The sequence below is a fragment of the Burkholderia glumae LMG 2196 = ATCC 33617 genome, from assembly GCF_000960995.1.
Lineage (GTDB): Bacteria > Pseudomonadota > Gammaproteobacteria > Burkholderiales > Burkholderiaceae > Burkholderia > Burkholderia glumae.
In genome coordinates, this window is record NZ_CP009433.1 from 57,672 (window position 1) to 113,482 (window position 55,811).

The window sequence follows — 55,811 nt, forward strand, 5'->3', positions numbered from 1 at the left end:
AGAGTGAGATGTTCGGCCACGCACGTGGCAGCTTTACCGGCGCCGATCGCGAACATCGTGGCTTCTTCGAACGCGCGCACGGCGGAACGTTGTTCCTCGACGAGATAACCGAGATGCCGATCGATCTGCAGGTGCGGCTGCTGCGCGTACTGGAGACACGCCGCGTGCTGCGACTTGGTGGTTCGAGCGAGATCGACGTGGACGTGCGGATCGTGGCCGCGACCAACCGCGATCCGCTCGGCGCAATTGACGACGGCGAGCTGCGTCACGACCTGTATCACCGCATCAACGTCTTTCCGATTCCGCTGCCACCGCTGCGCGAGCGCGGCCGCGACGTAGTGCTGCTGGCTGAGGCTTTCCTTGCTCGATTCAACGAAGCAATGAGCCGCGCGCTGCGGTTTTCGGAAGACGCGAAGGAGGCGCTAACGAGGCACCACTGGCCAGGCAACGTACGAGAACTGCGCAATCTCGTGCAGAGGGCCGTGATCTTCGCCGAGGGAGAGAGCATCGACACGCTTCCGGTGCCGATTCTTGAAGCGGCGTGGGACACAACGTACACGGCGGGCGAAACCGTGTCGGTGGAATTTGGCATGCCTCTGGAAGAGCTCGACCGCCGCCTGATAGCCGCGACCCTCGCGCGCTGTGGGGGCGTGAAGGCGCATGCCGCGAAAATGCTCGAGGTCAGCCTGAAGACCGTCTACAACCGCTTGGGTGAAGTACCGGAAAAAGGCATCTAGGGAGGGTCGGTACAAGGCGGCGCTCGCGCCAAATCCTGGTCCGCCTGCATGAATGAAAAACCGATGCAGCGCGGCGCGAGCTTCGGGTCAACGGTGACGGGAATAGGGTTGGTCGAATCCTCTCTCGGTCGGTGGTCATCGCTAAGAGATGGTTTCAAAAAGAGTCCAAGGGCTGTTAGCTTTTTCAGCATTCTGTAATGGGATGGTCACCCCCACCTCTCAGCGAGTAGGCTGCTGAGAACTTTCCTCGGGAGGTCATTGCCATGGACAGCGTCACGATGATTGGAATTGATTTGGGCAAGCATTCTTTCCGGCGCTGTCACGTTAGCGGAGTATGTTCACACCGGGCGCAAGCTTGACCCGCACGTTTCATGCGGCAGACGGATTCTGGGTGACCTCGGTCAATTCACGCCACGTCGAGAAGCGTACGGCAAGGTGTTTGCGATAAAGCGAGGCACGCAGCAGATGCCGCTTCAGGGCGAAGTGCTGGCGGATCGGCCCGAAGCTCGCGAGGAACGCCTGAGTGCGTGTCGGGTCGCGAAACCCCCGCATGCGTCGCTCGCGTTCGCGGGTCGGCTGATGGCTGTTCTCGGCGCGGTTGTTTAAACGGGCTGCGGCCTTCACGAACACGTGCTTGACGTTGGCGAGCTCCGGGATGTCAGCCTTGGCAGCCGGGTAGCTACGTAGCTGGTCTGTGACGATCTTGCGCGGCGCCGGAAAGGAACGCAGCACACGCTGGAAAAAGCGCTTCGCTGCGGTCTTGTCACGCTGCTTCTGTAGAAGAATATCCAGCTCGGCACCGTGTTCGTCAACCGCCCGCCACAGCAGCCAGGGCTCGCCACGCAGATTCATGAACATCTCGTCCAGATGCCAGGTACGGCCCGGCTTTCGTCGCGCTGCCTTGGCCTGCCGGGCGAAGGTAGCGCCGAATTTGTCGCACCACCGGCGAATCGTCTCGTAGCTGACGATCACGCTGCGCTCGAATAGCAGTTCCTCAATGTCACGTAGGCTCAACTGGAAGCGGAAATACCAGCGCACCGCCTGGCTGATGATCGCTGCGGGAAATCGATGGCCGTGGTAGAGCGATTTTGGTTTCATTGGCTCATCTTACGCGACCATACCCGCCAACGTGACAGCGCCGGATTAATCGTCTGGATTGATGCGACCTAAATCCCGAATCGGGTCATAAAAATAAGAGGACATGCTTGCATAACGATGCGGCTTGGGAGGAAGCGACACGCTTATGTCAATCCTTTCGATGCCGCGTTTTATGGTGTAGGAAACGGATCGGGTGCAAATGAAGAGATAATTTCCTTGCGGGCACGGATATCGTTTTTCACCGGCCGGCAGCCATGCCTCGCGCAGCCTTATTTCGGTCAATTCATTGTCCGCGGAGTAATGCGCCAGCGTCGTCACCCTGAGCGTATCCTCGGAATTGACCATCATCATGATCGAGCGCGAGGCCGCGGCAAAGCTGATGGCGATGATGGCGAGTGCGATCAGCGTCTCGATGAGGGTGAATCCGGGTTCCGAAGATTTGCCGAGGCAAGATCCCCCCCTGGTGCTGGTTGGCTTGACAGGTCGAGTCGTCATAGTCGGCCGATGAAAAAATAACGCCCGGCGATGCATCGCCACCGGACGTGCGGGAAAGCCTGCCGGCGGCACCCCCTCGGCCGAGGAGTTGAACTGGCTCGGCCAGGCCGGGCGCAGTCAACTCCTCGGGCGCTATCCGATCAGGTCAACACCTCACGTAGACCGGCTTGATGTCGCCGTCCGCCATCCCGTTGGGCAGCGTGCGCGGCGTCAGCACCGTGACGTTGCTTGCACCTTGGTACGGGTAGTACCAGAAGAAATGGCCATACATTCTGCTGCCATAATGAACCTCGAGCCAGCCATGCGAGCGGCGGTACTTCGGAACAAAGGTCAGCCACGCCTTCTGCCCCGGCGGAACATTCAGCGTATAGGTTTGCATTGCCGTGCTTGTCGTGCCAGTGGTGTACGTGGTCGAGCTACCGCTCTGACCGTCGAGACCTAAAGTCGCGGCGACACCGTCCGAGAAGCCCCCGCTCAACGACCAGCCGCTGCTGGAGTTGGTTTCGCGCGCCACGCTTGCCGAGGTCGAGTAAGACCAGCTTGCGCTTTCGGAGTTGGTCGTCGTCCCGTGACAGTTGTAGTATTCAGTGCTGACCTGACTGGCACGGCCTTCGCTGAAATCATGACTCACTTCGTGCCAGATGCATTTGTCCGGTTTCGTTCCACCATTTCCTCCCAGACAGTCGCCCTGGGCATCCGGACTGGTATTGTTGTCTGGCCAAAGAGGGGAGCGCCAGATTCCGTTGTAGGAAGCATAGGCGGCTCCGCCAATCGAGACGTTGAGAATGGTAAGCAACAAGATTGCCAATGATTTATGTTTCATGCTTTCCCCCGGCATAAATTTCTATGTTAAAAAGACAAGTAATATTCGATATATTTGATTTTTATTGCACCTCCTTTGCTAATTGATTGCTGAGCTAGACTTGCTGAATCAACCAACCATTCGGGTTATGTCATATTTGTGACGTTGATTTTGTGTTGTCGAACGACCTCTCGGCATGCGTGGAATTTATCAAATTCAACAAAACAGGTTAATTTTATTTGACTATTGAAATTAAGCCTCAATAGTTCTTGCTTTTATTAAGTTATGTTTAATGCTAACCAAATAAAAAAGTAATTTGTAATTTTTAGCTAATGTTTTTTAACATTCTCACAAGTACCGGTGTTTACGGCAGGGCGCAGCTATCGTTCCGGGCGGAGTTAAGAGTCGCTAACACAAGTCATCCACGAATCTGGAGCAGATGACGGCGGCAGCCAGGACAAGCAGAGCGGTATGAATATCGAGGCGTCGTTCGAAGCGAATTCGGAGCTTGCCGAATCCGGCGAACCAGGCATGCGTACGCTCGACGACCCAACGATGCCTGCCCAGCCGTTCGCTGCTTTCGATACCGCGGCGTGCGATACGAGCCTTGATGCCGCGCTGTCTCAGATAACGTCGGCAACGCCCGAAGTCATACCCTTTGTCAGCGTGCAGTTTGCTCGGGCGCTTGCGTGGCGGACCGTTCAGCCCGGGTACCGCAGGAATGGCATCGAGCGTGGACTCGAATGCCATCGAATCGTGGCGGTTGGCTCCCGTGATCGTGACGGCCAGAGGAATGCCGCGTGCATCTACGACGATGTGTCGCTTCGATCCGAGCTTGCCGCGGTCGGTCGGGTTGGGGCCGGTTTCCTGGCCCCCCGGGGGCTGGAGACGCTGGCTCCATCGAGGCTGGCGCGTTCCCAATCGATCTGGTCGTGCTCACGCAGCCGACGCAGCATCGCCAGATGCAGCCGGCGCCATACACCGGCCGCTTGTCAGTCTCGCAGACGTCGCCAACACGTCATGCCACTGCCGAAGCCCAGTTCTTGCGGGAGGTCTTCCCACGGGGTACCGGTTTGCAGCACATACAGGATGCCGTTGAGCGCAGCTCGGTCATCGACCGTGCGCCGCCGTCCGCCCTTGGGCGATGGGGTGAATTCCGGAATCAGCGGTTTCAGCTCCACCCACAACTCGTTGCTGATTTTGCGTCTTGCCATATCGCAGACGATACGATTTCTGCTACGTCATGTCTAGGTTATGTTAGCGGCTCTTAACGGCAGAAAACGAGGAATGACCCTGCCCGCTTTCTTCGAACCGTTTCAATCTTGGAAAACGGCCGCAGCAGACAGACTGGTAACGTACCTACGGGTCCCCGATGAGCGAGTTCGGTCGCCTCGTCACGCTTGATCAGGAATCGCTGATCGTCCGGCCTGCGCGACTTGTTTCGCGCGCTCCTGCGCATCCAGATATCGATGGCTCGGAACACCGAGCAGTTGTTGGTCGTGCAGCGCCAGGATCTGCTCGATCGCCTTACGCGCGATCGTCTCCAGCGTGAGGCCTCCCTCGCCCAGTTGCCCGAAGCAGGCTTCCAACGCCGCTTCGGCCAGACGAAACCGCGCGGTCGACACCGCTTCCCGCTCCTCGGGTAACGCCAACAAATAGGTGACCTCCACCACGTTGAGAAGAATCGCAAGCTGAGCCGGTTCGGCACGCTGGTCGAGCAACAGGGACCACGCCACGTGATGCCGCAGTTGTTGCTGCCGTACCAACGCAGACGGTAACGGCAACAGGTGCGTCTTGGTCAAGGGGCGGCGTCGTCTCATCGGGTTCGGATAACGATGTCAAGATATTGCTGGGGGCGCCGGGGCCGTCGAGTTTTTGTCCAGACCAGCGCGCCGGCCGCTCGCTTAGAGGCCAGTTCAAAAACTCCCGAGAGGGGCTGTTTACTTCCTCGGCAAGCTGTTAACCTTGGGCATCAGAACAACGGAAGTCCAAGGATGGAAGCGCCAATCATTGACGACGAACTGTGGATACTGATCGAACCATTGCTGCCACCTGCGAAGCTTCGAGCGAAGAGCGATCCTGGTCGCCCGCGCGTGTCCGACCGTGCGGCTCTCAACGGCATCCTGTTCGTGTTCAAAACGGGAATTCGTTGGAACCACTTGCCGACTCGTCTGGGCTTTGGCTCGGGCGCCACATGCTGGCGGCGATTGAGCGACTGGCAAAAGGCTGGTGTATGGGACCAACTGCACGAGTTGCTACTCGACAAGTTGCGTGCGGCCGGCCAAATCGATCTGTCATACGCTGCGGTCGATTCGTCGTCCGTGCGCGCCGTTGGGGCGGGCGAAAAACTGGCCCGAACCCCACTGATCGCGCGCGACCCGGTTCCAAGCACCACGTCCTCGTAGACGCCAACGGCGTTCCTCTCGTTGCGATCCTGACTGGCGCGAACACCAACGACGTCACGCAGTTGCTGCCGCTCGTTGATGCGATTCCACCCATTCGCGGCGTTCGTGGCCGACCGCTTCAGAAGCCCGGCGTCGTCTACGCCGATCGTGGCTACGATTCCACCCGACATCGTCGCGCGTTGCGCGAACGCGGTATCAAGCCCGTGATCGCCAAGCGCCGGACCGAGCATGGCAGTGGTCTGGGCAAGTATCGTTGGGTAGTCGAACGTACGCATTCCTGGCTCCACAATTTCCGGCGCCTACGCACTCGCTTCGAGCGAAGTGCCTACATTCACGAAGCATTCCTCAAACTTGGCTGCTCGCTCATCTGTTGGAACATCTTCAGACGAGCTGTGCAGGGTTTTTGAACTGGCCTCTTACTTGGCTCGGCGGGCAGCCAAGCGCGCATGATACTTCGCGCTTTCCTGGCGCATGCGCTGCTGCTCGGCGTTGACATAGATCGTGGTGGTTTGCAGCGAGCCATGGCCCAGTACCTGCTGCAGCACCTCGATCGCCATGCCGGCCGCAGCCGACTGCGTGCCGAACGTGTGCCGGAACGCGTGGGGCGAGGTCGCGGCCAGCTGCCGACGGGCCGACTCCTCCCAATCCGGCAGTTGCTCGAGTAGGCGCCTGAGGGCCCGTGTCACGACCCGCCGTGCGGCGCGCGGGGTATAGCCGGCCACGCGCGTCACCTCCCCCGTCTCGGTCACGCCGAACTTTTCCCGACTGGCCGGCGTGGGCGGCACCACCGTCGGCGCCACCAGCGGCACGCCGTCGGCCGCGGCGCCGGGCGCGTCCAGATCCAGGCCGCGGTCCTGCCAGTGCTCGCGCAGTGCCTGCACGGTGTCCTCGGTCAGCGGCACGATGCGCTCCTTGCTACCCTTGCCGATCAAGCGCAGCATCCAGGTCGCGGGCGTGTCGTCCTCGGCAGGCCACCACTGCAGCCCGCCCCGCTCCACCGTCACGGCCTCCTCGATTCTCAGGCCCGCGTCGCCCATCAGCAGCACCAACGCACGCGCCACGCGCCAGTCCGGGCCCTGTGGCCCCAGGCCTTCGGCGCGCTCGGCGAGTTCCGCGCGCACCCGGCTCCACACGTCGATCGGTAGCGCCCGCTGGACCTGCAGCTTGGTCGCCCGCTTGACGGGCTTTGGGTCGGTTACGGCCACCCACGGGTTGCCAGCCAGGTAGCGCACCTTCACCAGCCAGTCGAACGCCGCGCGCAGCGTGCGCACGGCATAGCGCTGGCTGTCGAGCGACAGCGGCGTCAGGGCGAACGGGCGCCAGCGGCCCGAGGCACGGGAGGCCGGCGGCCCACGGAACGTGTCCGAGGGGTTGGCCAGAAACGCCTTGTAGGCTTCGCAGTCGTCGACCAGGATCGAGGACATCGGGCGGCCGCGCTCGAGCACGCACCACAGCACGAAGCGCTCGAGTTCGCGCCAGTACGCGCGCTGGGTGGCCGCCTGACCGTCGTAACGATGCAGGTACGCGAACACCGCGTCCAGGTCGTGGGCGGCCGAGATGTAGGGAAACGCCGGTGCGCGGTTGGCGCCCCGGGCGCCGGCGAGCTCGTGCGGCACCACCAGGCGGTGGATCGGCACCAGCTGGCCCCGACGCAGCGCGACGCGCGTCTCGGGCGCGGCCAGCAACGGATCGACCCCATCGACATCGGCGTCCACTGTCTGGCCGATCGTCTCGGCGTGCCGGCGCAACCAGGCCACTAGCGCCCGCGCCCGACCGACGCCGATGCGCGGTACCGAGCGCCACCAGGCGCCGCCTCGGCGGTTGCAGTACGCGACGAGCTCGCCCACCGTGGCCACGTCGACCTCGGCCAGGCGCTGTGCGACCAGCGGCCGGAACCAGCGCGCGACGGCGTGATTCGCCGCCGGCGCGGCCTTGGCCCAACTGCCGGCCGCCAGCTCGATCATCTGCAGCGACACGGGAGTCAGGCGCGGCTCGCCGTACTTGCGGATCGACGCCTGCAGGTGCTCAACCAGGACGGACGAGCCCTCGCGCAGCGCGATCGACACCAGGTCGTCGCGCATGGTGCGCAGCAGACGCTCGACGTCCAGCACCTCGTGTTCTTCCGGGTCGAAGTACAGCCGAGCAATGGTCGCGATCGGCAGCCCTTTTACGCGCGCGCGCAGCGCCGTGAATTCGGTGCGCGAATAGGTTCGGGGCGGCGGCAGCTCGAGCTGCTGGGGGCGATTGGCCATCGTCAGGCCCGGGCCGTCTTGCGACGGGCAGGCGCGGCGAACTGCTTGCACCAGTCGGCCTCCGCCACGGCGTCGAGAGCCAGGATCGCGGCCTCGCGTGCCTGGTCGATGGTGGCCGCCGCCACCTGCGGAATGCTGCGGCCTGTCTCGACGTCCGACACCGAGTATTCAACGCTCGTGATCGAACGCGAGCGACTGGATCGGTGGACGGCGAACGTGCGATCGCGGTACGTGAACGGCACGCCGATCACCTCGACTCGCAGACCGATGGCCAGCGCGATCTCGAACACGATGCCGTCGACGCGGCGGGCCGAGGTGCTGGAGGTGATGGTAGGACGATTCATAGGTCGTTGTCTGTGGGGTCTCGCGGGACTAGCGGAAATCCCGCGCGAGACGAGGATCACGTCAGGTAGTCGGATACCGATTGGACCGGGCCGGCGGCTGCCCGCCGCGCCGCGTCACGCGCGATGCGCTCGGGCGACTCATCGGCCAAGGGCGCCGGCCTTGCCGACGCCGTACAACCGCTCACGAGCAGCAACAGCAGCACCACGAGTTGCCGCTTGAAGCGGCGCTGAATCGCCACGACGGCACGCAGTCCGAAACGGGATCGGCGGTCACGAGCGTGCCCGGAAGGCACGGCGCTCATCGCGGCAACGCCAGCATATGGCGCAGCCGCGCTTCGTCGTACCGATAGTTCGAGGCGGCTGGATCCTTCGCGGCGAGCAGTACCTGAACGAGCGAACACCAAAGGTCGAACGCGCCCCGCGCACGACCCTCGGCGACTTGAGCGCCACCGATGCCGCCTTGCTCAGCATCGACAAGATGCCGAAGCACTTCATTGAGTGTGTGCGTGGTGAGCTGGGGGTATGTCAGGCCTGAGTTCACGATCACTCCTTGGTTAATTCCCTGACGGGGCCGCCTCACGCGGCGGAGGCGCGTCGCCGATCAAGGCGTTCAGACGCGCCTGGTCGGCTTCGAACTCCGCGGTCGCCAACGGATCGGCTGGATCCGCCAGGTCCTGCATCAGGCGATTCCAGAGCACGAACGCCCCGTTGGCGAAGTCTTGATACATCTGCTTGCGGTTCGGGTGGGAACTGCGTTCGGCGTCGGCCAGGCATTCACGGATACACGATTCGGTGCGATCCGTCAGGTGGCGCGCCGTCATCATCTGGCGGTGCGGCATCACGAACCTCGAGCAAGGACAAAACACAAGATACGACACGGGTTGGCGTCCCAAGATCCCATCGGTGGCGGGCTCGGCGCCGAGCGCCTTACCAGCCGGCGCCGTTGAACGCAGCCCACTCACCCATCACGCGTCGCGTTTGTGGGACGGTGAGGGGGAAGGGTTTGACGACGAGGCCGAATGCTCAGCCGCAGCGGCCCGCCCTCCTCTGCCGGTCTCAGCGGCAGCCAACCCCGCCCGTCAAAGCAAGGGTTTACCCTATATTCAATGAGACATAATTCGATCCTAGGTGATTTTACGACATTAATTTCAAGTCTGCTAATGGTGCTTAGCGGACTTGACGACGCCCCCAAAAAACCCGGCCGAGGCCGGGTAATCATTCCCAATCCAGCGTCCCGCGACGGCCCTACCTCACCGTTGCCAGCGGCAAAAACAACGCCAGCGGATCAGACGTGAGCGCCTGGAACCCAAAGTGGCCATAGAACGCCGCTGCGCCCTCGTCCTTCGCGTCGACCGTCAGCGCGACGGCTGGAATCTCCGAACGAGCAGCCCGGCGCAAGGCATTGACCAGCAATGCTGCCCCCAGTCCCCGTCCCCGATACCGCGCGTCGACGGCCAGGCGACCCATGCGAATCGCCGGGACGGCGGGATAGCGCGGCAGCTTCCGAATCATCTCCTGGGGCAGTTCCGCCAGCGCAATGCTGGCCGCCGATAACGTGTAGTAGCCCACCACAACATGGCCATCGAGCATCACAAAGCACGCGGCCACGCGGCGCCGAACATCCTGCGTCACGGTTTCACGCAGGTAGCGATCGAGCGCCGGCGTGCCGCATTCAAAACCCGTTCGATCGTGGGCCGCGTCGAGCGCAGCCACCGTGAGCTGCGGACCGGTCATTCGTTACGCAGCAGCTGGTTATGACGATCGAGTGCCCGCTGCAAGGCTTCCGTGGGCTTGGCAGGCGACAGAATCGCCGCGGCGAAGCGTTCTGAATCCGCAACCGACAGCCGGATCACTTCGGCCTCGGAAATGGCGCGCTGCGCGGCTTCGCGCGCGGCGGAAACGACGAAATCGGACATTGTGCGCCCTTGGATCTCGGCGGCTCGACGAATCACCGAGAGCACGTCGGCTTCGACGCGCGCTTCAAAACGAGTGGTAGCCATGGCTTGTTACCTCCTCCAGCCACTGTACGTAAATTTGCCGGGCCGGTCAATCTGTACGTAAATTTGCCGGACACACTTGCGTGGATGGAACCAGCGACCGCCGGGAAGCGCGCCCAAGGCAGCGTCCTCTGATAAGAGTAGTTATCACCTGTGCGATTTCGCTCCCGCCCAACCGCGGCGCCCGCCGCGCCCCCTCCCCTGCCCGCCTAGCCGCCCGCCAGCGCGAGGGCCGACCGCCCCAGCTCGAGCGCGGCGAGCAGCACGGCCAGGCCCACCCCGCCGCAGCCGAGCCGGGCCAGCTGGGCCACACGGCGCGCGCCGGCCGGGTGAGGATCGGCCGTCACGATCAGGCGATCGACGGCGGTGAGCAGACGGAGAAGACATTCGAGCATGGGGTCGGGACCGAGCGCCGACGGGCCGGCAATGAGGCCAGTGTGCCGGCGCCGGCGCCGCGGGTCCGCTTGTGGGTTCTTCGCGGCAGCTGCGGACCGTCGCTCGGGCCGGCGGCTGAGACCCCGGCGCCGGATCGACCGCGCGCAGCGGCTCGGCCGCGCTTCCGCCTGCTACGGTTCCGTCACGGTGGTGACAGTCCCATCACGGCTCGGGACGCCGTCTCGTTACGATGGCGTCAACGGGGGACCGCTTGGAGCCTCGTGTCTTCCACCCTATGGTGCTCGCCGATGAATTCGCCTTGTCGATTCATCTGCGCGCTTTTAGAGAATGTAGGCGCTGCAGCGGATGACAGGAGCCGCTGCAGCGGCTGCCTCAGGATTATGCTGGCCGTCAACGAAAGCCCAGCAGTAATCTGATGTGCAGAAGAGCGCTCGGCCTCCTTACCTCGGGGCCTGGATAGGCAAATGCCGATTCCAGCGCCCGATGACCATCAAGACCCACCCGAGAGAATCGACCACTATGCCCAACCAGCAGCCTTCCGCGGGCTCGCTCGCCGAAATTCGACGTACCCTCATTCCCTTCTATCAACAAGCGCTTTACGCGGGTCTTCGAGCATTAGAGCTTGATCAAAAATTCGATGTTCTCGAGCGGATAGACATTCGGGTCGAAGGTATCGCCGAGCCAGTTCATTCGACTATCATGGGCGCCTTCACTCAAAGTACGTCATCTATCGCGGCCGTCTACTCACGCCTGTTACTCGAATTTTTGGGCTTGAAAACCGGAGGTAGTTCGTCCGCACTGGTTTCAACCGGGAAACGCCGCCCAGGAGACATTGGTGTCGAGATGTTCTGTGATCGACACGGCGTGGCGGTGCCGAAAATTGATCCGTCTATTGTCGCGATCTTCGCAAATTCAAACAACGTGGCGAAAGCGTGGATCGCAACGTGCGATTTCGCGGGGCAACGACTGGCTCACATCACGACCGATTGGAGGTTGAATGGTGCCGACGTGAGGCCGATGCTTGCGTTGACATTCGAAACACTCCCCATCGTTCTGCAAAAGTATTTTTTCGACTTGCTTCCGTGACCGGCCGGGCGGCCCCTCCCCTTTCGTCGCGACCATAGATCGTCTGTACGCGCCGGGCGTTAAGCCGGCCGACTCGCCACAGGTCGTCCCTGACGACGAATTTAGAAATGTCAGGCCATGTTATTAGGTGCGGGGCGAAGTCGTTAGCTGCCGGAACTCTGCCACCTAGCTTCTGCCCGCTCGCTCTGCGTCTCAGCACAGCATCAGGAGAGCGCCGAAGTCCAACACCGGGACGCCACGAGCCCGCCTGGCAAGGCCAAATTCACCAATGCGCCAGCCGCCCGCGGTGCTCCGGCCGGCGATTATGGCCAGTCGGGCGCGAGGAAGCACCCGAGACAGTGCCACCGGAGGGAAGGCGGCTCATAGACGTGCCCAATCGCGATTGAAACCTTGTTCCTCCACCGTGTAGAACCCAGCCCGCGACCCGGATGTTTCAACGTTGAAACGTCGCTTGCGGAGGAGCCCACCCACGCCCATGGCGGCCCTCATGTGGTCTCAGCCCTGTCGATTTGCGTTGTCAAAAAAATATTTTTAATAAATCTTGCGAAAAACAAACTCATTCTTTAGAGTAGAGGCTTCGAAGTTTCAACGTTGAAACTTCGCCCACCACCCTGGCTCGGACGCAAGTAGAGCACAGCAACAAGTTTCAACGTTGAAACTTCGACAAGGGGAGCGCTCATGGCTGCGAGAATCATCGTTGTTTACAACCAAAAAGGCGGTTCTGGAAAGACCACGACAAGCACCAATCTCGCGGGGGGACTAGGTCTCCGCGGAAGGAAAACGCTGCTGGTCGACTACGATGAACAGGGCACGGCTTCGATCATGGTAGCGAACGCACCGGACGATTCGCCATTCCCTGCATCCGTCGTTAATCTTTCCCGCAACCCCAAAGAGCTCAAGCGGTTTCGCGACGACTACGAATTCATCGTCGTTGATTGCCCGCCAGCGATCAAATCAGATGCCCCCTCGATAGCCTTGCTGGTTGCCGACCTCGGCATCATTCCGGTGCAACCATCCGGCGGAAATTTGTGGGCCGTGGCGGAAGCGAAAAAACTCGGTGTGAAGGCTCAGGACTACAACCCGGACCTGAAGCTGAGGACACTTGCAAACTCGAACCGTAACACCTCCGTTGCCAAACAAATCTTTGCGGCTCTTGCCGAGGATGAGGAGGTCCCAATGTTGCGCACGGCGATCGGCCAGCGAACCGCGTACGCCGAAGCCGAATTGATGGGCACAACGGTACTCCAGATTAAAGAAGCAAAGGAAGCGCAGGCGGAGTTCAATGCCTTGGTCGACGAAATCCTTGAACTCGTGGATGACTGAAAATGGCTACTAAAAAGAGTTTTACCGACCACATCAAAAAAGGACAACTTCTGGATGAAGCATTACGTTCATCCGGCCCGAAAGAGGGGATCGATCGATTCGAGATCATGGAGCAGGCGCTCGCGGGACGCGGAAGTCTCTTACATGCCCCAAAAGAGACAGATGTATCGTCGCGAGCAGACGTGTTGGTACGAGAGGGGAAGGCGAGTGTGCTCGTGACAACATGGCCAATCGACAAGATCGACGACAACCCGCTGAACAGCCGCCATATCTACGACGAAGCGAAGGTACAGGCGCGGGCAAGTTCGATCGCTAAGGATGGCCAGTTCCAGCCCGCGCTTGTCGCACGGCACCCGACCAATCCAGAACGCGTCATCCTCATCGATGGTCAATATCGCAAACGGGCAAGCCGGATTCTCGGAAAAAAAGAAATGGAGGTGAAGATCCTCGATGGCTTGACGCCGATCGATTTCTGGCGCCTGGCTCGATCATCGAACGCGGAGCGAGAACAAGAATCTGCGCTCGACGTCGCGATGTCGTTTCGAGCGCTGCTGGATCAAGGTCACGCAAGGACAGCAGAAGAAATTGCCGGAATGATCGGTGAGAGTAAAGGGGTCGTGAGCAAGTACTTGGCGATGCTATCGTTGCCGGAGCAGACGCGTGACATCATCGCTGCACATCCCGCCATTTTCAGCGTCAACATCTCTTACGAATTAGCTCTCTACCGCAAGGTCACCGACGATTCCCGAACTGACGCGTTAGCCCAGCGCATACTCGATGACGGACTCAGCATTCGAAAGATAGAGGCGATCCGGAAAGCAGCCGAGGTAGGTAAAGAGCGCCGCCGAAATCCTACTTCACTACAGTTTAAATTCCGAGGCGCCGATGGCACCGAAATCGGCACGATCAAGGAGTGGGCTGACGGTCGCATCCAGGTTGACCTGCAGCTCGGGAATGACGTTGTCCGCTTCCGAGAAGCCCTCACGACTATGTTGGCGGAGGGGGGCGCGCAGTCTATCGGAGAAAAGAGTAACGAGTAGGGAGACACGGCAACGTTGCGAGACCGTCATGCTGGCTAGGGGGCTCAACATTCTTAGATCCTCCTAGCCAGCGCCGCTACTGGCTTAACGCGTCGCCTGGACCTGACGAGAAATGACAAAATTCAGAAGATCCCTATCCGTTGGTTCTCCCCATACATCGACGCTGAGCCACTGAAAAAACGCGGATTCCGCCGCCTTCTTGGGCTTACGGTTCGCCACGAGCTTTAGCGGCGTTGCCGGCTGCTGTTCGTTGTAGCGAGCCATGCATTCGCTCTGCTCAGCGGCTTCAAGTTCGTCGAAATACCGCCGAGCCTCGTTCGCTCGCTCTGCCGCCAGTTGAGCCAGCAGGACGTCCTCGGTGTTTGCTGATGCTGGCTCAAGACCATTCACTTGCTTCAACGGCTTGCTCCGGTCCGGCTCGGCTTGGTAGCCGCCGGCCAGCGACTTCCGGAAATAAGCTCCGACGTTTTCAATTGGTTGCGCATTCTTCTTTTTCAGGCGCGCATCCGTATAACCGACGGCCTGGCGAATGGCCTCGGGACCATACTGGGCCAACAACTTGCGAGCCTCCGTGAGCGGTACGGAGAATCGAGTAACTGCCGTGAGCAGATTAAGGTCATCTTCGGAAGCAACCTCTTGCTTTCGCTTTGGCTCGATGACGAACTGAACCTCAGTGATGGTGCGACCACTCTTGAATTCATGCATCGCAATTTGGTGGTCAGCTATGCGATTAATCTCCTCGAGCGCCGGAAGCAAGATCCTACTCTTGAAGATCTTGTACTGTGCATAGGAACCTTGAGGCCAATCGACACCGAGCAGTAAATCTCGAATCGTTTCCACTGAGAGGCGAGGGGTCCGGCCGACGCCCTCATACCGCACGACGTTCTCCCACAGTGTTAGTGCGTGTCCCCGCTTAAATTCTCGGGCGATACGCATGTCGATGCTCGCGTATATCCGCGGGTTCATGAGCAGTTCTCGGATGTTGTCGGAGAACTGGTAGCGAAGGATGCCGGCCGACAACTTCGCACCGGCAATCAAGCTACTGGCATTCCATTCCGGCTTACCACTGAGGTAGTCCCAGTTCACTACGAAGCCCAGCAGCGAGTTGATCGTGGCCTTCACGTAGTCCCGATTCTTGGAATTGAGGCCGACATCGGCGATCAGATCCCCGATCGGATACTCGAACCATACCCGTTCACCATCCTTGTCTTGGCCGATCGCATTTTTGATCAGCGCATTCCACATCTTCGCCTGTTGCAGCGAGATGGGGCCCGACTTGGGAGCGATATGTACCGCCGGGACGGCCTTCCTAAATGGTTCGGGGAGATCGTTCAGCTGGAAGAGGGCGATTTGCGTGGGTTCCAGCCCCACCTCTTTTTTACTGGCCACGAGGCTTCTGTCGGTTGATCAGCGATGGGTAACGATACACTGTACTTTGTTCACCTTCAACAATGGTAGTCTCACTAGCCCTGGATGAACCATAGACGTTCACCTATTCAGTGGTCAGGGAGAGATGCGGGTCACGAACGAGAAAATTCTCGTGTTTTCAGTGGATTGCGTCACAAGCTCCTTGGGCCTCGACTGGAATTTCGAACCATAGGCATGCACCTCAAGACCCATAGACATTCACCGGACGGGCAATTCGCGCCGACTTAGTGCCACGCTTGGATAGGCGTCTGCCCCATAACCTTTCACCTTTGCATCTGCTCCCGCTCGCGAGACAAGATCTCCCTTATCCCCACCACGCGGACAGGGTCGGCGCTGACCTGCGCTCTCGAAAAGTGTCGCCAGCTGCACGCCTAGGAACCATAGACATTCACCTTTAACCAACACCATAGAGGTTCACCTTTCGCGGATTGGGGCGGCCCCATAGACATGAACCTTGCCCCCATATGCATTGACCCACTGAACCATAGGCATGCCCCTTCTGACCCATGTGCGTTATCCTGACGAACCATTGGTATGCACCGGTCGCCCCATAGACGTTCACCTTATCGTCTCGAAAGCCTTGTCAGAAGGTGCTTTGGGAGTCCGTAAACGTACTTAAATGGGTTAAAGCGTCTACTAAACGCTTAAACTACCGCGCGTGACTACTTCAGATAACCATTCCGTCCTCGATCTAGCCACGTTCCGCGCTGATCCCAAGTCTCACAACCCCTTAAAGAACCATAGACGTTCACCTTCGTCAGTTCGGCCACGTGGACTGCGGTCCGCTTCCGAAATCCGCTCTCGCATAGAGCCTTCCGCGGTTGCCTCCCCGCAAGCGCGCAAGATCCTCAATATACCGCCCAAATCCCTCTGTAATTGCCGGTGCGTCGCCACTCGGATAAGGGGGTAGGGGCTCCGCTGTTCTGGTAGCTATGGGGCGCCTACAGGGACGGGGCGTTTATCGGAGTGTTGTCTTGTAAAGACCGTTAGTTGCGTAATTTGCCCCCTTCCTGCAAAGCCGAGCTGCATTGGTCGTGCGGAATCTTGTCCGGGCGGATAGCGCGCACACGCGCGCGCTGATCGGTGGGCGCAGCTTGCTGCGGCCGCCGATCTTTTGTCGCGCACTTAGCGGTGCGGCGGGCTTGCCCGCCGTGGCGCTTAGTGCCCGCCGGAGGAAGGCCGTTCTGCCGCGGCGCCTTTTCGTTCGCGGGCTTGCCCGCCCCTCTGAGGCGTAGCCTCAGCTCGATCTAGGGTAGATAGAGATAGGTTCTGACTAAGCTCCGACACTTAACTGTTCCCGACCCCGACACTTAACCGCATTTATCCACAGCGACGCCCGGGCCGCGCCGGCCTCCAGCGCGAAATTGCGTCTCCGGCGCCCGTTCTACGGCCGCTCACGGCGCCGACAAGACTGTTCAGCCAGCAACTGGATGTGCGCCGGCCTCGCGGTGGCGATCGGGTGGGGTTACTTGACGTCAGGGACGGGGATTTAGCCTGGCGGAGAGAGCTGGCTGCGCGCGACGCGGAAACACTGGTCGCGGTCCCAATCGGGGTGCGTTTCTTTCAGCTGGCCGGCTCGAATCATCACCGCGCGCTCGAATTCGGCGCGGCGGTCGACACCGCCGTGATCGTCGCGCGTTTTGGCGCGTGCTTGCGCGGCCGCGAGCTTGGTCGTGAGCTGCTCGAGCAGCTGGCCAGCGCCGGCGGCAGCACCATGCTTGCGCTCGCGCTTACGAGCGGCGTCGCGCCGGCGCTGTGCCCGCAGGTGCGCGCGCGTGCGCTCGTGCCGCAGCCACTTGCCCAGGCCGAATTGCTCGAAGAGCGCCGGGGAGAGGTAGCGGATCGCGGCGAGGCCACGGTAGCGCGGCCCTTGCTCGTCGACCTGCAATTCGCACTGCGGCCGGCTCTTGACCAGGCGCGCCCTAACCAGATCCCGCAACGCGCGCTCGGCGCGCCGCACGGGCAGGCCGGCCTGTTCGGCGAGGTAGGGAAGGGTGAAATCGATCCAGGCGCCCTTGGACGGCACCGCGACACGGAGCGTGGAGAGGTCGCAGAATTTGATCAGCGCACGCACGAGCTGGACGCAGGCGACGCGGCGCTCGCTACGCTGCTGCCGCCGGCTGCCGTTCGCCGCATTGAGGGCTGGCAGCCAGGCCTGGGGCGTGTCGAGATAGCGGCCGAGCCGCAGCTTCAGTTCGCGCAGCAGCCGCGGCGAGTTCGCCGGCGCCGGGCAGGGGATGTCCGCCGGCCACACGCGCTCGGAAAGCGCGGCCGCACGGCTCCGCGCGTGCGCGATCGCCGCCGGCGGCACATCGCCACCGTCGTCTGTCGCGGAACATGGCAAGGCGGCCGGGTTTGCCGGCTGCAGGCCAAAGGGGGAACGAGTCACGTAGCGTCCTAGCGCGCGACGTTGCCCCTTGGCGCATGGCGCCTCTCATGCGCGGCAGCTACCGGCTGCCAGTCGCGTATCCTCGGTGCGGCGACGGCCTCTCGCTGGTCGCCGTTCCTCTCAGGGGCGATCACACCCGCGTTGCTCTCGTATGTCATCTCGTGTGTTTTTGTCAGTCAAATTTGGTCACACAGATGTCGCTTGACAGGGCAATTTGCCGCTCTAAAATCCGAACGCGGTCTGTGATGTGGCGGCCTCGATAGCCCCGTCGCTTACATCTGTTCACGCCCCGTCAACGCGTCGGGGCGTTTTTTTTTCGTCACGTTCTCTCTCACCTCCTGTTGGTGCGACGGCCAACAACATCCTTTGACGTTGCTCGACAGTCCAGCGAAACATTCCAGTTCCAGGCCGTTGGCTTCACAACCAATTTCCGGGCGAGTCCGCATCGTCGAAGTCCGGACCGGCTGGCGCGTCTCGAGGCGGACCGGGTTGCCGATCAGGCGGCGGTAGGGTCTGCGGGGCACGGTTTCGGCGAGCGGCCGCCGCCGCCCGTTCCTCGTAGGCGGTTCGCGGCAGCGCCGGCATCGGCCCGGCACTCAGGCGCCAGATCCAGGTGTCGACGTCGCTCTCCTTGATGAGGGCGTCTAGGCGGCTCTCGAACGACGTCGACGCGTCGGCCGGCACCACGAAGAGGGCTGTCTCCTTCTCGGCGTCGGTCAGCAGCACGTTGGCGATCGGTGTGGTGGCCGCCTGGTTGTAGCGCAGGCACTTCAGGAACCGGCGCTTCGCAAGGCTCTTCAGGAGCGTGTGCTCGGTGAGGTTCTCGAACGGAATCCAGTTCTCGGTCGTCAGCATCATCGAGACTTCATGAACCGTCGCGGTGCCGCTTGCAGAGACGCTCGCCGTGGCGATCACGATCAGATGCGTGCCTTCGGTGCTGGCCGACATTTCGAGCTCGGCCTTGAAGACCTTCTCGATTCGCTTTTTGGTGGCTTCGTCGAGCATGAGGCCGAAGCGGGGCAGGTGTTTGATCACCAGCTTGAAGCCGAAGCGCGCGGTGGCGATCTCCTTGAGTTCGCCAATCACGAGGATGTAGTGGGGCTTACCGCCCTCGGACTGGCTGATGCGCGCGAGATGCGCCGCGCGGCGCTGCTCGATCTGGTCCTCTTGGTCGAGTACGAACGTCTCGGGAATGTAAAGCAGGTCGGTCAGGTCGAACTTCTTGGACTGCTTGCCGGCCGCCGCCTTCAACAGTTCGCGCCGCACGAGGCCCCAACCGCGCTTGCCTGCCATCGCCGGCGTCCAGCGATTGAGGCAGGCTTGCTCCCACAGGTAATGAAGCAGGCCGCGCAGCGTGAGCTTCTTGCCATCGGCCTTCACGCTTTCCGGTTCCGCGCCGGACGGTTCGGGCATCTGGCGCGAAGGGCCCTTGGCCAGCGGGAAGCCGAATTTCAGCGTCACCAGGCCGCTGTCCGGGTCCTCGACGATGGCGCTGCCGTCGACGTCGCCGTAGCCGCTCAGGCCCGCCGGCGCCTCGTAGGAATCGCACATCGGGTCCATCGAGTGCTGCCGGGCGGTGCCAGGCATACGCTTGACGATGAAACGATCTTCGAAGCGGGCGATGTACATCGGAATGCCCGGGCTCTGACAGAGGCAGAGCGGGCGTTTCTTCTCGTCGTGCGCGGCCGGCAGCCGCGCCAGAAAGCTGTTGCTCGCGCCGTCGAATTCCTCGCCATCCAGTTCGTATCGTTGCATGGGGTTCTCCTGGTTCAGCGTGCGGTGCGTGGCGTGGGGCTGCCACGCGTGGTCATGGCGAGCGCGCGGTGCGTATCGAGGCCGCGCATGTAGCCGGTCAGGTTGCTCGATAAGTCCGGCCGAACGCGCGTATCGACGTGAGCGTCGGGCGCACGGCGGGTGCCGGCGAGCGAGTACGCCCGTCCCGTCGGCCCGGAGTGCAGATCGAAGCGGGCGAGGGCGACGTCGCAAGACAGCAGATGGCGCATCGCTGAGACGGGCACGCCGAGCTTCCCGGCGAGGCGGCTGGTCGTATAGGTGACGCCTGGCCTCATCGTCGCGGCCACCTCGGCGACCGTGAGGTTTGCCCGAGGGGATTTCGTCGCGCGGCGCATCGAGGCCGGTCCGGAGTTGCGTGGATCGTGTTGGTTGCGTGTCATGGCGTCGAACCTCATTCCGAGTCCGGGGGAACTGCGCCGTAGGTCGTACCGCGCGCCAGCCCGCGGAGCAGCCGGCTGGCTTGCTGGGTGGTTGGGATGTCAGGACCAACATAGGCATCGACGCCATACGGGTTCGTGGCCCAAAGCCCTTCGTCGTGGACGAAATCGAATGTGTGGCCGCAGGCCTCGACCGATTCGCCGGCGGCCAGCGCACGCACAAATGCCTCGGGCGTAGGGAGGTGGAGCGCGGTCCAATCGCCGGCCGCGATCGCGGCCTCGATGGTCGCGCGGCGCTCAGCCTCCGCCTTCTCGGCGTCCATCTCGGCCTGCACGCTGGCGAGTTCCTCGTCGAGTTCAGCCCGTTCGAGCTGCGCCCAGTTGAGAGAGGCCTCGAACGCCCCGCGCAAAGTTGGTACGTCGGCGAACAGGTGCGGGCAGGACAGGTCGCTGTCATCGATCATCACCAGGTCCCAGGCAAGGTCGGCAGCCTCCTCGCGCGCCCGTTTGAGCAGGGCTTGGCGCGCGACGCCCTCGTCGGTCGCGAACATCGCCGTCGCGTAATCGACACGGGCCTGCAGGGCACGCGCAAATGCGATCGGCACGCCATTACGAGGGGGGGCCGCGGTAACACCACCGGCGGACAGGCTGAATCGGGTGAGGTGCATGTGTGTTCTCCTTCCGTTACCAGGTGTAGCCGGCGCCGAAGCCGGCCGCGACGGTGCCGCGCGAGTTCGTCGAGCCGCTTGCCTTGAGGACCCACCGGCCCGCGTAGGTCGAGACGCCCACGGCCATGGCCGACTGGCCGGCATAGGTGCCGCCGCCGATCGCGACCATGGTCTTGCCCGGGGCGGGCGCTTGCGGGAGGCTCGCCATCGCCACGGCCGCCGCGATGCCGCCGTTGGCGTCGCGCCGGTCGTGCTCGATCTGGTTGGCCAGGCCCGTCACCGAGTCGTTGAGCTGCTGAACGTTGACGGCATCGGTGGGCGCGACGCCCGGCGAGACGTTGCTGAGGATGCGGGTCATGCCGGTCGCGGCGTTGCCGATCGACACCGCGTTGTCCTGGTCCGCGACGGACCCGGCGCCGAGCGCCACGGAGTTCGCGCCCTTGGCGCTCGCGCTGTCGCCCAGGGCGACCGATCCGGTGCCCGCGCTCGCGGCGCCCGCGCCGAGAGAAACGGCTCGCTCGCCGGAAGCGACCGCGGTGGCACCGATCGCCACGGCATCCGTGCCGGTTGCGACGGCGCCCGCGCCAGCGCTGTTGAAGGCGGCGTACTTGAGGCTGGCGGGAGCCGCGATCGCGTTGGTCTGGCTGAAGCTGGACGGCAGGATGGCGCCGAGCTGGGACGAAAGCGAGGTGATGGCCGCGGTGTTGGCCGCGAGGATCTGGTTGGTGGCGAACAGCTGGCCTCCGTTGACCGCATCGAGGCTGCCGGCCGACAGCGCGCCAGCGGCCAGGTTGTGGATGGTCACGGCGGTGCCGGCGCCGAGGCCGCCAAGCGTCACGCTGAGCTTGGTCGGGCCGTCGTAGGCCAACGCGCCCGAGGCGAGGGTGCCGACCGCGCCGGCGAGCTGCTGCAGCTGACCGACATTGGCCGCGTCGGTAACGTCGACGCCGGCGGCCACCCCTGTGATTCGCCTCGGACCGGCCGTGCCGGCCACGTCGATGCTCGAGCCGGCGGTGCCGGCGCCGATAGCGAGGGCGGCCGTGGTGCCGCCGACCTGTTGCACGAGGCCGACCGTGCCGGCCGCAAGCTGGCCGGCCAGCGCCGAGACGCTCTGGTTGGTCGCGAAGAGCTGGCGGCCGGTGACGGCGTCGGTGCTGGCGGGGGAGAGCGCGGCGTCGGCGATGTTGGTGAGCGAGACCGGCGTGCCGGCGCCGCCGAAGGTCACGCGCGTGCGCGATGCGTCGTCGTAGCCGATGGAGCCGGCGCCGGCCGGACCGCCCGCGCTGAGGGCGTCGTCAAGCTGCTGGAGGTTGACGGCGTCGGTGGCGCCAGTGCCGGCGGCTACGCCCTTCAGTTGCCGCGCGCCGGCGGTGCCCGCGACATTGATGGCGGGGCCGCCGGTGCCGGCGCCAATCGCGATCGTTCCGGTGGCAAGGCCGCTCGCTTGCCGAACGAGACCGACGGTGCCTGCGGCCAGCCCGGCCTGCAACGCGGAGAGCGTGGTCTGGTTGCTCGAGACGTCGGTGCTCAGGGAATTGAGAGACTGGGCAGTCGAGTTCGTGAGCGACGACAGCGTCGCGGCAGTGGCGGTCGAAAGATTGCCAATCGCGGTGGCATTCGCCGCGATCGCCTGATTGGCGGCATACAGCTGGCGTCCGGAGACGGCGTCGGTACTGCCGGACGACAACGCGCCATCCGCGACGTTGGTCACGGTGACAGGTGTGCCTACCGCACCGAGCACGACGCGGGAATGCGATGCGTCGACATAGCCCACCGCGCCGGCGGCCGAGCCCATCGCGCTGGTCATGCTCTGCACCTGCTGCAGGTTGACCGCATCGGTGGCGCTGGTGCCGGCGGCCACGCCCTTGATCTGCCGGGCGCCGGCCAGGCCGGTGACGTCGACCGCGGTGCCGCCCGTGCCTGCGCCGACCGTGATCGTGCTGGTGCTGGCGCCACCGGCTTGCTGCACGACGCCGATCGTCCCGGTCGACAGGCCTGTCTGGAGCGCGCTGACGTTCGAATTGGTCGACGCCAGACCGGTGGTGAGCGCGGAGACCGATTGGCTGGTGCCGGTGCTCAGGCTGGCGATTGCCGACGTGTTCGTCGTCAATCCCGTCGACAGCGTGCTGATGCTGGTCTGCGTCGAGGTGGAGAGCGCCCCGATCGCATTGGTGTTCGCGCTGATGTCTTGCTTTGCGGCGTTGAGCTGACGGCCGTTGACCGCATCGGTGCTGCTTGTGCTCAGCGCACCATCGGCGAGGTTGGTCAGCGTGGCCGGCGTTCCGGCCGTGCCCAGCGTCACGTGGGTGTGCGAGGCGTCGTCGTAGGCCACCGTGCTCGCGCCAACGGCCGTCGTCTGAGCTTCCGCGCCCTGAAGCTGCTGCAGGTTGACCGCATCGGTGGCGCTGGTGCCGGCGGCCACGCCCTGGATCTGGCGGGCGCCCGCCGTACCGGTGACGTTGACCGCGGTGCCGCCCGTGCCCGCGCCGACCGTGATCGTGCCGGTGCTGGCGCCACCAGCTTGCTGCACCACGCCGATCGTCCCGGTCGACAGGCCTGTCTGGAGCGCGCTGACGTTCGAATTGGTCGACGCCAGGCCACTCGTGAGTGTGCTGACCGATTGGCCTGTGCTGGTGCTCAGGCTGGCGATCGCCGACGTGTTCGTCGTCAATCCCGTCGACAGCGTGCTGATGCTGGTCTGCGTCGAGGTGGAGAGCGCCCCGATCGCATTGGTGTTCGCGCTGATGTCCTGCTTTGCGGCATTGAGCTGACGGCCGTTGACCGCATCGGTGCTGCTCGCGCTCAGCGCGCCATCGGCGAGGTTGGTCAGCGTGGCCGGCGTTCCGGCCGTGCCCAGCGTCACGTGGGTGTGCGAGGCGTCGTCGTAGGCCACCGTGCTCGCGCCAACGGCCGTCGTCTGAGCTTCCGCGCCCTGAAGCTGCTGCAGGTTGACCGCATCGGTGGCGCTGGTGCCGGCGGCCACGCCCCGGATCTGGCGGGCGCCCGCCGTACCGGTGACGTTGACCGCGGTGCCGCCCGTGCCCGCGCCGACCGTGATCGTGCCGGTGCTGGCGCCACCAGCTTGCTGCACCACGCCGATCGTCCCGGTCGACAGGCCTGTCTGGAGCGCGCTGACGTTCGAATTGGTCGACGCCAGGCCACTCGTGAGTGTGCTGACCGATTGGCCTGTGCTGGTGCTCAGGCTGGCGATCGCCGACGTGTTCGTCGTCAATCCCGTCGACAGCGTGCTGATGCTGGTCTGCGTCGAGGTGGAGAGCGCCCCGATCGCATTGGTGTTCGCGCTGATGTCTTGCTTTGCGGCGTTGAGCTGACGGCCGTTGACCGCATCGGTGCTGCTCGCGCTCAGCGCGCCATCGGCGAGGTTGGTCAGCGTGGCTGGCGTTCCGGCCGTGCCCAGCGTCACATGGGTGTGCGAGGCGTCGTCGTAGGCCACCGTGCTCGCGCCAACGGCCGCCGTCTGAGCTTCCGCGCCCTGCAGCTGCTGCAGGTTGACCGCATCGGTGGCGCTGGTGCCAGCGGCCACACCCTGGATCTGTCGGGCGCCCGCCGTACCGGTGACGTCGACCGCGGTGCCGCCCGTGCCCGCGCCGACCGTGATCGTGCCGGTGCTGGCGCCACCGGCTTGCTGCACGACGCCGATCGTCCCGGTCGCCAGGCCCGTCTGGAGCGCGCTGACGTTCGAATTGGTCGATGTCTGGCCCGTAGACACCGAAGTGGAGAGGCTCGAGATATCCGCCGCGTTGGTGGCCACACCGGTCGAAAGCGACGTGACGGCCTGCGCCGTCGATGTCGACAACGTACCGATCGCCTGCGTGGCCTGGTATAGCTCCGAGCCATTCACCGCATCTAAACTTGTCGCGGAAACCGCGCCGGCGGCCACGTTCTGAAGCTGCCGCGGATAGCGCGTACTCCCGATACTGAAAGCCGCGACAGGCTTTGAGCCGGCAACCGGGTACGATTGCCCCGCGATATTGATCGAACTGGTGGGCGTCGTGGTAGTGGTGGCCGCACCGCTGCCAACCGAGACATCGGCTGAATTGGTCGCCACCGCGGAATTGCCGATCGCCACGCCGTTGGCGGCCGTGGCGTGCGCGTTGAGACCCATGGCGATCGCGTTGTTTTCCGACGCTGCCGAGTTGGTTCCGATGGCGACGGCGTTCGTGCTCGAGGCCGCAGCGCCGGAGCCGAGGGCGAGCGAGTTAGCGGCGGAAGCGGACGCTTGACGTCCCATGGCCACGGCACCGCCTGCAGACGACCCAAGGGCCACGGCCGACGCGCCGTTGCCGATCGCGATATCGCTCACGCTGCCGCCATTGTTGGGATCGACGCTGGCTTGAGCCGCGTTACCGATCGCTACCGAGTTCGTTGCCGCAGCCGTGGCCGTGGGACCGACGGCCACGGCGTTCGACGCCGCATTCGACGTGTTGCCGATCGCCACGGCGTTGAGCTGAGAACTCGCCGATGTACCCAGCGCGATCGAGTCATCGCCTGTCGCCGTCGCACCGTCGCCCAATGCGGCAGCGCGTGCCCCGATCGAGTCCGCGTTGGTACCGACGGCGATCGAGTTATCGCCCGGCGCGGTGGCACCCGTTCCGTTCGCGATCGCATCCTTACCCGTTGCCTGCGCATAGCACTGGCCGGCGTACGCCGTGATCGCCACGGCGATCGCGATCGACACCCCGGCTTTTTCGGGTCGCTTCATCCTTTTCATTACAATCTCCTGCCTGACATCGAGATCCCGGTTCACGGGGCATTTACGTCTGCGCTCGCGCGCAGGGCCTGGCACCCCCTGCTCCTGTCCTCCGCCAAGATTCCGGGAGCAGGGGGTGGTCTTTTCAGTTCTTGCCGGCCGGCGTCCGAACGCCGGCACCAGGCGGCGAGACGCTCGCGTCGGCCTGCAGGCTCTGGCCGCGGTCGATGAGCAGCAGCAGCGCGGCCTCGTTACCGGCGGCTGCGGCGCGCCGCACAAAATCCCACCCGATGGTTTCCCTCTGCCCGCGCGTCATGCCCACCGAACGCGGGTAGGCGCGCGACGCAGTCGGGTCTCGCATCAAGGCCCGGCCGACCAGGTACATGGCGGTCGCCTCGCCGGCGTCGGCTTGTGACGCGAGCAGACCCGGGTAGTCCTTTTCGAAGCGCGCGCCGAGCCAGGTCGCCGCGCCGGCATTGCCTGCCCGCATGGCCGCCTCCATGCTTGGACGCGCCGCGTGGTCGTCGAGATAGCGCGGCAAGGGCGAGTTGGAAATCGCCTGCACCAGCACAATGCCCACGACGATCACGAGAATCACGACAGCCGCGCGATCGCGAACCGAGGGGTCCGGATTCACGAGAAAAACCGTCTTGTCGGGCCACCGGATCGACGCAGCGGCTTCGCGCCGGGCCAAGGCGAGTGCGCGTGTGGCGTCTCGTCCATGTGCGGCGCGCCAGGCGAAGATGAGGCGATTAAGGGCTGATTTCATCGAGATGACTCCAAGGCGTGAGGGGTGGGGTCGTTCGCCGCAGCGGGTGCTACGTCGGGACAGGGTTGGCGAACGCCGGCTACCGCCTGGTCAAAGGCAGTTCGCAGCATCGGCACGTCGCTGAGCAGCGGGGGGCATTCGCAGAGGTCAGCCGGATCGAGCGCACGCATGCGGCCGAGCGCCATGGCGTGCTCGCGCGCGGTGATCAGGTAGGTGTGCCATGCCGCCGAGCCGCGATCTGTCGTGCAGGTCGCGTAGGCGTAGTTCACGCGCGCCTCGAGCGCACGGGCGAAGTGAGAGAGGGGGCGATTCATCGGGGTGCTCCGGACGTGTCAGTGGCACCACCGAACAGCGCCGCGGCGATCACCGGAAACGTCCGATGCATCGGCGGGTAACAAATCTGGCCGGCAGCGCACCCTTGGTACGTGACGGTCAGTTCAAACATCTCGCTGGCATTCACGGGCACACGCAGCGTCACGGCGTACTCGAAGACCTCGACAGGGTGGCCCGCGATCGCGTCCGGCACCATGGGGCCGGGTCCGCGCTGGATCGCGCCGAGCCGGGCCAGTGGGTCGTCGCTCGTGACCTGGAATCGATCCCCGTAGAGGCGGTAGCCGTCGGCGATCGCGAAATGGAGAATGACCGCGCCAGGCACCTCGGTCATGCGCACACGAAACGCCTGGTCGGGGGGCAGAAATCCGGGCGCGTCGGCAAGGGCCGAGCCGGCAAAGACGAGCGCGGTCGCGACGATCATGTGGGGGAGCCGGTGGGCGAGGCGAACGAGCCGCGAGATCATCGCGAACCCCGCCGGCGGCACATGGCATCGAGCCACGACACGCCGCGCACGAGCGGCAGCACGAACGAGGCCCAGAGATAGATGAGGTTCGCATGCAGCAGGGCTTGTCCGCAGACTTCAAGCCCTGTCTGTGGGCCAGTGATCGGCAGCGAGGCAAAGCGCGTCAAGTACCAGGCCAGCCCGACCAGGGCGACGCCGTAGACGCACACGCCGAAATTCTTCATCGATCGGCGAGCGCCGAACAGCAACTCCCAATCAGCATCCTGACCATCGAGCGCACGCACGGCTGGTTTCCAGAACGTGAAGGCGATCGCAACCGTGGCGCCGATCGGCTCGATTTCGTCCGAGAACCAGTCGCCATCCGCGCTCGCGATCGGCAAGAGCAGCATGCCGGTGGCGATGACAAGTAGCGCGAACGCAATGAGCACGTGCGAGGGCTCGACAGGCCTCGGGACGGGTCGTGATCGCATACGGGGCACTCCTTCGATGGTGCAGTCGTGATTCAGGAAAAAGGCCAACCGGCACCGCCGGTTGGCTCGAAAGAAACGCGGGGTAGGTGAACCGCGTCTCTGGGGGAAGCTGGTTTATTGGCCGATGCCTCCCTTGGCCACGTCGGTGGTCTCGGCGAACGTGTATTTCTTGACCGTGCCGTTGTCGTCGAAGAGCACCGTGAGGGTCTTCTTGCGCACGTCCGCGCCATGCGCGAAGGCGCCCACGATCGGCACGAAGTTGATGGCGTGCGGCGTCGCGTGTGCCAGCTCGTAGGTCCAGATCTCAAGCCCCGAATCCGTGAAAGTGGTCTTGTTCGGCGAGCCGAACGCGTCCTGCACCTCCTGTTTCGTGGTCTTGCCCTGCTGGATCTGCGCCTGCACGCTCGCCTGCGAGGCGGCTTCGAGCCGCTCGTTTCCGGTGGTGGCACAGCCGGCGAGCAGCACGGCAGCACTGATGGTCGTGATCAGAAGGGTTTGCTTGGCGAATGTCATGGTCTGCTCTTAGCGTTATCAACGGTGGAAAGGTCGTTTGCTGCTTAACCAAAGTGGCCCGCGCGCAGCTGCGCCTCACGGAACCGGTACTGCCATTCGTTCATGTGGCGGGCCACCTGCATTTCGATGTAGCTGACATACGGCTGCACGCGGCTCCAGAGGGCGGTCACGGCGATACCGGTCAGCACGTACATCCCAATCCAGTCGCCGGGAACAAACGTGATCGCCTTGCCGAGATCCAGGTGGTTGGCGAGCAACTGCGCCCACATGAAGAGTGCGGGCGCCCACCCGAGCCAACAGAGCACGATCAGCCGCACCACGTAGCGCAACGCCCAATCGAACTCGATGCGAAGCAACTGCCGGCTCGTCCACATTTGCCAGCGCGCGCGCCGCAGCTCAGCGCGGTAGAACGGCGCCGGGTAGGGCAGAGGACGAACGCGCGATCGGCGCTGGAACGGATTCAAAGGTGGCCTCCTATCGCTCGATCGAGTGTTGCTGTTCGTGGGCATGCCCGACGTGCTCGACGTGCTGGTCGGGCGCCTTGACCTGGTGCAGCGCACTGTCGGCCGAATACTGGATCGCCACGCGCTCGCCTACCTCGAGGTCGCGCGAGAGGCGCTCGCGCGGGTACACCACGCCGATCGTCTGGCCGATCTTGAGCAGCGCGTGGTTGGACGACTGCGCGATCACCTCGCCCCGATACGGGCGCTCCAGTTCGCCGGCCTCGCGCAAAATCAGGTTCTCACGCGCGCCGGCGAGCCCGATGGCATGTCGCGAGAGTTCGTCCGGTACCACGTCGCGCGGCAGGTCGCCGCGGCGGATCTGCGCAGACAGATCCGCCCGCGCCAGCTCGGCGCTGGGCTCGGTCGAGAGGGCGGTGCGCTCGGCGAGTTGGTGGTAGGCGGCATCCAGCTCGGGGAAGCGCGCGAGCGCCTGGTCGCGGCCGAGCGTGTCGAACGCCTCGCCCCGCTCGCGATCGCGTGCATGATCGACGTCCGGCCGGCGCGGTGCGCGCGCCACGCTAACGTCCGGTTCCGCTCTCGCGGCATCGGTCGTGCCGAGCGTCGGCGATTGCCGCATCTTGGCGAGCAGCGCCTGATTGGCGGATTGCGACTCGTGGCCAGCGGCAGCGGACAATTCCCGGGCGGCGCGCAGCGGCTCGACGCCGCCCGGATCGGTCACCACAACGCGCCCGTCAACCACGCCGAGGTTGTCGACGCCCTGGTCGCGCCACTGGTAACCGTGGTTCTGCAATATCGCTGCGATCTGCTCCACGTGCAGAGGCGTCACCGACCGCGTATCCGCGCGCGGCAGGATCTCGTAGCGCAGCGCTCCTTCGGTACCGCTCTGAGTCGGTTGGAGCACCTCGGGGATGCGCGGCCGTGCCGCCAGCTCCCCGACACCGAGCCTCACCACCTGCTTGCCGTCGTCGGCCGCGAGGACGACCGACGAGGCGCCAGCGCCGAGCGGTTCTAGCCGGCCGATACCATGTGCCTGCAGCCGCGCCTCGAGTGCCGCAAGAGATGGAGATGACGCGATCTCGCGCGCAACGGGGTCGGGGAACGTGCCGCCGAGATTGGGCACCTCACGCGTCATCGACAGTAGCGTGGCGCGCAGATTCAACGACGCCGGCGCGCGCTCGCCGATGTCCCGCTTCGCGCCCGACCGCTTCGGCGCGGCGGCCGGCTGGCCTTGCGCGAGGCCGAGCCACTCGCCGTCCGGCTGCAGCGCATGCCGGGCTTCGACGGCCAGTTCCCGCCGCAACCCGACCTCACGCACGTCCTGCGCCGGGGCGCCCCGCGCGATACGCAGCGCCATGACGTCGCCGAGCATCTGGACGACCTCGCCGGCGCCCTCACGCGACAGCGGGCGCTCGCGCTCGGCCCGCACTGTCTCGGCGGCCGCCGGTGCGAGCTGCCACTCACCCTGTCTAAGCTCGTTGCGGTAGACCTCGCGATGCCGAGGGTCGAGGATCTGGATGCGGTGGACCGCCTTCTCGCGCTCGAGCAGCGCGATCGTCTCGACCATGCCCGCATACGCCTGGTCGTGTTGAGCCGGGTTCACGAAGCGGCCCACACCCGTCGCGGCAATTTCCCGCTCGGTCTGCAGCTCGGCTCTTGCCAGCGATACTTCCTTCGGCATCGCTATCCCGCGCACCTCGACCACGTAGCCGCGATCGGCGAGCCGCCGTGCGAGATTGCGGACGCTCTCGGGATGGCGCATGGTGCCGTCGACGACGAGATGCCGCCCTTCACGCGAGGCCGCATCGGTCAGCCGGCCCGCCCATGCGCCGGCCGTCGCATCGGTCAGGCCGGCCGCATGCTGCGGATCGTCGCGCAGCAGCTGGCTGTACTGGGGCAGGTTCTCGCGCATGCGGTCAGCGTCGATCAGCACGGCGCCGCCGCGACCAGCGAATTCGGCGACCGCCTGGCGCGCGAGCGCCGTCTTGCCGGTGCCGGGCTGACCGCCGAGCAGAACCGCGCGCGGGGCGGCCTGCTCGCGGCTCGCGTCCAACGCTTCGCGCTCGACGCGCGCGTACGCCCTTTGGAGGACGAGATCGGGGATGGTGTCCATGTCGCCCCCGATCAGCTGCGGTTCGCGTTCAGTTGCTGCGCTTGCGGTCCGTGGACGGCCAGCACACGCTCGATGCCCTCGGGATCGTCCGGCCGTAGGTCGTCGCGGAGGGCGATCAATGCCTTGCGCCTCCCATCCGCCGCCGTCGCTCGGTCGACGTCCGGCTGGTGCTGCATGTCCTCGCGGGCAAGAACGGCTACCTGGTGCGCGATGAGCTGGCCCAGGGTCTGGCAGGCAACTTCATAGTCGACGGAAATCATCAGGGTCTCCAAGGTTGATGAGGGTGCGGGCGTGGAATTCATTGGCGGCCCGGGTACGGTTGCGATTCGTCCCAAAGCTTTGTCCACGCAGAGAACGCCGCGGCGGCCACCGCGGCGTGATGCCAAATGACAAGGACGTTCTCGGCGTTGTGCAACGCGCCGGCCTGCGTGTAGTTCATGGAGCCCGTCTGCGTGGTATCGCGATCGGCCACGATGAATTTGTCATGCATGAGCGGCACCGCGAGGTCGATGCGGACCGGAATGCCGGCGGCCGCGAGCTCGGGGAGCTTCGAGCCACGGCCATCGAGCTGAGAGCGATCGAGAACGACGCGCACCTGCACGCCGGCGCGGGCGCGGGCCAGGAGGTGGCTCACGATGTGGCGGTTCGTCAGTTCGTACGCCGCGACGTCGAGCTCGGACCGCGCGCTATCGATGACGCTGAGCACGAGGGCTTCTGCCTGGCCGTCGGGCGAGGTGGCGAACTGGACAGATGCACGATCGCCGGCGGGCGCGCCCTCGGAATGGGAGAGACCGCCGGGGCCGCCGTGCAGCGAATCGGCAAGATGAGCGACGGACGACGTGATTCCGCCGAGGCCGTTGCCCGAGCCGTCGTGCAGGATGATGTAGCCGGCGATCCCGGCCAGGATGAGAACGAGGATCAACTTCATGCCGGCCTCCCCACGAAACCTGACTTTTCGGAGAAGGCGTACGGCGCACCACAGCCGTCATGGGCTCCAGCGCAGCCGGCGAGCAGAAGCAGGGCACCCGTGAGGGCGGCCACGCATGCGAGGCTCACCGAACGCGGCGGGCGATCGGCGCGAGCCGACCTACGAAGCGGCCGGTCAATTTTGTTATTGCGGATTAACTTGCCACTACGCCAGATGAGGCGTAACGTCAAGAATAATTGCGTTCGGGGGCACCCATCATGGATTACATACTCGCGACTTTCTTTGCGGTCATGGCTGCGACGGTCTATTCGGCTTTCGCCTTGTTCATCAATGCGCGCGGCCGTCGGCCGGCCTACCGGATCGTCATGTGGGGATACATCCTGGTGCTGTTCGCAGCGAGCGTTGCGACCGTCACCTTGAATATGCCCATTGAATATCTGATCTTTGGCTCGTTGATTTCTGCCTTCTTGGGTGTAGGAACACAGATGGTCGTCGCGGTGAAACTGGGACACATCAGGGAAATTAATGGTCCCTCCGGCTTCTCCACGTTCGGTCGACGGAACGGTGTAGTTGACGATATCAACAACAGCGCAAATTCGATTCACTACGGTGCGCGTGATCCGCTCAGAAACTGGTGAGCCATTGGTTCCCCGGTAGGCCGTTGAGCCTCGCAATTCAGTTCTCATCGACAGCCCCTTGGTTGTTCGTCGGCGTTGCAATGGCTTCGGAAGACGTGCGTGCGGGTTCCCCCGGTTGAACCGACGCAGGTGATAAGGCCTGGCGCTCACCAGATCTTTTTGGTTCACCCTTTGGTTCCAACGAAACGATCTGGATATCCGTCTCTGACAACTTCTGTTCTCCACTTGGCCCCGCGCTCAAACGCGCAGACAATGCGGTGGACTTACCAGCGTCATTGACCGGAACGCTCTGGATATCCGCCTGAGGCAGCGTTGGCTCGCTCACTGCCGCCCGTGCCGACGGAGCGGCCGCCTCCTCAGTCTGCGGGCCGTCGGCCGGCAGAATCTTGAAATCAGCCTCGGATAGACGAGTCGGCGACGGCGTCCCCTGCGATCCAACCGCAGGTTTGGTCACGAGCGGGCGCGCCGGCGACCTATCTAGCGTCATCAGCGACCTGTTGTCGTCCGACGGAATAACGTGGTCCTGTACCTGCCTGATGGGCAAATCCGCATCGTCCGATACGCGTTGCCTCACGGCATCGACTCGAGCTTGGGCGCCGCTCACCTCACTGGGCACGGAAGGCTTCACATCCAGAGCCGTCGTGTCTACCGGTCCCACGTCGTTCGCGAAGCGCTGGAAAGCCCCTGGAACATCGGCGCTGATACGTGCCCGATCGTGCTTGTTTTGGCGGACGATATCGTCGTGCCCAGACGGCAACGGCGAGCCGTCGCGGGCTGTCGGCGGCAACGCGGAATTGCGCCTAACGATGTCACGCATCAGCGCATCCTCACTGACAAGGCGCTGAATCTCCGCGGCAGGCATCGTCATCAGCCTGCCATATCGCATACCGTTGCGAGCGGCAACCGCTTGCAGGTTCTCAGGGGTCAGCAGATTGTTGGTCGTGTCAACACGCGATACGTTTTGCGTCGATCCGCGCTGCCGAACGTCCGCCGTGCGAGTCAAGTCCGCAGCGTCGCGTGAGCCCGACGACGCTTGCTCAGTAAGGGACGCTGAATGCTCCGAACGAGCATGTTGGCTGGACTCAGCCCCGGCGTATTCCGTGTGGTTCGCCGAGGCCTCGTGGGAAACCTGGGCGCCCTGCGTGTAGCCGGCAAAACTTCCGTACTGGTCGACAAATTTCTCTGCAGCTGCGTCCCGCAGCAGATGTGTATATCCAGCCTCGCCAGAAAAATCAGCGCCGATTCTTCCTGATGACGTCGACGTCCCTGTTCCACCACCATTCGCGTAGTCAGCCGCAGTAGCTCTTTGCCGGTAGCCCTCTCGAACTTTCTGGACTTCTTCTGGCGACTTGCCGAGTGCGGCAGCCCTCTGCGCCAGTCGATCTTCCTCTGCCTGCTGGTGGTAGAGTGGCGAATTCGAAGCAGGGTTGCCGGTGCCAGGGCCTAAGTTGCCAGGACCACCTTGCCGAGCTCCGTGCGGTGCTCCAGCACCTCCACCAGCAGCCGGGCGCCCCGGCGCTTCGCCCCCGAAAGACTTCTCGTAGCTTCCCCCCAGCATTAATGCACCCTTCGCACCGGCTGAGATTTGGTCCTCAACGGTATGGGCTTGATCAATCCCATACTGCTGCTCAATAGATCTCCGAAGGTCCGTGGTTTGCGTCGTCGATCCACGCACTCCGGTGGCCGCCTCATCGCCCGAGCGCTGCGAAGTGCCGCGGTCCTGGCCATTCGAGAAGGAGGTCGTGCTCGATGCCAGCTTCTCGCGTCCGGAAAACGCCGAACTCGTTTGGCTCGCAGACATGCCTGTCGAGGTATCGGTGCCGACGGACTTCTCAATGGCGCTCTGCGAAGACAACGCGAATCCCAAGCTGCTCTGCGTGTCGGCGCGCGTGATGAGCCCGTTGTCGAAGTTCGTGAACGATGAGCCCGTGCCCTGCTCGATGGTCGTTGACCCCGTTCTGAACAGGCCCGCGGTGTCGTATTTGTTCGCCGACGTGACATTGCGCGTCGAGTTACCGATCGACGACGTATCCATGTGGACATTGCCGATGTTTTCGTCACCTTGTGCCTGCTGACCGCCGATCTGCTGAGCGATGCCCTGGAAGCCGCCCATTACTCCCTGGAACGCGCCAACTACGCTGGTCGTGGCCATGTTGAGCAGGCCCCACGCGAGCGCCGGCGTGAGGATCACCATGTAGCCCAACAGCACCTGTTCATCGATGAGCGTGCTGCCGAACTTGGCCGCCATGCCGAACGGCACGCCTGCCTGCAGCGACATCGCCTGCATCTTGCTGCTCAGATGCATGAGCGAGAGGCCGTTGAGTACCGCAAAGATGACCGGCCACAGCCCGATCCAGGCGATGGTCTTGGCGTAACCGCCCAGGATGCGCTTGGCCGCTTCCCCCCCTCCGACGAGACACAGCACGATCACGATCGGGAAGATCGTGTAGATAATCGCCTCAGCATAGTTGCGGACGGTCGGCAGCGTCTCCTTCGCCAGGATGGCCACGCTTGCCATCGAACCGTTCGCGGCCACGGCAGCCTGCGCCGAACTCATCAGCGCGTTTACCTCCGCAACCCGGGCGGGGTCATTGAGCATCGCCGGCAGATCGGCACCAGCCTGGCGCCAGACGTTGTTGAACATGGCCTGGCGCAGCGCTGACGAGGCGTTCTGCGACGACTGCAGGATGAAGCCGTACGAGTCGCTGATCGCATTGACGAACGCCGCCTTGGCGGCCGACGCGTCGGTCACCTGGGGATACATCTCCTTGCCGTACATCTGTTCCGCCTTCTGCTCGGCGTCCGTGACGCGGATCAACAGCAGCGTTCCGGTGGCCAGACAGGTGTCCGTCGTCGGATTCGCGGTCAGCGTGTTGGTTGTCACGTACCGGGCCGGGCTCGTTTGCGTGAAGACGGTATTGAACGGATCGGTCCCGCTCATAATCGTTTGCGGGTTGATCGCCCCGTCCTGGATGTCGTAGACCGTGCATTCCTTGAAAAACTGCATCAGATCCGCCTCGAGGCCGGGATCGACGATCTGCGCCTGATTCACCTTTTGAAGCACGGATATCCCGAATCCGAGATCGCCCTTCTGCAGCTGAAGCGAGTCGGGCACGCTGAACACCGTCTCATAGGCCTGGGTGACCGCCGTCGACACCGTCGTGCTCGCCTGAGCGATCGCGCTCAGATAGGCGGGGACGTGGTCCACCTCGCGGGTCGGCTGGACGCCGGTCACGTCCGTAATGAACACGTTCTCGACCGGCGCGACCAGCAGCTGCGTTATGAACATCGCGCTCGCGAACCACTTCACGATGTCCGTGCTCTTGCGCCCGATGGCGGCGACCATCGCGATCAACAGTCCGCTCAGCAGCGTGAACCGCATGAAGCCGCTGAACGAGCCGCTACCCATGAACGACGCGATGCCGTTGAACACGTAATAGAGCGTGTCGACGTTCCCGTAGGTGTCGATTTCCATGTTCATTGCGTCGACCCCGATGTCAGGGTCTGGCCGAACGCGAGCGAATTGCGCAGCGACGGCGAGATGCTGCTGTGAATGGCCCGCTCCATGGACTGAAGCTCCTCGACGAGCGCCCAGGCGTTCGACGTCTGGCGGAACGCCTCCATGACCACGTCGCGCGCCTCGCGCTCCACCGAGTCGATGCTCTCGTTGATGCGGGTGGTCTGGTTCAACAGCGAGGTGCTGGTGCTGACGGTGCTGTAGCGCGCGATCGCGCGGCGCAGATCCTCGGCCGAACCACGGATGTAGGCTTCCGCGTACTTGGCGGCCATCAGCGACTGGTAGGTGGCCAGCATCTGGTCCGCGACGGAGCTATTGTTCAGTCGCGTGCCGACCGCGATCATCTTGTAGACAGGCAGGTCGGTCATGCTCAGGAACTGGAATGTGTCGGTGGGATCAGCCAGCGGCGACCGGGTCGCCACCGCGTCGACGATGCGCTGCAGCTTCGCCTGGACGAGCGATCGGAACGTGGTGAACTGCACCTCCTGGGTGGACGGATTCAGGCACTTCGTCGTCTCGTCGCACTGGTAGAGCTGGATGGTGTCCGTGGTCGCGCTGGCCGGATCGTTGCCGACGAGTTCCTCGACGGTCACGCTACCGATGCGGGGCAGGAAAATCGGGTTGACTTCGGTGCCGTTCGAATCGGAGGGGGCCGGGAAGATCACCGTGCCGACGAGCGACATCAGGAATTCGCGATCCGACGTGCTGAGGTCGGGCAGCTGCAGCAGCGCCTGCCACGTGACGTTCCCATACGGCTGCTTGGCCGCGAGATTCGGGTTCTGCGCGGTCGCCGTGTTGATTGTTGCCGCGGCCTGGGTGGCGTTGTTGCTGGTGTTCGACCACGCGTCCGTCATGTCCGAATAGAGGTTCATGAACGGTCCGGCGGTGTCCGCGAGGTTCGCCTGCTCCTTCTTCCACGTGTCCGGCGTCACGGCGTTCACGACGCCCTCGGCTGCCTGGCACGAGTCGATGTTCATCCGGTTGATGTCCTTGGCGATCGCCTGCAGCGACTGCATGACGTTGTCGCAGGTGGGGCAGAGGTTCTGCAGCGCGAGCTTGAAGGCGTAGCCGAGCGCATTCGAGCCGATGTTGCGCAGGAGGGCAACGAACTGCTCCTTGTTGATGAAACTGAAGCCGCCAGTGAACAGGTCGATCCCGCCACATCCCGCGCCCCAGGAGGGCGCGGTCACGCTCGCGAGCTGATAGGTCTTGTGCGGTGTGCGCATGAAGACGCTGCCGCCGCTGTACATGTTCATCGTCTCGCCCTGCAGCACGCGCGGGCTAGATACGTTGCCCATCGAGTTGATGGAATCAAATACCTGCTGCATCGACATCGCATCGGATGCGATGGGACTGGCGGCGATCACGCCGGCGACGAGCGCGGCGACCCAACGGGACGGTTTCATCTGCGCTCTCCGAGAATGGATGCATCGATGGCGGAATCGCGATCGCCATCGACAACGTCTGCGCCTCGCGAATGCACCTCGCTTATCAACGAGGCGAGGGTGAGCAATTCGGCGTCGATCCGTCGCCGTGCGATTGGCCAGTAATGGCCACGAGGAATACCAGGCGCCTCGATGAGCCATTGAAGCTCGCCGCTATCCTTGAAGTTGGCGGTCATGTTCCACCGATAGGTCAACGTAATGTGCCGTTCCAACCAGAGCATTCGGTTGATCTTCAAGGCGAAGGCCTCAGGGGCCTCGAAAACGACGTATGGCCGCGACCGCCGTAAAGCGTGGCCCCCGCAGGACCAAAGCGTCCGCACGCCCGGAATGCGATTTAGCGCGTCACAAACAGGTCGGATCGCTGCGTCGATGGAGACATCGACCGGAATTTTCGCGTCCGCGCCCTGTCGGTTCTGGAATTCGCTACGCCACGTCACGGCATGTAATGAGCGGAGCGCTTCGGCGGCCTTCATATAGCCGATTCTGTGCGCGATGCCCCTCAGGTCGGATAGCTCGGCTCCCAATGGTTTGCCGCTATCGAAAGTGGTGGCACCCCGTAACGGAGGCGGAGAGCCGATGCAGTTCTGCCAGCCATAGAGACCGACTCGTGTGCTGTCGCGGCGATGCCGGCTGTAGTGAAGGAGCAGTTCGATCTGACCGTCGGGGAATGCCCTCCAACGATGAGTCAGGCCGGTAAAGAAACGCGCTCCTTCGGCTCGCCGAGTCACCTCCCGGAGAATGTGGGTCGCCGCTCCATCGTGGTAAATGCCGGGATAGATACGGGCCAGGTCAATCGCGTCGCGCAACGAAGGAATCCCGTCGACGTACGGGAACTCCGCATCTGAGTTGCTGCCGATGACGGAGTACCGAATCCGAGCAACATTCGTGCAAGACGCTAGTGGGGCCGCGCTGCTGCGGCGCCATTCCGCGTTGGACGGGCCGGTGCGTGTTAGCGGAAACCCAGCCAGCGGCCCTGAAAAATCGCGAATGGATTCGATCATCAGAAAAGCTCCCCAGGTTTAGAAGCAGTGAGAACGAAGATGCGATCGACGATGTCCTGAAGCGACAAGACTCCCGAGCCGATCATGGCGTGGTCGCCGGTCTCCTTCGACGCGATGAACAGCGCCGGCACTTGCTGCACGCCCCAAATCGCCGCCTGACCATGGTCCGCGGTCGGGTTCGGGAAATCCGGAATCCCCTGGCCATCGAGCGACACCGGCAACACGTCGATCCCGTATCGATCCGCGAGCAAGCGAATGGTCGGGGCGAGCGCGTGGCAGTACGGGCAGTCGTGCCGGAAGAAGAAGATGAGCCCGTGCTTCTCAGCGAGCGCGCGCAGCTGCGCGTCCTGATCGTTATCGCGCGCCTGGTCGTAGGTGTGGACGGCAACGTTGTTGGTCGGCCGCTTGAGCGAGTAGTCGAGATCCGGGTTCTGCCAGACCACGCGCCGCGACACGTCCGCGTAGGTCGCGCTCTTTGCCATCACATACAGCTCGAGCCGCTTATACGATTTGACGTTCGCTTCGGTCGGGTCCATCGTCGCGATGTCGAGCCGGTGCTTGAGGGCCGCGCGCATCTCATCGGCCGTCTTGAACCGGGAGAAGTCGTCGGGGTCCGCCGGCGCGGCCGCGCTCGCGACCGCCGGGGCCGCCGGCTTGTCGTCGTCATCGCAATACCAGTTGAACTTCGCCTGACCGTCGCACTGCCACGCGGACGGGTAGTCGAGGTCATTGGCCTGCGCGCGGGGCGCGGCCAAAGCGGTATAGGCGGTGCACACCGCCATCAGCGCGGACACGAGAGGGCGTATCAACGCTCGCATGGGGTGCTCCCATCGGGGCTGATCAGGCACGGGAGCCGCCCTTCGGGGCCGTTCCAGCGCCAGCCTGAGATGTTCCCGTCGGCGCTGATCCCGCAGTTGCGCGCGATGCGCAGGTTCAGACATCCCACGGCAAGCGCGAGGTCGTCCTCGCATCGGACCTTCTCGTCTCGCGCCTTGGCAAGCGCGTGGACATGCGACCGATCCCATCGCATCAGGCGCAGGACGCGTACCCAAACTGAGTCACCCAAGGCAGCGTACTCATGCTGCTCCAGCCGCTTATGCGCGTGGTGCCAAGCCTCCGCTGCGGCAACAACCGCGTCCTTAAGGGCTGCGTGAAGCGTTGACGGCACTGTGGGCGGCAGGTTCGGCGAGAGCGTTGTCATCGTGACGGGTCCTTCGTTCTTGGTCAGTGGGAAGCAGCGTCCTGGGGAATTTGGCCGGCGGCGCCGGCACGCCCATCGCCAAGGCCGATCGGTGGAACACCGTCTCGGCAGTAATTCATCTGCATGTCGAGCTTCCCGGTGGTTTCGCCGGCCGCGGTCTGCACGCCGCGGATGTCGAACACGACGTCCAGCCGCTTACAGCCCGCGCGCGGGAGATCCCCGATCGGTCGCGCCGAGACGTAGACCGGCCCGTTCGCCGCCAGCTGCCGAGTCAGCGAATCGGCCAGCGGACCGCGCAGCGCGCCATACGACGAGCCTTGATCGATGGCGTCGGCGAGGATCGGCGCGAGCGACGTGTAGCTGCTCGCGGCGGCGAGTTGGCTGAAGGCGAGCAGCGCAATGCAGCCGGCCAGGTGGTAACGGGGGTTCATTGAGACGCTCCCTTGCCGGAGGACATCTGTTGCTGGATGGTCTGGAGAATCGCGCCCTGATCCACCGCCTTGGACTGGATCGAATTGACGAACTCGGTGAAGTCGATCTTCGAGAAATCGACGTGCTGCAGCTGATCCGCCGTCAGGCCGCTGCAGCCGGCGAAGGGCACGCCGAGCTGGGCCTTGCCCTGCTGGTTGACGATCTTCGCGATGAGCGAGTTGAAGCAGCAGTAGCTTTTCTTTTCCTCGACGCACACGCCTAGCACCTTGCTCGAGCAGCCCTGGGCGTACTGCACGCATAGGTTCTGTCCGCGCTTGAGGCTCAGGACCTGTTCGTCTTGCGTGCAGGCAAGCCACATCTGAATCAGCTGCGCAGCAATCTCGGCGCCGAAAACGTACGGATTGAATCCGACGAAGTTGATGCCATTGGTCAGTGAGAACGAGAACTGAAAGCCGTAGGCGCCGAAATTGCCGGAGCCGGCGAGCACCTTGTCTGCCCACGATCCCATCTGCTGCAGCCCCTGGTTGACCAGCGTGCTGTCGACCGTCTGGTAGAGCTGGTCGTACACATACTTGGAGCCGAGCGCGATGCCCTGTTTCGCGGTCGTGCCGGCGATCGACAGCCCGGCGCTGACCGCGGCGCTACCAATGGCGTTGTTCGTGTAGGCGCCGCCGCCGCCGTTGCTCGTGCAGCAGCTCTTGATTTCGGCACCGCCGAGCACCTTGATCGTGCAACTGCTGTCGTAGCCCTTGAAGATGTTTACGTTGCCGGCGGCATCGACCCCATAGGCGCCCGCCTCGCGGCCGGTTTCGAGGCCGGTCACCACCTGGCCAAGTGCGTTATCAGGCTTGCTCGACGACGTGAAGCAGCCGGCGCCAGGTGCGCACATGGTGTTCGTGCATTGCGTCACCGTGGTCGTGTGCGCCGGCGTGTCGACACATTGGTACGTGTACTGCCATGTGTCGCAGGTGTTCGGCGACGCGTCGTTGTACGACAGGCATTGCTGCCCGACCATGCCACAGCCCTCCTGGCGCAGCGGAGCGCAGTCGTCCACGGCGTTGGCCGCTTGGCACTGGTACGTGTCCTGGTAGTTCCAGCAGTCGGCGTAGACGGGAATGCCGTTGATCGTGCGCGTGCCGGCCGGCTCGACGCAGGTCTCCCCGGTGCGCTGGCAGGTCGGCACCGCGCTCGCCACGCCTGGGCTGGCCAGGAGGGACACGAGCAGGGTGGCTGGGAGGGCGCAACGCAGCGTGATCGTCATTGAGCGGCCCTCTGCTCAAACGACGTGCACTGATCGTCCCAGTTCGGCGTGCAGACCGCAGTGCAGATTTGATTGATCGTCAGCTGCGCGATCGCCTCACCGCCGCCCACATCGCCGTATCCACCGATCGCGGCCTGGACCTCGATAGTGTTCACGCCTTCGTGCAGGTATCGCCGGATATCGGTGTTGGGCGTGACGGTCGATGGGTTGCCCTCATAGTGGCTCTGGAAGGTAAAGAAGCTCTGGTATTCGGTGAGCCCGCCGTCCGCCGTGAACGCCGTCTTGTCGGAACACACGTTGCGGATGCCGTTCGCGCCGAGGCTGCTCACGAAGGTTGCGCCAGCCACTGGCGCCGCGAGATAGCCCTGGCTCCGCGTCCCGCTGGTCCCGTCCTCGCCACCGCCAGTGGTGCCAGGTACGAGTATTGGCCCGCACTGCAGCACGCGGCCGCCATCGGGCGCGTCCGTGTAGACCGTCACGCCGTTGATGTCCACGCTGCGCAGCGTGTTGTTGGCCGTGACCTTGCTGAGCACGGCCGTGCCGATCTGGCTCAGGTTCTGGATCGTGAACGACATCGACCCGGACTGCGTGAAGCCGGTATAGCCGGTGTTGTCGTGATACCCCGTGTCGGCACCGAAATTCCAGAGTGCGGAATTCGACGCGAGGCGGGAGGCGAAGCCACCGCTGAAGCTGCCCTCGACCACGCCACCGGCGGCACACCCCTGGTATGGCTCGCTGCAGATCGGGTTGTAGATACGCGTGCAGGTATAGGTCTGCGTTCCCACCGCCTGCTCGCAGGTCTCCTGCTTATAGGTGGCGGGCACGCTAGTCGTCACGTTGTGGCAATCCTGCGTTCCGGTCGTGATGCCAGGGTTGCGGATCGTTCCCGCGCTGCCGGTGACGATCGGGTCGCTGGCGCCGAGCGGCATCTTGTTGGGCGGCTTGTTGGCCAGATAGTTGACCGCGTCGCACTCCTGCTGCCAGTACGCGCTCGGATTGGCCGGGCGCGTCGCGCAGTCGGCCTCCTTGCCGGTGCCGGCCGGTCCGAGCGTGCCCTGACCGTTCCCATACAGGGGCGTGAGCTCGCCATCCTGGTTCGTGTAATTCGGAACGTTCGCCCCGCCCGTCGCGATCGAGCCCTTGGCGCTGGTCATACCCGACGTCCCTACCTGCTGACCCTGCGCGAAGGCAGAGCTCGTCGACGCGCTATCGGCGAGCGCACGCACGCCGAACGCCGCCGCGGCTGTGGCGATCGCAAGGGGCGCGAAGCGCGCGAGGCGGGATTGGATGGTCATCACTCGACGTCGCCCAGCGCGCGGAGGTAGCGGCCCGCGTTCGCCGCGAACGCCGGGCTGTGGTCGACGATCTGCCGCAGTGCATAACCCGGGGTCACGTCGCCCGAGACGGACACGAATGTTTGCGGCAACGCGCAGCCGCTGCTATCGACCTGGTTGCCCGCATCGCCGCCTTGGGTCACCACGAACGCCGGCACGCGCGAAACGCGATACTGGGTGAACGCCTTCGGATTGACGACGATGCCGCCGGAGGCGACACCGAGGCGCTGCATTTCCGCGGCCGTCGCCTTGAGCGAGTCGTCCTTGAATCCGCGGAAGACGACGGTGCCGCCGGCGATGTGCATCGTCTTGATGAGCCGCACGAGCGACGCGTCAGGCATCGAGAAGCTCGCAAAGGCGACGAACGAGTCGGTCACGCGGCGCTGCATGCGACCTTCGTAGCGTTTGGCGATTGCGAGCGGGTCGGCGCTGGCCGCCGGCCGGGCCGGCGTTGGGAGGTTCGGGAAGTCGTTGCCGTCGTGGGCCGCCTTCGCCGCCGCGTCGCGCATCTGTTGCTGCCGATCGCCCTGGATGCGCGCCATCTCGGCATCGATGGCGGTGTCCGTTGGCATCGCGCCGTGGTAGCGCGCGGCGCCGCTCGCCGCGGCATCGAACGTCGCCCGCCGGCCGGCATTGACGCGCTGCTGCTCACGGGCGAGCGCGTCGCTGGAGAGCGTCTGCGCCTGGGTGATGACGGGCAGGAGGAAGCTCGCGGCCGCCGCGGCGACAATGAGGCGAGTGGTGGGGCTCATTGGGGGAGGTCTCCGAGGTTGGCGCCCTGGCAGCAGTTGCGCTTGCGGAAGACCTCGTAGGCGAAGTCCTCGCCGGTGTACGGAATCATCTTGCCGGCGCCCCAAAGAGCCGACGTGCGGCCGTAGGGCTGGCAGCATTGGCCATTGATTTCGTCGGTCTGTGCGACCGGGTAGAGCATCGTGTACTTGTACTGCGTCTTGTCCATCACGGGCTGGAGGTAGTACCCGCACATCGCGCCGTCGCCAGTGGTGCCCCACATCAAACCTTCGCGGTGAAGCTTGGCGGTCATGCGCTCGACCAACAGAGACGACGCCTGGACGGCCGATACATGCGCCTGGACGTGGCCGTTGAATGGGTAGATCGAGCCATTGCAGCCGGCGCACCAGAACAGCAGGTTGCTGCCGAAGCCGAGCGACGACAGAACGCAGTCGCCGGCGCAGGCCGCCTGAGCGACGGGGCTGCCGAAGAGATACGTCTCCGGCTCGAGGAGCATGGTCAGATCGTCGTCGCTCCAGGTCGGGTCGACCTCGGTGAGATACGCGACGTCGAAGCTGCCTGTTTCCATGCAGGGATCGTCGAGCAGGATCTCGGTGTAGTACATCACCGGGTCCGTGTACCAGTGGACCTGATAGAAGCTCTGGCGCGTGTTGTCTTGCTGCAGGCGCACGTCGCCCTCGGGCGCCGAGATGCCGGGGTTGAGCGAGATACCGCCCAGCGAGACGAAGCAATAGGGCGAGCGGGTGACGTCGACGCGGCGCACCGGCTCCCAGAAGCTGAACTTCACGCCGAAGGTGCCGTTGCAGAAGCAGAGGAAGCCGCCGGGATTGGACGTATCGTCCTGGCCCATGCTGAAGAGCGTCACGTCGCCGATCGCCATCGGGAAGGCGCACTCCCAGCAGATGTCGGTGACAGGATTGGCGAAGCGACCCACGCACTGGCCGGCGTCGGCGGAAGTTGCGAAGCCAAACGACATCGCGACGAACGCGAATGCCAGAAGGCATCGATGGAGACTGGACGGTTGCCTCATGACTGCAACCAGCCGAACCAGTTAGCGATATGGGCGACCCCAGTACCGAAGAGGTAGAAGCCGTACAGCGCAAGAACACAGACGAAAAGTGCCGCCGGAATTGATGCGCAAAGGAGCACGAGTTCCTTCACAAAGCTCCCGAAAGAGGGTGGACCCTCGGTCTTCTGAGTGGCATCGCTCGATATCACCCCGGTTTCGCGCCCCGATGCCATCGGCTGCGCCTCTGCCGTTTCCCCCGGTACCGGCTCGACGCTGAGATGCTTGCGGATGCACAGTCGCATCCGCACCAGCACTTCGTCCGCGCCTGCGAACGTCAAACGGTCCACCATGACTTTTTCACGATCCGCCGGGCCATCTGCGTCTTGCGCGACGATCATGTAGAGGCGCGGCTCGGGGGCGTCCGGGGCTTGGCTCATTGGCTTCGCGGCAAACCGCCGAACATCCGTTGCATATGCGTCCGCGCGCCAGACGCACGTCACAATCAGGTCGTCGGCGGTCATCACCAGTTGGTCTCTCGTCACATCGATGACGATTTGCGCGGGGTCACGCGGCGTCATATCGCGGGCAGGCAGGGCGTTCACGTCAGGGGCTCCCACAGCCGCTATGCCTCCCGCACGGTTCCCTTTCCCTTCCCAGCGCCAGGCCGCAGCGCGAAGGCGCTCATCTGTCGATGGTCCCGTCTTGAGGTGAATGCCCTGCACGGACAGCGACTCGAGAATCGCGTCGAGCGCCGTGTCGCGGTCCTTCGCACTCCCGGCCTGGTGAATCGCTTGGGCGAGGGCGGCTTTCAGTTCGAAGGAGACGAACGTCGCGTCACCCTCTTGGACGAAATTGCAATCGAGTCGCTCGGCTTCGAGCTGGATCGCACCCAATATCGATTGGGTGTTCGACAAACCAAGATGGCTCACTATGTCCACAACGTTGTGGTGGGTGATATCCACCCGAGCTGATTCGGTCACTGCTGTTCCCCGTTCATGTCTGATTGATCGCGCATAAGTTGGGTCCGGTCACCGCAGTTGTGCGGCCGGCTCCTCCTCGAGCAGCAGTTGGTTGCCGCGCTGGCTGATCACCGCCGGCACACGCGTGATGCCGAATCGCTGCGTGAGACGCCCTTGCTGGTCGAAGTACACCTGCCGCTTCCATGACTTCGTGAGGTCGAACCATGAGCCGCCGATGAGGATCGGCTTCACGGCAGCGCCATCGCGATCGGCCAACGCGCGAGCCGCCTTGACCTGCGCGGGGTCGCGGCCGTCGAAGAACACCAGGCGCTCGTGCAGCGTGACGATGTCGAGCGGATTGATGCGAGTGCCGGCGGGCACGATCACGGCGCCCTCGTCGTTCAGCACCGGCTTGGAGTACGTGACGGTTGGATCGATGAGGCGCTGGGCGTACTCGGTCACCGTCGAGACGCCCGGCACCGCCGGCATGTCGGTGATGTCGTGCATCGCGCGGCGACGCGCGCGATGCTCGAGCGCGGCCAGTCCGCCGCTGGCCTGCAGCTGCGCGAGGCGGTGTTTGAGCATGGCCACCGCGTCGTGCTCGGCGATCGGATAGGTCGGGCCAACCACACCCAAATCCTCGGCGTGGGCAGGCAGGCCCAGGCACCCGGCTGCCATAGCCGCGATCACGGCGGGTGCGGCGCGCCGAGCGGCGCTTACCGCCGCCAGCGCGCAGTCCCGAATTGCACGGCGCGCGAGGTCGCCGAGAGCGCATTCCCGAGTTGCACTTGCGCGATGGTCAGCACAACGTTGATCAGCCAGGCGGCGGCCAGTCCCGCCCCCAAGCTGAACAGCGTCACGATGGCCGGCAGGTAGTACGCAACACCCATCACACTGCTCGGCCCCAATAACGTTCCGAAAGCCTGCACGACTGAGATCGCATCGGATTTGGCCAGGTAACGGAGCATGGGAAGCAGCTGCGTGGCCATCAGCCAAGCTGAAATGAGCAAGCCCATCGCAATGACACGAATTTGAGACATACCAACCTCCACCAGTCAGGGGAATGGCATCACGCGTGAACGCGTAACGAGCGTGAAAATGGGATTTAGAAGAGTTCATAGGCTTTCCCCACAATGGCATCCTGCGGAACGGTGCCGGAGATCGCGTAGCGCGAATCTAGGCTGTTCGGATTGGGGGTGGCCACGAAGTAGTGCCCCGGAGGAATGACGCCCCCCTCGGTCGGGAAGAGCGGCATGCCAGCCAGCGAAAGCGGCTTGGCGTAGCCGATATAGGTGGTGTTGACCCAGACATTGCGCCCGTTGACGCGCACGACGTCGCCGGGAAGACCCGCAACGTGCTTCATAAACAGCACGCCTGCGGGGTACGTTGCGCCGCCGTGCCAACGGAATGCGATCGTGTCGCCGAGCTGCGGCACGCACGTCGTCTTGTCGATGAAGTAGAGGGTGCCGGGCAGGCTCGTCGATAGATTGAAGCCGAGCGCGTACCAGGGCCGGATTCCCCAACCGAACGCGGCCGTGAGCAGCAGAATGGCGAGCGTGCGCAGCAGGCGCCGATATCGGGCGAGACGGATCGCGAGCGCGGTCATTTTGCGATCCTCGCAGCGATCGCCGATGTCACGTCTTGGGCGGAGCCGGAGAGGACCGCGGCCTTGTTCACCACCACGCAACGGCACTCAGCGCCATATTGCGCGACTGCGTCTGACAGGTGCTTCGCCCAATCACCGGCCTGCTGGAGCGCGGCGCTCTTGGCCTCGGTCGTCATGCGGGACGGGTCGCCGTTGCCGAACTGCTTGATCTGCGTGGCCTGCTCGTCCGTGAGCAGCTTCTGCACGTCGACGACGACGATAGGCGCGGCCGCCTGGCTCTGCTGGAGATAGTCGATCGGTGCGTGGATCATCAACGTGCCGACTGCCGTAAGCAGGCCGGTCAAAATAAGGTCGTAGCGCAAGGTCATCGCGGTTTCCGTTTGTGCTCGATGAGCGCGCGGATCGCGTCCTCGGTGGACATGCCACCGTCGATCAACCGCTGCATGAAGTTGTAGTCCGGCCCCTTGGTGGTGGCCATGGCGAGGGTGAATTCGTCGGGGATGTGCCGCAGGATGTGTTGTCCGCCGTCCGGGTCGACAAGGACAAACTCGCTGTAGCGCCCCGGGACGGGGGAGAGTGACTTGAGCATCTTCTTCAAGCCGGGCGACAGGTCGATGATGTCGCCACGCTCGATCTGTGCCAGCGTGTCATTGCTCTGCTTGAGGTGGAATTTCCAGCCCGAGTTATCGAACGCCGCCTGCGTGGCTTTGTTCATCCCGGCGTCGGTAATGCCCTGGGTCGCAAAGAAGAAACTGCCCTCATATTTCCGGGCGCGTCGGTATCCCTCTTCGGTAAAGTCCGCCGATTCCTGGTCGTCACCCGCCGTCTGCCATCCCTCGTCCTGTAGAAAGAGCTTCTTGCGCGATCGCTCGAATCGATACATCTCATTGGTGACCTGATTCGTGAACCCCAACATGATCACGGTGCGAAGCTGAGGATCGCTGTTAAGGTGCTCGAGTTCGAGCCCGACCACGTCATTGTTGAGGTTGACGTTAGTCCGTCCATTGACGTACCGGCCGTACACACCGCCATCGCAGAACGGCTCCAGCCGAATGGCAAGTTCATATGCCACACGCTCGTTCTGTTGGTTCTGGTCCTTCAACTGCAGGAGGGCGTCCCGCACACGTGTCGGGTTACCGTCCGGACCATAGTCTTTCCAGACCATTCTTACCGCCTTGTCCAGCAGTCCACGCTCAAGGTCGGTTATCGGCGACGTCGGGGATGCCATCCGCGCAATGATCGGTCGGATGAATTTGACTTCGCTGTCGATGCCGTTGTCCGCATCGCTCCCCCCAGTGGAGAACGAATTGACGATGATGTTCGAACCCGGCTTGAAGTCGATGTACTGACCGCCGGCCATGGCTATCTGCTTCTCGTAGGAATAGCCCACATCCGTGAGGCGCACGACGCCGCCTACAGCGCGAAATGCGGCGATGATTTCGTTCATCAAAACCGATTTGCCAGCGCCCGAGGTGCCGTCGACGAATCCGTTGTAGTTAGTCGAGCTTGAGTAGAGATCGATTGGTGTAGGCGTGCCACGACGCCCGTAGAACATCAGATTCGGTGCGCCGCTTGTCCCGGCCCATTCCGCAACCACAGGCGCCATATCAGTCGCATTGACCGTGGTTTTGGTCGAAATCAAGCGCAGTTTGTTGAGATCGTCGCGCAGATCTGGCGTCAAGGCCATCGGCACCGCCGACAGAAACGTGGTGAGCTGCTGCGTGACCATCGGAAACAGCTTGAACCGCTCCGAGCGCCAGATACCGCGCGCCGCTGCCACGCAGCGCCCGATCTGCTCGCGAGGTGCGAAAAGCGTGAGCGTGTGATACAGCTCGCATATCGAGCCGCCCGATTCGAGCTGAAGCCCCACGGCTCGCCAATCGCGCTCCTGCAACGCGAGTTCAGGTTGCAGCGGCGCCATCTTCGACTTTGCGTTTTGGGCGGCACGCGCGCCGCGCAGCGCCACGCGCGTTTCGACGGCATTCTGGTCGAGCGTCATCACGCCCAGGGTGATGAGGTAGGGGCAGGGGTACTGATGGACATCGTTGAACAGCGAGCCGACGATGTTGCCCATCTCCCAGAGTTCCTTCTTCGACGGATACTGCAGGACGCCAAAGCTGCGGGCCGCGATCCGCTTGTCGGGGTCGCCCTTTTCCTCCGGCGGCAGGCCAAAAAGCAGATGCTCGGCCTTGACGCGCGCGTGATGACCAAACGGCACCAGCTGGTCGCGAATCGGGCGATCCGCGTCATATTGCTGGTCGCCCACTTCCGCCCCATTACCAAAGAGGTACTCGGGGTTCAGGATCGGCCACAGGAATCGGATGAGATCATCGGGCGTAGCGGTGCGGCTCGCGAGGCTCGCCGAGCGAAGCGTCGCACCGACCACTTCACGCAGGTTCTGCATCTCCTCGCGAACCTTGGCGTCGTCGGCGGACCCTTTGCGTACGACTGACAGCATCAGTCGCTTGTCCGTGATCGAATAGTTCTGGCCGTGGAAGAGCGGGCGTCCCTGGTTCGCCCGGAGGGCGGCAGCACGGCGCTCGGCCTGCTCGAGGTAGAAGGGCGGGGCCTCGCCGCTGTTGGCATACGTGCGGCGCAGATCCACGTACCGATCCAGGTGCTCCTCGATGATCGGATCGGCCAGCATCATCCACTGCACACCGTGGTCCGCCGGCATGGTGTCGTACAGACCGAGCAGCGTTCTCGCCAACTCGTCGTTCGCGCCGGTCTGGGGCGCCACCACCAGTACGAAGCCGATCGAGCTGGTGTTGTAGTACAACTCGGTGGCCGGGTCGTATTGGTCGTAGGGCAGCAACTGGTGCAGGCCCACGTTGTCGACGCGGCGCTGGTCGGCAACGGTCGGTGCCGGCGGCCCGAGGTCGTCGTCAGTCCCGAAGACGAGCTCCTTCGCCATCGTCGTCGCTAGGCTGCGCGCGCTATCCACCCACTCCTGGATCGATCCCATGTGACGTCTCCGCTCAGCGATCGGCCGACGGCGACATCGCGGCCGCACGGTCTATCGCACCATCCGGCGTCAAGATGCCCTGCATGACACGGTCCGCATTCGAGGCGGGCGTCGTGAACGCATCCCGCCTTGCTGCCGTGCCGGCGTCCTTGGCGTCACCCTGAGCAGCCGCCGCGGTGGGGCTCAACACAGGGGGCAGCACCGGCTGGAACGCGGCACGGATGCGCGCCTGGTTGTGGGCGATGGACCAGTGGCCGGGGTCGACGACGAGGTACACGTACTCCTGGTCGTGCAGGTCTGAGTCCGCGTCCTGCCAGGGCGCGAACCAGACACGCAGTTCGCGCGGCGCCGTGCGCACCGGTGCACCGCTATCGAGGGCACGCGGCAGGATGCCGGGGGAAGTGGCGCGGGCGCCACCGGCCGCCGCCTTGCGCGAGCCTGACGCGCGATCGGCCGGGCTGTCGTCGGCGTAGCTCCCGAGCGTCAGGTTGGTCGCCGCGCCGCTGCCGGCGTGCACGCGCTGATCGGGGAGGTTGTGGGCCATGGCGTTGGCGTAGATGCCCGACATGCTGTTGCAGAGCACGCCGGCAGGCGCTTTGCACGCGAACGACGAACTGGCGTCATACCCGGTGAAGCTGCAGGCGGACAAGGCGAGCACGGCGGCGCCGATAACGGCCGTCGCACGCGTCGCGGCGAGGTAGGGAATGGACATGGTCACTTCGCTCCCAGCCACTGGTCGATTGTCTCGGCAGTCGCGGCACCGGGCATCACGCGGCCGTCGACGCTTACGAGGGACGGCGTGCCATTGATGCCGAGGCTGGCCGCGAGGGCTTCGTTCCTGTCGATCGGGTTGTCGCAAGACGCGAGCTTTGGCTCGACGCGCGCCGGCGCGGGCGGTGACTTGCGTTGGCCGGCCGCACCGATCACGCTGGAGCCGTGATCTCGCATCCAGCGGGACAGCGCGACCGGAAGCCATGCGTGCCAGGCACCAAGGCGATCGTCCGCACACCAGATACCGATTGCATGGGCGCGGGCTCGTGGGTGGATCGACTCGAGCGGGTACAGGAACCGGTAGATCGTGACGTCCTTGAGCGCGGCGAGTTCAGCCTCGAGGGAGAGGCAATATGGACAGTCGGGGTCGTCGAAGATCGCGACCTTGCGGTGGCCGTCGCCGTGCACCTCCACGAACGCATCCTGGAGCCGGTCGGCCGGGAAGCGCACCTTCTGCAGCGCCTGCTCGAGCGGCACGGTCAGGTCCTGCTGCGTGACCATGTCGAAGAGATGGCCGAAGAGGAAGTAGCGGCCGGTAACGTCGGTGTAGGCCACCTTGCCGCCCATCACTACTTCATAGATGCCGGTCGAGGGGGTCGCCGCCACCTCGCGGAACTGCGTGGCCGGATACCGAGCGTGCAGTGATGCCTTGAGCGCGGCCACGCCGGGGTCGAGATTCGGGTCGGCCGGATCGACTGCCGGCGCCAGCGGTGCTGCGACCGGCGCGAGCTGGCCAGCGGCCACCGCGGTTTCCGACGACGTTCCCCGGCTAGACGCAGTAGGTGCGGTCGTGCAGCCCCATGCCAGGCATGTGGTCATCAAAAGCGCGAAGGTGAAGTTGGCCTGTTTCATTGGATCGTCACGGATGAGGGAAGAGGGGTGCACGGTCCACGGTAACGTCGAGCTGGGACCCGATAGCGAGTGCCCGTGGAATGGGAAAGGCTTCGTGTTTGACGCTGTCGAGCACATTGCCGGTGTCGCGCGCGCCCACGCGCTGCATCCACACCCCATCGGCGAAGCAGTGGAACATTGAGCCGGCCGCCGAGATGAGCTCGGGCGCGGGTCGCCATTCGCCCCACTGCTTGAAGAAGAACGGGATGCCCGCGGCCGCGCATTGGTCACGCAGGGAGCGAATCCAGCCCGGGTGAACCGAGCGGGCCAGCAGGCCGCTTTCGCCGCCGGCGATCACCCAATCGATACCGACGCGGTGCCGGTCGAGCTGCGGCAGGTCGAGGCCGTAGTGATTCGGCCATGCGAGGTGGCGCCGCAGATTGATGTGGCCGAGCATGGGCTCGATCGACAGGAAACGAACGCTCGCGCGAACGGTGAGCAACTTCGGGATGTCCCGATCGGCCTCGGCCTGGTCGACCACGGTCGCGCCGATCCACACGTTCTCCGGGATACCCAGCGGGAACATGTCGGCAAGCATCGCGTCCGCGTTGCCAATCCTTTTCGTCAGCAGTTGCCAATCGAGGTTCGGCGTCGCAAGAATCAGATCGGCGAGGTCACGGCGCCATTGGGCCGGCACCTCGTTGTCGAACACGTCGGACAGGGACGAACAGAACACGCGCCGGCGGCGGCCGTGCAGCGCGAGAAACTTCGCGTGCCCACGGTTCCAGCGCTTGGGAGCGGCCCAGGTCGACGCGGCCGTGCGCCGGCGCGGCACCCCCGGCCCCCAATTCGTCGCAGTGCCGCCGCCAAAGCGGCGATTACGACGCTCGGCGTAGCAGTTCGCGCAGCCGGGGCTCACGGCCGTGCAGCCTTCCCATGCGTTGAACGTCGAGTCGGTCCAGCCGATGTCGGTCGTCTCGCTCACGGGCGTCCTCCACGGGAGCTTCGCAAAGCCCGGTCAAGCAACCGTTCGATGGCGTCTTGGGCGCTCGTCAGGCGGCTCATGCTTTATGTCCCGCGAAGAGGCGACCGGCGGCATGAAGGAACCCCGCGCGAGCGGTGCGGCCCGACGCGACGAGGTGTTCCGGACGGCTGGGCGCCGAGCCGGCATCTCGCGCCTGCTGCGTATGCCGGTGTGTGCGGGCCAGCAGCGACGCGCACTCCACCATCAACGTTCCGCGATCGTCACGGCTCTTCACCTCGCCGCGGGTTGCCCAGCCCCGCACGACGTCGAGATCCACGCCGGTTTGATGCGCTGCGTGCCCGGCCGTGATCCAGTTGAGATCGTCCCCCGATATCGGTGGCTCGGTGACGCGCGGCTCGGGCGCGGTCGGAGCGGTCGGTACGGCACAAATCACAATCCGTACCTGCTCGTACAGCAGCGGTTTGCAGTGCTTGGCCTGGGCATTGGGGAGGCCTCTCACGGTCACCGTGCGTGCGCCGCACTCGACCGTGACTTCGCTGCTCGTACTGGAATCGGTGGCAAGCTTCATCATCTTCCCGATGACGTTGATCCCGTCCGAGGCCTCCTGCTCGATCTGCTCACCCTTGTACCAATGCATGGCCGCCAGAAGCGCAACGTCGACGGGATCGCCCTTCTCGACGTGCTCTCGCAGTGAGGCCGACAATTCGCTGGCGGGCGCGCTCCACCAGCCGCTGCGGCCGGCTGCTCGGCTTGCTGCCATCGAAGCCTTCATGATTCGCGCGAACGCGTCGACGACGGCGTCGTCGAACGAAGCCTCATCAATGGCGCGACTGACCTCGGCCACGCCGGCTCTTGGTGACGCTGCGGGCCGCCGGCTGGCCATGTCCAGTCGGTCTGCTGCGTGCGCGAGATACTCAAGGAAGCCAGTTTGATATCCCGGAGCACGTCCGAGGTGGGACGCCCCGAATTCGGCGAAGCAGCGTAGCTGCTCGGCGACGAGCTCGTGCGCCCCAATCCAGGCCGAGAGCGCGCTACGCGTTTCCGGCTGAACATAATGGCCATCGGCACCACGCTCGAGCCTTGGTTCGAGTCCCGCGTCATCCGCACACCGACGCATCGCTGCCTCGAACGCGGCCGTTGTCGTGCTTTTCGCTTCTTCACTCATCGGAGTAGCCTCCATCGGTTTCACGGCCACCATTGGCGAGGCCGTCGTTGATATCGCTGACATCGGAGAGGGCGCCGTTGTATTCCGCGCCTTTCATCACGGCGAACTCGACCACGCGGCCGCCGTCGGTTTCAATCACCGGGAAGAGCTTTTCGGCAGCGCGGATGTAGTACTGCTTGAGGGAGTCCGCGCCCTGCGAGACCCCGCTGCCGATTGCGGAACGACCAACCTGACTCGGATTGACGATCGACGTCGTACCGAGGGCCGTGGTGTTCAACGTGTTGGCGGATTGGCTGAATGCTTGGCCGATCCCGGACGAGATCCCGGCCAACACAGACATGGCGAGGGCGGAGCCAGACTTGGAAACGAGGCGACCGCGGACTCCCTCCTTGCCGTCCTCGCCCATGACAGTGCCCTTGATGGTCATCTCGACGGTCCGGCCGTTCTTCAAGATGCAGGCGAGCGTCTCGCCGTGCATCATCGTCCGCTCGCTCGAGACGTCTCCGTAGGCAGAGGTCAAGATGCGGCATCCGGTGATGTCGAGCTTTCGGGCATTCGGCAGATTGGCGAGATCGAGCACCTCGAGGAAGACGTGCAGCGGGTCGTGCTGCGCCTCCCCGCCGGTCGGTGCATCAACGCCGTTCATCATGAAAACCCGTACGAAAGCGGTAGCGGGGATGAAGGTCACGCCCTTCTGGCCGTTGGCCTTCAAGCAATCCTGCTGAGCTTGCTTGGCCTGGTCGATGGGCAACGACGAGAACCGGGGATCGACGCAGTCGTCACCGGCTTTCTTGGGCGAATCGAAATTGATGATGTCGAGCTTCGGGGGCGGCGCCACCACGTCCATAGCGGCGCCACGCGCGTTCTGGCCGAACGGCGGATTCAGGATCGCGCCGGACTTCGCCTGCTGCCCGTTCAGGGGAATCGGCTTGTTGAGCAGCGCGCGGTCGGACGCTGTCGACGAGTCCGCAGCAGGGGCACTCGCGGCGCTACCTGAGCCCGCCTTCTTCTGGTCGTCGAACTGCTTCTTGAGGTCCTCCTGCGCCTGGACGACCTGCTTCAGTTTTTCCGTCGCCTCATCCGCCTTCCCATTCGCGGCGTCGAGCTGCTTCTTCATGTCCGCAAATTGCGCCTCGGACTGCGCGCGCCACGCGTTTTTGTCGTTCTGATCGCCGACGTGCGCGAACGGGACCGACGTAGTCGCCTGCTGCGGTCCCTTGCCTTGGCGCGTGAAGAGGAGGCCAACGACGAACAGCGCGGCCAGGAGCCCGAAGACCACCATGCTGATGATCTTCTGGCGCTTCTTGTTTGCCTCGTTCGGGTCAGTCATGGTCGCCTCGCTCGCGGACCACATAGACGATCGTGCTGGCGCCGGCGGGAAGATTAGCATCCTCGATCGCTACGGCCAGCACCCCGGGCGCATACAGCTCGCGCTCGTCGAGCGACAGATCGTTATGCGAGGTGTTCGCGAGCGTGTACGTCTCGCCCACCAGGTCACCATCGCTGTACTCGCGAACGCGGGTGAGCGTCGCCTCTTTCCAGAGCGGCACGGCCGTCTCGACGGACGTATACGCGACCTGCGGCACGGACTGGGCACCGGACATCGCCAGAATCAAGAGCTTGACGTGACGCTGGAACGCGGAGGCGCGCAGCGCTCGGCCAGTGCTCGAGGCGGGTGGCTGGATACGGACGTCCTCGGCCGGCCGTGGACCGGGCACCAGCGAAAGGCGGTAGCTGACGCCCGCGTCATCGAACACAAATATCGTGATGGTCTCGTTGAGCGCGGTGGGGTTGGACGGCTTGAACCAGAACTGGTTGCCCGCCTGCGTCCACGCCAGCGATCCCGGAACGGTCGGTACCACCTTGGTGATCTGCCGGCCGCCCGACATCGTGAGCAGGTTGTACTCGGCGGCTGAGACGAAGACCTGCTGAGCTTGCCGGTCCGAGCCCTTGACGATCGAGATCGCGCTGGCCGGCGCGGCGACGAACAGCGCGGCGAGCGGTGCCACGAGTGGGAGCATGAGCCGCGCGACACCGCGGCGACGAAGGTAGAGTGGTTTCATGATGCCTTCTGCGCCGGCGGCACAAGCGGTTCGATGCCTTTCGTGCCGCGTTGTGCTTCGCGGATATCGAGGAGCGTGAGGCGCCCGAACATCGAGATATCGAAATAGACGACGAACGTCTTTTGCTCGGTGCTCGTGAGCTTGCCGGAGATATAGGTGCTGATGGTGGCGGGGAACTTGACCGACTTGCTGCGGAGGTCGACCTCGGCCGAGCCCGCGGGCTCGGCGACGCTGGTGACGCCGTCGTGCTTGAGCTGCAACGCGTCGGCGTCCCATTGCGTCTTCAATTCGGCGCGGCGTCCATCGCTGACCATCGACAGGAGGATTCGCTCGTTGCTGTCGACCGTATTGGGCGTCACGCTCTTGGCCAGGGAGAGCACGTAGGCTGCCTGATCGGCGAGGTATTCGTCGTTCGCGTAGCGCGCACCAATCACATACGTGCCGCGCACGGCCGGCGGCATGATGACGACGCGCTGAGTCATCATC

56 protein-coding genes and 1 pseudogene (2 of these 57 cut by a window edge) are annotated in these 55,811 nt (G+C 64.0%); 6 read left to right on the forward strand and 51 right to left on the reverse strand.

All coding sequences use genetic code 11. From position 1 onward, the window contains the following. Positions 1 to 737: the 3' portion of a sigma-54-dependent transcriptional regulator gene (locus KS03_RS00940; RefSeq protein WP_012732718.1), read on the forward strand. 616 nt of this gene lie to the left of the window's left edge; 737 of the gene's 1,353 nt are visible here — the last part of the coding sequence; the start codon falls outside the window, past its left edge; its stop codon occupies positions 735 to 737. 369 nt (positions 738 to 1,106) lie between these two features. Here KS03_RS00940 and KS03_RS00945 read toward each other — a convergent pair whose 3' ends face one another. The 5 genes and pseudogenes from KS03_RS00945 to KS03_RS00955 all read right to left on the reverse strand — a co-directional run bounded on the left by KS03_RS00945 (position 1,107) and on the right by KS03_RS00955 (position 4,934). Beyond that, complete coding sequence (locus KS03_RS00945; protein ID WP_012732717.1) at positions 1,107 to 1,835, reverse strand: IS6 family transposase; 729 nt, start codon at positions 1,833 to 1,835, stop codon at positions 1,107 to 1,109. A 45-nt stretch (positions 1,836 to 1,880) separates the two neighbouring features. Next, positions 1,881 to 2,366, reverse strand: coding sequence for a type II secretion system minor pseudopilin GspI (gene gspI, locus KS03_RS29245; protein WP_234038078.1), 486 nt, complete (start codon positions 2,364 to 2,366; stop codon positions 1,881 to 1,883). Positions 2,367 to 2,475: 109 nt separating this feature from the next. Next, positions 2,476 to 3,153, reverse strand: a complete 678-nt coding sequence (locus KS03_RS00950) for a hypothetical protein (protein ID WP_012732715.1) — start codon at positions 3,151 to 3,153, stop codon at positions 2,476 to 2,478. Between the two features lie 387 nt (positions 3,154 to 3,540). Continuing rightward, positions 3,541 to 4,346, reverse strand: a pseudogene (locus tag KS03_RS29250) (IS5 family transposase). A 180-nt stretch (positions 4,347 to 4,526) separates the two neighbouring features. Further along, positions 4,527 to 4,934 (reverse strand): hypothetical protein, encoded by a 408-nt coding sequence (locus tag KS03_RS00955; protein ID WP_232252319.1) that lies wholly within the window; start codon positions 4,932 to 4,934, stop codon positions 4,527 to 4,529. Positions 4,935 to 5,126: 192 nt separating this feature from the next. Here KS03_RS00955 and KS03_RS29255 point away from each other — a divergent pair. Next, positions 5,127 to 5,944, forward strand: a protein-coding gene (locus tag KS03_RS29255) for an IS5-like element ISBugl2 family transposase (protein ID WP_085962419.1) whose coding sequence is annotated in 2 segments (ribosomal slippage) — positions 5,127 to 5,475 and positions 5,475 to 5,944 — 819 coding nt in all. Because the reading frame shifts where the segments join, the coding sequence is not laid out codon by codon here. A gap of 9 nt (positions 5,945 to 5,953) precedes the next feature. Here KS03_RS29255 and KS03_RS00960 read toward each other — a convergent pair. From KS03_RS00960 to KS03_RS00995, 8 genes are all read right to left on the reverse strand, one after another. Continuing rightward, the gene (locus KS03_RS00960) at positions 5,954 to 7,789 is read right to left on the reverse strand and encodes a site-specific integrase (RefSeq protein WP_012732711.1); all 1,836 of its coding nucleotides are present in this window, start codon (positions 7,787 to 7,789) and stop codon (positions 5,954 to 5,956) included. A gap of 2 nt (positions 7,790 to 7,791) precedes the next feature. Next, positions 7,792 to 8,133 carry a hypothetical protein gene (locus KS03_RS00965; protein ID WP_012732710.1) on the reverse strand — a complete coding sequence of 114 codons (342 nt, stop codon included), beginning with the start codon at positions 8,131 to 8,133 and terminating at the stop codon, positions 7,792 to 7,794. A 56-nt stretch (positions 8,134 to 8,189) separates the two neighbouring features. After that, the gene (locus KS03_RS00970; protein ID WP_127913916.1) at positions 8,190 to 8,435 is read right to left on the reverse strand and encodes a hypothetical protein; all 246 of its coding nucleotides are present in this window, start codon (positions 8,433 to 8,435) and stop codon (positions 8,190 to 8,192) included. Next, a complete protein-coding gene (locus tag KS03_RS30770) occupies positions 8,432 to 8,674 on the reverse strand; it encodes a hypothetical protein (protein ID WP_124837682.1) in 243 nt (80 codons plus the stop codon). The genes KS03_RS00970 and KS03_RS30770 overlap by 4 nt, the downstream gene beginning before the upstream one ends. Before the next feature lie 13 nt (positions 8,675 to 8,687). Continuing rightward, positions 8,688 to 8,972, reverse strand: a complete 285-nt coding sequence (locus KS03_RS00980; RefSeq protein WP_017432347.1) for a hypothetical protein — start codon at positions 8,970 to 8,972, stop codon at positions 8,688 to 8,690. A gap of 406 nt (positions 8,973 to 9,378) precedes the next feature. After that, positions 9,379 to 9,867: a GNAT family N-acetyltransferase gene (locus tag KS03_RS00985; RefSeq protein WP_012732893.1), complete on the reverse strand. Its 489-nt coding sequence runs from the start codon at positions 9,865 to 9,867 to the stop codon at positions 9,379 to 9,381. Next, positions 9,864 to 10,133, reverse strand: coding sequence for a type II toxin-antitoxin system TacA family antitoxin (locus KS03_RS00990; protein WP_012732894.1), 270 nt, complete (start codon positions 10,131 to 10,133; stop codon positions 9,864 to 9,866). Before KS03_RS00990 ends, KS03_RS00985 begins: the two co-directional genes overlap by 4 nt. A 206-nt stretch (positions 10,134 to 10,339) precedes the next feature. Beyond that, the gene (locus KS03_RS00995; RefSeq protein ID WP_017432348.1) at positions 10,340 to 10,525 is read right to left on the reverse strand and encodes a hypothetical protein; all 186 of its coding nucleotides are present in this window, start codon (positions 10,523 to 10,525) and stop codon (positions 10,340 to 10,342) included. A gap of 484 nt (positions 10,526 to 11,009) precedes the next feature. On the opposite strand from KS03_RS00995, the gene KS03_RS30775 reads away from it, so the two are divergent. The 3 genes from KS03_RS30775 to KS03_RS01005 all read left to right on the forward strand — a co-directional run bounded on the left by KS03_RS30775 (position 11,010) and on the right by KS03_RS01005 (position 13,975). Further along, positions 11,010 to 11,612, forward strand: coding sequence for a hypothetical protein (locus tag KS03_RS30775; protein WP_127913917.1), 603 nt, complete (start codon positions 11,010 to 11,012; stop codon positions 11,610 to 11,612). 678 nt (positions 11,613 to 12,290) lie between these two features. Next, complete coding sequence (locus tag KS03_RS01000) at positions 12,291 to 12,935, forward strand: AAA family ATPase (protein ID WP_017432350.1); 645 nt, start codon at positions 12,291 to 12,293, stop codon at positions 12,933 to 12,935. 2 nt (positions 12,936 to 12,937) lie between these two features. Then, positions 12,938 to 13,975 (forward strand): ParB/RepB/Spo0J family partition protein, encoded by a 1,038-nt coding sequence (locus tag KS03_RS01005; protein WP_017432351.1) that lies wholly within the window; start codon positions 12,938 to 12,940, stop codon positions 13,973 to 13,975. Positions 13,976 to 14,059: 84 nt separating this feature from the next. Here the strand turns inward: KS03_RS01005 and KS03_RS01010 are convergent, their stop codons facing one another. The 15 genes from KS03_RS01010 to KS03_RS01080 form a co-directional block, all read right to left on the reverse strand. Next, on the reverse strand, positions 14,060 to 15,364 hold the full coding sequence (locus tag KS03_RS01010) for a replication initiation protein (protein WP_017432352.1): 1,305 nt from the start codon (positions 15,362 to 15,364) through the stop codon (positions 14,060 to 14,062). Positions 15,365 to 16,892: 1,528 nt separating this feature from the next. Then, entirely contained in the window at positions 16,893 to 17,792 is a 900-nt protein-coding gene (locus tag KS03_RS01015; protein ID WP_017432353.1) for a Crp/Fnr family transcriptional regulator, read from the reverse strand. A gap of 417 nt (positions 17,793 to 18,209) precedes the next feature. Next, positions 18,210 to 19,547 (reverse strand): DUF1173 domain-containing protein, encoded by a 1,338-nt coding sequence (locus KS03_RS01020; RefSeq protein ID WP_017432354.1) that lies wholly within the window; start codon positions 19,545 to 19,547, stop codon positions 18,210 to 18,212. 14 nt (positions 19,548 to 19,561) lie between these two features. After that, positions 19,562 to 19,981: a hypothetical protein gene (locus KS03_RS01025; protein WP_017432355.1), complete on the reverse strand. Its 420-nt coding sequence runs from the start codon at positions 19,979 to 19,981 to the stop codon at positions 19,562 to 19,564. Next, complete coding sequence (locus tag KS03_RS01030) at positions 19,978 to 20,631, reverse strand: hypothetical protein (protein WP_012732807.1); 654 nt, start codon at positions 20,629 to 20,631, stop codon at positions 19,978 to 19,980. The genes KS03_RS01025 and KS03_RS01030 overlap by 4 nt, the downstream gene beginning before the upstream one ends. A 16-nt stretch (positions 20,632 to 20,647) precedes the next feature. After that, positions 20,648 to 25,363 carry a YadA-like family protein gene (locus tag KS03_RS01035; protein ID WP_045678689.1) on the reverse strand — a complete coding sequence of 1,572 codons (4,716 nt, stop codon included), beginning with the start codon at positions 25,361 to 25,363 and terminating at the stop codon, positions 20,648 to 20,650. 124 nt (positions 25,364 to 25,487) lie between these two features. Then, positions 25,488 to 26,111, reverse strand: a complete 624-nt coding sequence (locus KS03_RS01040; RefSeq protein ID WP_080942733.1) for a hypothetical protein — start codon at positions 26,109 to 26,111, stop codon at positions 25,488 to 25,490. Next, positions 26,108 to 26,425, reverse strand: a complete 318-nt coding sequence (locus tag KS03_RS01045) for a hypothetical protein (RefSeq protein WP_012735271.1) — start codon at positions 26,423 to 26,425, stop codon at positions 26,108 to 26,110. The genes KS03_RS01040 and KS03_RS01045 overlap by 4 nt, the downstream gene beginning before the upstream one ends. After that, entirely contained in the window at positions 26,422 to 26,865 is a 444-nt protein-coding gene (locus KS03_RS01050) for a protein-disulfide reductase DsbD N-terminal domain-containing protein (protein WP_232252318.1), read from the reverse strand. Before KS03_RS01050 ends, KS03_RS01045 begins: the two co-directional genes overlap by 4 nt. Before the next feature lie 38 nt (positions 26,866 to 26,903). Then, a complete protein-coding gene (locus KS03_RS01055; RefSeq protein ID WP_017432893.1) occupies positions 26,904 to 27,335 on the reverse strand; it encodes a hypothetical protein in 432 nt (143 codons plus the stop codon). 156 nt (positions 27,336 to 27,491) lie between these two features. Further along, complete coding sequence (gene bamE, locus KS03_RS01060) at positions 27,492 to 27,890, reverse strand: outer membrane protein assembly factor BamE domain-containing protein (RefSeq protein WP_012732812.1); 399 nt, start codon at positions 27,888 to 27,890, stop codon at positions 27,492 to 27,494. Between the two features lie 44 nt (positions 27,891 to 27,934). After that, positions 27,935 to 28,354 carry a hypothetical protein gene (locus tag KS03_RS01065; protein WP_017432894.1) on the reverse strand — a complete coding sequence of 140 codons (420 nt, stop codon included), beginning with the start codon at positions 28,352 to 28,354 and terminating at the stop codon, positions 27,935 to 27,937. 10 nt (positions 28,355 to 28,364) lie between these two features. Next, the gene (locus tag KS03_RS01070) at positions 28,365 to 30,464 is read right to left on the reverse strand and encodes a zeta toxin family protein (RefSeq protein WP_045678690.1); all 2,100 of its coding nucleotides are present in this window, start codon (positions 30,462 to 30,464) and stop codon (positions 28,365 to 28,367) included. A gap of 11 nt (positions 30,465 to 30,475) precedes the next feature. Then, a complete protein-coding gene (locus KS03_RS01075; RefSeq protein WP_232252317.1) occupies positions 30,476 to 30,724 on the reverse strand; it encodes a hypothetical protein in 249 nt (82 codons plus the stop codon). Positions 30,725 to 30,762: 38 nt separating this feature from the next. Continuing rightward, positions 30,763 to 31,392: a phospholipase D family nuclease gene (locus KS03_RS01080; RefSeq protein WP_017432460.1), complete on the reverse strand. Its 630-nt coding sequence runs from the start codon at positions 31,390 to 31,392 to the stop codon at positions 30,763 to 30,765. A 257-nt stretch (positions 31,393 to 31,649) separates the two neighbouring features. Between KS03_RS01080 and KS03_RS01085 the strand changes: the two genes are divergently transcribed. Further along, positions 31,650 to 32,030, forward strand: a complete 381-nt coding sequence (locus KS03_RS01085; RefSeq protein ID WP_017432461.1) for a hypothetical protein — start codon at positions 31,650 to 31,652, stop codon at positions 32,028 to 32,030. Between the two features lie 37 nt (positions 32,031 to 32,067). Here the strand turns inward: KS03_RS01085 and KS03_RS01090 are convergent, their stop codons facing one another. The 23 genes from KS03_RS01090 to KS03_RS01200 all read right to left on the reverse strand — a co-directional run. Next, positions 32,068 to 35,505, reverse strand: a complete 3,438-nt coding sequence (locus KS03_RS01090; RefSeq protein WP_232252316.1) for a conjugal transfer protein TraG N-terminal domain-containing protein — start codon at positions 35,503 to 35,505, stop codon at positions 32,068 to 32,070. Between the two features lie 2 nt (positions 35,506 to 35,507). Continuing rightward, a complete protein-coding gene (locus KS03_RS01095; protein ID WP_045678691.1) occupies positions 35,508 to 36,953 on the reverse strand; it encodes a conjugal transfer protein TraH in 1,446 nt (481 codons plus the stop codon). After that, a complete protein-coding gene (locus KS03_RS29260; RefSeq protein WP_080630308.1) occupies positions 36,950 to 37,993 on the reverse strand; it encodes a hypothetical protein in 1,044 nt (347 codons plus the stop codon). Before KS03_RS29260 ends, KS03_RS01095 begins: the two co-directional genes overlap by 4 nt. After that, positions 37,993 to 38,775, reverse strand: coding sequence for a conjugal transfer protein TraF (locus tag KS03_RS01105; RefSeq protein WP_039202638.1), 783 nt, complete (start codon positions 38,773 to 38,775; stop codon positions 37,993 to 37,995). The genes KS03_RS29260 and KS03_RS01105 overlap by 1 nt, the downstream gene beginning before the upstream one ends. A gap of 23 nt (positions 38,776 to 38,798) precedes the next feature. Next, on the reverse strand, positions 38,799 to 39,194 hold the full coding sequence (locus KS03_RS01110; RefSeq protein ID WP_017432465.1) for a hypothetical protein: 396 nt from the start codon (positions 39,192 to 39,194) through the stop codon (positions 38,799 to 38,801). 23 nt (positions 39,195 to 39,217) lie between these two features. Next, positions 39,218 to 39,625, reverse strand: a complete 408-nt coding sequence (locus KS03_RS01115) for a hypothetical protein (RefSeq protein WP_017432466.1) — start codon at positions 39,623 to 39,625, stop codon at positions 39,218 to 39,220. After that, positions 39,622 to 40,887 carry a conjugal transfer protein TraN gene (locus tag KS03_RS01120; RefSeq protein WP_012735282.1) on the reverse strand — a complete coding sequence of 422 codons (1,266 nt, stop codon included), beginning with the start codon at positions 40,885 to 40,887 and terminating at the stop codon, positions 39,622 to 39,624. The genes KS03_RS01115 and KS03_RS01120 overlap by 4 nt, the downstream gene beginning before the upstream one ends. Beyond that, complete coding sequence (locus tag KS03_RS01125; protein ID WP_012735283.1) at positions 40,884 to 42,182, reverse strand: hypothetical protein; 1,299 nt, start codon at positions 42,180 to 42,182, stop codon at positions 40,884 to 40,886. The genes KS03_RS01120 and KS03_RS01125 overlap by 4 nt, the downstream gene beginning before the upstream one ends. Next, on the reverse strand, positions 42,182 to 42,973 hold the full coding sequence (trbC, locus tag KS03_RS01130; RefSeq protein ID WP_012735284.1) for a type-F conjugative transfer system pilin assembly protein TrbC: 792 nt from the start codon (positions 42,971 to 42,973) through the stop codon (positions 42,182 to 42,184). Before trbC ends, KS03_RS01125 begins: the two co-directional genes overlap by 1 nt. Continuing rightward, positions 42,970 to 44,001, reverse strand: a complete 1,032-nt coding sequence (gene traU, locus KS03_RS01135) for a conjugal transfer pilus assembly protein TraU (RefSeq protein ID WP_017924784.1) — start codon at positions 43,999 to 44,001, stop codon at positions 42,970 to 42,972. The genes trbC and traU overlap by 4 nt, the downstream gene beginning before the upstream one ends. Then, entirely contained in the window at positions 43,998 to 44,942 is a 945-nt protein-coding gene (locus KS03_RS01140) for a hypothetical protein (RefSeq protein ID WP_045678692.1), read from the reverse strand. The genes traU and KS03_RS01140 overlap by 4 nt, the downstream gene beginning before the upstream one ends. 66 nt (positions 44,943 to 45,008) lie before the next feature. Next, positions 45,009 to 45,617, reverse strand: coding sequence for a type-F conjugative transfer system protein TraW (traW, locus tag KS03_RS01145; protein ID WP_045678693.1), 609 nt, complete (start codon positions 45,615 to 45,617; stop codon positions 45,009 to 45,011). A gap of 38 nt (positions 45,618 to 45,655) precedes the next feature. Continuing rightward, positions 45,656 to 45,979 (reverse strand): hypothetical protein, encoded by a 324-nt coding sequence (locus tag KS03_RS01150; protein WP_017925012.1) that lies wholly within the window; start codon positions 45,977 to 45,979, stop codon positions 45,656 to 45,658. 65 nt (positions 45,980 to 46,044) lie between these two features. After that, positions 46,045 to 46,545, reverse strand: a complete 501-nt coding sequence (locus tag KS03_RS01155; protein ID WP_012735288.1) for a S26 family signal peptidase — start codon at positions 46,543 to 46,545, stop codon at positions 46,045 to 46,047. After that, entirely contained in the window at positions 46,542 to 46,913 is a 372-nt protein-coding gene (locus tag KS03_RS01160) for a TrbI F-type domain-containing protein (protein ID WP_017432606.1), read from the reverse strand. Before KS03_RS01160 ends, KS03_RS01155 begins: the two co-directional genes overlap by 4 nt. After that, a complete protein-coding gene (gene traC, locus KS03_RS01165; protein WP_017432607.1) occupies positions 46,910 to 49,510 on the reverse strand; it encodes a type IV secretion system protein TraC in 2,601 nt (866 codons plus the stop codon). Before traC ends, KS03_RS01160 begins: the two co-directional genes overlap by 4 nt. A 13-nt stretch (positions 49,511 to 49,523) precedes the next feature. After that, positions 49,524 to 50,222 (reverse strand): type IV conjugative transfer system lipoprotein TraV, encoded by a 699-nt coding sequence (gene traV, locus KS03_RS01170; protein ID WP_045678694.1) that lies wholly within the window; start codon positions 50,220 to 50,222, stop codon positions 49,524 to 49,526. 2 nt (positions 50,223 to 50,224) lie between these two features. After that, positions 50,225 to 51,133 carry a DsbC family protein gene (locus tag KS03_RS01175; protein ID WP_017432608.1) on the reverse strand — a complete coding sequence of 303 codons (909 nt, stop codon included), beginning with the start codon at positions 51,131 to 51,133 and terminating at the stop codon, positions 50,225 to 50,227. Between the two features lie 7 nt (positions 51,134 to 51,140). After that, positions 51,141 to 52,097 (reverse strand): phage Gp37/Gp68 family protein, encoded by a 957-nt coding sequence (locus KS03_RS01180; protein ID WP_017432609.1) that lies wholly within the window; start codon positions 52,095 to 52,097, stop codon positions 51,141 to 51,143. A 76-nt stretch (positions 52,098 to 52,173) separates the two neighbouring features. Next, entirely contained in the window at positions 52,174 to 53,262 is a 1,089-nt protein-coding gene (locus KS03_RS01185; protein ID WP_052690848.1) for a hypothetical protein, read from the reverse strand. Further along, a complete protein-coding gene (locus KS03_RS01190) occupies positions 53,255 to 54,592 on the reverse strand; it encodes a TraB/TrbI/VirB10 family type IV secretion system protein (RefSeq protein ID WP_045678715.1) in 1,338 nt (445 codons plus the stop codon). Before KS03_RS01190 ends, KS03_RS01185 begins: the two co-directional genes overlap by 8 nt. Then, the gene (locus KS03_RS01195) at positions 54,585 to 55,325 is read right to left on the reverse strand and encodes a type-F conjugative transfer system secretin TraK (protein ID WP_017432611.1); all 741 of its coding nucleotides are present in this window, start codon (positions 55,323 to 55,325) and stop codon (positions 54,585 to 54,587) included. The genes KS03_RS01190 and KS03_RS01195 overlap by 8 nt, the downstream gene beginning before the upstream one ends. Then, a protein-coding gene (locus KS03_RS01200; protein WP_012732836.1) for a type IV conjugative transfer system protein TraE crosses the window boundary here: on the reverse strand, positions 55,322 to 55,811 show its 3' portion. Its footprint extends 122 nt past the window's final position; the window shows 490 of its 612 coding nt (coding positions 123-612); its start codon lies beyond the right edge, outside the window — the gene reads right to left on this strand; its stop codon occupies positions 55,322 to 55,324. The genes KS03_RS01195 and KS03_RS01200 overlap by 4 nt, the downstream gene beginning before the upstream one ends.

What these genes read in the sequence shown, in the direction of transcription:
- KS03_RS01035 (WP_045678689.1), bottom strand. Translation starts at nt 25,363, where the DNA reads ATGAAAAGGATGAAGCGACCCGAAAAAGCCGGGGTGTCGATCGCGATC.
- KS03_RS01160 (WP_017432606.1), bottom strand. Translation starts at nt 46,913, where the DNA reads ATGACCTTGCGCTACGACCTTATTTTGACCGGCCTGCTTACGGCAGTC.
- KS03_RS01075 (WP_232252317.1), bottom strand. Translation starts at nt 30,724, where the DNA reads ATGATTTCCGTCGACTATGAAGTTGCCTGCCAGACCCTGGGCCAGCTC.
- KS03_RS00960 (WP_012732711.1), bottom strand. Translation starts at nt 7,789, where the DNA reads ATGGCCAATCGCCCCCAGCAGCTCGAGCTGCCGCCGCCCCGAACCTAT.
- KS03_RS01030 (WP_012732807.1), bottom strand. Translation starts at nt 20,631, where the DNA reads ATGCACCTCACCCGATTCAGCCTGTCCGCCGGTGGTGTTACCGCGGCC.
- KS03_RS01085 (WP_017432461.1), top strand. Translation starts at nt 31,650, where the DNA reads ATGGATTACATACTCGCGACTTTCTTTGCGGTCATGGCTGCGACGGTC.
- KS03_RS01005 (WP_017432351.1), top strand. Translation starts at nt 12,938, where the DNA reads ATGGCTACTAAAAAGAGTTTTACCGACCACATCAAAAAAGGACAACTT.
- KS03_RS00985 (WP_012732893.1), bottom strand. Translation starts at nt 9,867, where the DNA reads ATGACCGGTCCGCAGCTCACGGTGGCTGCGCTCGACGCGGCCCACGAT.
- KS03_RS01125 (WP_012735283.1), bottom strand. Translation starts at nt 42,182, where the DNA reads ATGACCATCCAATCCCGCCTCGCGCGCTTCGCGCCCCTTGCGATCGCC.
- KS03_RS01025 (WP_017432355.1), bottom strand. Translation starts at nt 19,981, where the DNA reads ATGAGGTTCGACGCCATGACACGCAACCAACACGATCCACGCAACTCC.
- KS03_RS30775 (WP_127913917.1), top strand. Translation starts at nt 11,010, where the DNA reads ATGACCATCAAGACCCACCCGAGAGAATCGACCACTATGCCCAACCAG.
- KS03_RS01000 (WP_017432350.1), top strand. Translation starts at nt 12,291, where the DNA reads ATGGCTGCGAGAATCATCGTTGTTTACAACCAAAAAGGCGGTTCTGGA.
- KS03_RS01045 (WP_012735271.1), bottom strand. Translation starts at nt 26,425, where the DNA reads ATGAATCGCCCCCTCTCTCACTTCGCCCGTGCGCTCGAGGCGCGCGTG.
- KS03_RS01095 (WP_045678691.1), bottom strand. Translation starts at nt 36,953, where the DNA reads ATGAAACCGTCCCGTTGGGTCGCCGCGCTCGTCGCCGGCGTGATCGCC.
- KS03_RS00945 (WP_012732717.1), bottom strand. Translation starts at nt 1,835, where the DNA reads ATGAAACCAAAATCGCTCTACCACGGCCATCGATTTCCCGCAGCGATC.
- KS03_RS01050 (WP_232252318.1), bottom strand. Translation starts at nt 26,865, where the DNA reads ATGATCGTCGCGACCGCGCTCGTCTTTGCCGGCTCGGCCCTTGCCGAC.
- KS03_RS01150 (WP_017925012.1), bottom strand. Translation starts at nt 45,979, where the DNA reads ATGTCTCAAATTCGTGTCATTGCGATGGGCTTGCTCATTTCAGCTTGG.
- KS03_RS00950 (WP_012732715.1), bottom strand. Translation starts at nt 3,153, where the DNA reads ATGAAACATAAATCATTGGCAATCTTGTTGCTTACCATTCTCAACGTC.
- KS03_RS01080 (WP_017432460.1), bottom strand. Translation starts at nt 31,392, where the DNA reads ATGAAGTTGATCCTCGTTCTCATCCTGGCCGGGATCGCCGGCTACATC.
- KS03_RS01110 (WP_017432465.1), bottom strand. Translation starts at nt 39,194, where the DNA reads ATGACAACGCTCTCGCCGAACCTGCCGCCCACAGTGCCGTCAACGCTT.
- KS03_RS01175 (WP_017432608.1), bottom strand. Translation starts at nt 51,133, where the DNA reads ATGAAACAGGCCAACTTCACCTTCGCGCTTTTGATGACCACATGCCTG.
- KS03_RS00970 (WP_127913916.1), bottom strand. Translation starts at nt 8,435, where the DNA reads ATGAGCGCCGTGCCTTCCGGGCACGCTCGTGACCGCCGATCCCGTTTC.
- KS03_RS00980 (WP_017432347.1), bottom strand. Translation starts at nt 8,972, where the DNA reads ATGCCGCACCGCCAGATGATGACGGCGCGCCACCTGACGGATCGCACC.
- KS03_RS01195 (WP_017432611.1), bottom strand. Translation starts at nt 55,325, where the DNA reads ATGAAACCACTCTACCTTCGTCGCCGCGGTGTCGCGCGGCTCATGCTC.
- KS03_RS01090 (WP_232252316.1), bottom strand. Translation starts at nt 35,505, where the DNA reads ATGGAAATCGACACCTACGGGAACGTCGACACGCTCTATTACGTGTTC.
- KS03_RS01120 (WP_012735282.1), bottom strand. Translation starts at nt 40,887, where the DNA reads ATGACGATCACGCTGCGTTGCGCCCTCCCAGCCACCCTGCTCGTGTCC.
- traU (WP_017924784.1), bottom strand. Translation starts at nt 44,001, where the DNA reads ATGAGGCAACCGTCCAGTCTCCATCGATGCCTTCTGGCATTCGCGTTC.
- KS03_RS00995 (WP_017432348.1), bottom strand. Translation starts at nt 10,525, where the DNA reads ATGCTCGAATGTCTTCTCCGTCTGCTCACCGCCGTCGATCGCCTGATC.
- KS03_RS00990 (WP_012732894.1), bottom strand. Translation starts at nt 10,133, where the DNA reads ATGGCTACCACTCGTTTTGAAGCGCGCGTCGAAGCCGACGTGCTCTCG.
- KS03_RS29260 (WP_080630308.1), bottom strand. Translation starts at nt 37,993, where the DNA reads ATGATCGAATCCATTCGCGATTTTTCAGGGCCGCTGGCTGGGTTTCCG.
- KS03_RS01155 (WP_012735288.1), bottom strand. Translation starts at nt 46,545, where the DNA reads ATGACCGCGCTCGCGATCCGTCTCGCCCGATATCGGCGCCTGCTGCGC.
- KS03_RS01115 (WP_017432466.1), bottom strand. Translation starts at nt 39,625, where the DNA reads ATGAACCCCCGTTACCACCTGGCCGGCTGCATTGCGCTGCTCGCCTTC.
- gspI (WP_234038078.1), bottom strand. Translation starts at nt 2,366, where the DNA reads ATGCATCGCCGGGCGTTATTTTTTCATCGGCCGACTATGACGACTCGA.
- traW (WP_045678693.1), bottom strand. Translation starts at nt 45,617, where the DNA reads ATGGCAGCCGGGTGCCTGGGCCTGCCTGCCCACGCCGAGGATTTGGGT.
- traC (WP_017432607.1), bottom strand. Translation starts at nt 49,510, where the DNA reads ATGGGATCGATCCAGGAGTGGGTGGATAGCGCGCGCAGCCTAGCGACG.
- bamE (WP_012732812.1), bottom strand. Translation starts at nt 27,890, where the DNA reads ATGACATTCGCCAAGCAAACCCTTCTGATCACGACCATCAGTGCTGCC.
- KS03_RS01185 (WP_052690848.1), bottom strand. Translation starts at nt 53,262, where the DNA reads ATGAGTGAAGAAGCGAAAAGCACGACAACGGCCGCGTTCGAGGCAGCG.
- KS03_RS01105 (WP_039202638.1), bottom strand. Translation starts at nt 38,775, where the DNA reads ATGGCGGTGTGCACCGCCTATACCGCTTTGGCCGCGCCCCGCGCGCAG.
- KS03_RS00965 (WP_012732710.1), bottom strand. Translation starts at nt 8,133, where the DNA reads ATGAATCGTCCTACCATCACCTCCAGCACCTCGGCCCGCCGCGTCGAC.
- KS03_RS01190 (WP_045678715.1), bottom strand. Translation starts at nt 54,592, where the DNA reads ATGACTGACCCGAACGAGGCAAACAAGAAGCGCCAGAAGATCATCAGC.
- KS03_RS01040 (WP_080942733.1), bottom strand. Translation starts at nt 26,111, where the DNA reads ATGAAATCAGCCCTTAATCGCCTCATCTTCGCCTGGCGCGCCGCACAT.
- traV (WP_045678694.1), bottom strand. Translation starts at nt 50,222, where the DNA reads ATGTCCATTCCCTACCTCGCCGCGACGCGTGCGACGGCCGTTATCGGC.
- KS03_RS01020 (WP_017432354.1), bottom strand. Translation starts at nt 19,547, where the DNA reads ATGCAACGATACGAACTGGATGGCGAGGAATTCGACGGCGCGAGCAAC.
- KS03_RS01070 (WP_045678690.1), bottom strand. Translation starts at nt 30,464, where the DNA reads ATGGACACCATCCCCGATCTCGTCCTCCAAAGGGCGTACGCGCGCGTC.
- trbC (WP_012735284.1), bottom strand. Translation starts at nt 42,973, where the DNA reads ATGAGCCCCACCACTCGCCTCATTGTCGCCGCGGCGGCCGCGAGCTTC.